This window comes from Bradyrhizobium shewense, assembly GCF_900094605.1.
GTDB lineage: Bacteria > Pseudomonadota > Alphaproteobacteria > Rhizobiales > Xanthobacteraceae > Bradyrhizobium > Bradyrhizobium shewense.
In genome coordinates, this window is sequence record NZ_FMAI01000008.1 from 56693 (window position 1) to 113510 (window position 56818).

Annotated in this window: 50 protein-coding genes and 1 pseudogene (2 of these 51 cut by a window edge); 24 read left to right on the plus strand and 27 right to left on the minus strand. The window is 65.1% G+C overall.

Features of this window, described 5'->3' with window-relative positions:
* From putA to GA0061098_RS16970, 3 genes are all read left to right on the plus strand, one after another.
* Positions 1–783: the 3' portion of a bifunctional proline dehydrogenase/L-glutamate gamma-semialdehyde dehydrogenase PutA gene (gene putA, locus GA0061098_RS16960; protein ID WP_091958004.1), read on the plus strand. 2217 nt of this gene lie to the left of the window's left edge; the window shows 783 of its 3000 coding nt (coding positions 2218–3000); the start codon falls outside the window, past its left edge; the stop codon is at positions 781–783.
* A 333-nt stretch (positions 784–1116) separates the two neighbouring features.
* A complete protein-coding gene (locus GA0061098_RS16965) occupies positions 1117–2322 on the plus strand; it encodes a CaiB/BaiF CoA transferase family protein (RefSeq protein ID WP_091958009.1) in 1206 nt (401 codons plus the stop codon).
* Between the two features lie 257 nt (positions 2323–2579).
* Positions 2580–3227: a glutathione S-transferase family protein gene (locus GA0061098_RS16970; RefSeq protein ID WP_091958013.1), complete on the plus strand. Its 648-nt coding sequence runs from the start codon at positions 2580–2582 to the stop codon at positions 3225–3227.
* Between the two features lie 4 nt (positions 3228–3231).
* On the opposite strand, the gene GA0061098_RS45015 is transcribed toward GA0061098_RS16970, so the two are convergent.
* The 6 genes from GA0061098_RS45015 to GA0061098_RS17000 form a co-directional block, all read right to left on the minus strand.
* Positions 3232–3396: a hypothetical protein gene (locus tag GA0061098_RS45015; RefSeq protein WP_165637416.1), complete on the minus strand. Its 165-nt coding sequence runs from the start codon at positions 3394–3396 to the stop codon at positions 3232–3234.
* A gap of 75 nt (positions 3397–3471) precedes the next feature.
* Positions 3472–4983 (minus strand): hypothetical protein, encoded by a 1512-nt coding sequence (locus GA0061098_RS16975; protein ID WP_091958018.1) that lies wholly within the window; start codon positions 4981–4983, stop codon positions 3472–3474.
* 92 nt (positions 4984–5075) lie between these two features.
* Positions 5076–6062, minus strand: coding sequence for a hypothetical protein (locus GA0061098_RS16980; RefSeq protein ID WP_165637445.1), 987 nt, complete (start codon positions 6060–6062; stop codon positions 5076–5078).
* A gap of 411 nt (positions 6063–6473) precedes the next feature.
* Positions 6474–6971 (minus strand): TPM domain-containing protein, encoded by a 498-nt coding sequence (locus tag GA0061098_RS16985; RefSeq protein ID WP_091958027.1) that lies wholly within the window; start codon positions 6969–6971, stop codon positions 6474–6476.
* Between the two features lie 5 nt (positions 6972–6976).
* A complete protein-coding gene (locus tag GA0061098_RS16990) occupies positions 6977–7876 on the minus strand; it encodes a TPM domain-containing protein (protein ID WP_165637417.1) in 900 nt (299 codons plus the stop codon).
* A gap of 132 nt (positions 7877–8008) precedes the next feature.
* Complete coding sequence (locus GA0061098_RS17000) at positions 8009–8617, minus strand: LemA family protein (RefSeq protein ID WP_018317247.1); 609 nt, start codon at positions 8615–8617, stop codon at positions 8009–8011.
* A 270-nt stretch (positions 8618–8887) separates the two neighbouring features.
* On the opposite strand from GA0061098_RS17000, the gene GA0061098_RS17005 reads away from it, so the two are divergent.
* From GA0061098_RS17005 to GA0061098_RS17015, 3 genes are read left to right on the plus strand one after another with little or no spacing between them, the layout of a single operon-like run.
* A complete protein-coding gene (locus tag GA0061098_RS17005; RefSeq protein ID WP_091958034.1) occupies positions 8888–9742 on the plus strand; it encodes an enoyl-CoA hydratase in 855 nt (284 codons plus the stop codon).
* Positions 9743–9747: 5 nt separating this feature from the next.
* Positions 9748–10887: an acyl-CoA dehydrogenase family protein gene (locus tag GA0061098_RS17010; RefSeq protein ID WP_091958038.1), complete on the plus strand. Its 1140-nt coding sequence runs from the start codon at positions 9748–9750 to the stop codon at positions 10885–10887.
* Positions 10888–10901: 14 nt separating this feature from the next.
* A complete protein-coding gene (locus GA0061098_RS17015; RefSeq protein ID WP_091958041.1) occupies positions 10902–12098 on the plus strand; it encodes an acyl-CoA dehydrogenase family protein in 1197 nt (398 codons plus the stop codon).
* 217 nt (positions 12099–12315) lie between these two features.
* On the opposite strand, the gene GA0061098_RS17020 is transcribed toward GA0061098_RS17015, so the two are convergent.
* From GA0061098_RS17020 to GA0061098_RS17030, 3 genes are all read right to left on the minus strand, one after another.
* Positions 12316–14640 carry a xanthine dehydrogenase family protein molybdopterin-binding subunit gene (locus GA0061098_RS17020; RefSeq protein ID WP_091958045.1) on the minus strand — a complete coding sequence of 775 codons (2325 nt, stop codon included), beginning with the start codon at positions 14638–14640 and terminating at the stop codon, positions 12316–12318.
* A 306-nt stretch (positions 14641–14946) separates the two neighbouring features.
* Positions 14947–15822, minus strand: a complete 876-nt coding sequence (locus GA0061098_RS17025) for a dihydrodipicolinate synthase family protein (protein WP_091958049.1) — start codon at positions 15820–15822, stop codon at positions 14947–14949.
* Positions 15823–15878: 56 nt separating this feature from the next.
* The gene (locus tag GA0061098_RS17030; RefSeq protein WP_091958054.1) at positions 15879–16844 is read right to left on the minus strand and encodes a VOC family protein; all 966 of its coding nucleotides are present in this window, start codon (positions 16842–16844) and stop codon (positions 15879–15881) included.
* 184 nt (positions 16845–17028) lie between these two features.
* On the opposite strand from GA0061098_RS17030, the gene GA0061098_RS17035 reads away from it, so the two are divergent.
* Positions 17029–17895, plus strand: coding sequence for a S1C family serine protease (locus tag GA0061098_RS17035; RefSeq protein ID WP_091958058.1), 867 nt, complete (start codon positions 17029–17031; stop codon positions 17893–17895).
* Positions 17892–18265 (plus strand): annotated as a pseudogene (locus GA0061098_RS17040) (response regulator transcription factor). Before GA0061098_RS17035 ends, GA0061098_RS17040 begins: the two are co-directional and overlap by 4 nt.
* On the opposite strand, the gene GA0061098_RS17045 reads toward GA0061098_RS17040, so the two are convergent.
* The 4 genes from GA0061098_RS17045 to GA0061098_RS17065 form a co-directional block, all read right to left on the minus strand.
* Complete coding sequence (locus GA0061098_RS17045) at positions 18260–19330, minus strand: sensor histidine kinase (protein ID WP_091958062.1); 1071 nt, start codon at positions 19328–19330, stop codon at positions 18260–18262. The pseudogene GA0061098_RS17040 and the gene GA0061098_RS17045 overlap by 6 nt on opposite strands.
* Entirely contained in the window at positions 19317–20009 is a 693-nt protein-coding gene (locus GA0061098_RS17050; RefSeq protein WP_018317258.1) for a response regulator transcription factor, read from the minus strand. The genes GA0061098_RS17045 and GA0061098_RS17050 overlap by 14 nt, the downstream gene beginning before the upstream one ends.
* A gap of 100 nt (positions 20010–20109) precedes the next feature.
* Positions 20110–20568 (minus strand): hypothetical protein, encoded by a 459-nt coding sequence (locus GA0061098_RS17055; protein WP_091958066.1) that lies wholly within the window; start codon positions 20566–20568, stop codon positions 20110–20112.
* 296 nt (positions 20569–20864) lie between these two features.
* Positions 20865–23201 carry a Tex family protein gene (locus tag GA0061098_RS17065; protein ID WP_091958075.1) on the minus strand — a complete coding sequence of 779 codons (2337 nt, stop codon included), beginning with the start codon at positions 23199–23201 and terminating at the stop codon, positions 20865–20867.
* 232 nt (positions 23202–23433) lie between these two features.
* On the opposite strand from GA0061098_RS17065, the gene atzD reads away from it, so the two are divergent.
* A complete protein-coding gene (atzD, locus tag GA0061098_RS17070) occupies positions 23434–24543 on the plus strand; it encodes a cyanuric acid amidohydrolase (RefSeq protein WP_091958078.1) in 1110 nt (369 codons plus the stop codon).
* 128 nt (positions 24544–24671) lie between these two features.
* Positions 24672–26141 (plus strand): amidase, encoded by a 1470-nt coding sequence (locus tag GA0061098_RS17075; protein WP_165637418.1) that lies wholly within the window; start codon positions 24672–24674, stop codon positions 26139–26141.
* A gap of 176 nt (positions 26142–26317) precedes the next feature.
* On the opposite strand, the gene GA0061098_RS45020 is transcribed toward GA0061098_RS17075, so the two are convergent.
* Positions 26318–26638 (minus strand): hypothetical protein, encoded by a 321-nt coding sequence (locus tag GA0061098_RS45020; protein WP_165637419.1) that lies wholly within the window; start codon positions 26636–26638, stop codon positions 26318–26320.
* 117 nt (positions 26639–26755) lie between these two features.
* Here GA0061098_RS45020 and GA0061098_RS17085 point away from each other — a divergent pair, with 117 nt between their 5' ends.
* Positions 26756–27664: a PaaI family thioesterase gene (locus tag GA0061098_RS17085; protein ID WP_091958086.1), complete on the plus strand. Its 909-nt coding sequence runs from the start codon at positions 26756–26758 to the stop codon at positions 27662–27664.
* A 67-nt stretch (positions 27665–27731) separates the two neighbouring features.
* The gene (locus tag GA0061098_RS17090; protein ID WP_165637420.1) at positions 27732–28097 is read left to right on the plus strand and encodes a hypothetical protein; all 366 of its coding nucleotides are present in this window, start codon (positions 27732–27734) and stop codon (positions 28095–28097) included.
* On the opposite strand, the gene poxB is transcribed toward GA0061098_RS17090, so the two are convergent.
* The 3 genes from poxB to GA0061098_RS17105 all read right to left on the minus strand — a co-directional run bounded on the left by poxB (position 28094) and on the right by GA0061098_RS17105 (position 31500).
* Positions 28094–29830 (minus strand): ubiquinone-dependent pyruvate dehydrogenase, encoded by a 1737-nt coding sequence (poxB, locus tag GA0061098_RS17095; RefSeq protein WP_091958090.1) that lies wholly within the window; start codon positions 29828–29830, stop codon positions 28094–28096. The two genes, GA0061098_RS17090 and poxB, sit on opposite strands and share 4 nt — an antisense overlap.
* A 109-nt stretch (positions 29831–29939) precedes the next feature.
* Positions 29940–30572, minus strand: coding sequence for a 2-dehydro-3-deoxy-6-phosphogalactonate aldolase (locus tag GA0061098_RS17100; RefSeq protein WP_091958095.1), 633 nt, complete (start codon positions 30570–30572; stop codon positions 29940–29942).
* A gap of 1 nt (position 30573) precedes the next feature.
* Positions 30574–31500, minus strand: a complete 927-nt coding sequence (locus GA0061098_RS17105) for a 2-dehydro-3-deoxygalactonokinase (RefSeq protein ID WP_091958099.1) — start codon at positions 31498–31500, stop codon at positions 30574–30576.
* Positions 31501–31714: 214 nt separating this feature from the next.
* On the opposite strand from GA0061098_RS17105, the gene GA0061098_RS17110 reads away from it, so the two are divergent.
* Positions 31715–32812, plus strand: coding sequence for an LLM class flavin-dependent oxidoreductase (locus tag GA0061098_RS17110; RefSeq protein WP_091958104.1), 1098 nt, complete (start codon positions 31715–31717; stop codon positions 32810–32812).
* A gap of 57 nt (positions 32813–32869) precedes the next feature.
* Entirely contained in the window at positions 32870–33439 is a 570-nt protein-coding gene (locus GA0061098_RS17115; RefSeq protein ID WP_165637421.1) for a flavin reductase family protein, read from the plus strand.
* Positions 33440–33574: 135 nt separating this feature from the next.
* On the opposite strand, the gene GA0061098_RS17120 is transcribed toward GA0061098_RS17115, so the two are convergent.
* The 4 genes from GA0061098_RS17120 to GA0061098_RS17135 form a co-directional block, all read right to left on the minus strand.
* Positions 33575–35437, minus strand: coding sequence for a sigma-54-dependent Fis family transcriptional regulator (locus tag GA0061098_RS17120; RefSeq protein ID WP_165637422.1), 1863 nt, complete (start codon positions 35435–35437; stop codon positions 33575–33577).
* A gap of 225 nt (positions 35438–35662) precedes the next feature.
* Positions 35663–38968, minus strand: a complete 3306-nt coding sequence (locus tag GA0061098_RS17125) for an acetyl-CoA carboxylase family protein (protein ID WP_165637423.1) — start codon at positions 38966–38968, stop codon at positions 35663–35665.
* A gap of 12 nt (positions 38969–38980) precedes the next feature.
* Positions 38981–40702, minus strand: a complete 1722-nt coding sequence (locus GA0061098_RS17130) for an AMP-binding protein (RefSeq protein ID WP_091958117.1) — start codon at positions 40700–40702, stop codon at positions 38981–38983.
* 162 nt (positions 40703–40864) lie between these two features.
* On the minus strand, positions 40865–42547 hold the full coding sequence (locus GA0061098_RS17135) for a methyl-accepting chemotaxis protein (protein ID WP_091958121.1): 1683 nt from the start codon (positions 42545–42547) through the stop codon (positions 40865–40867).
* Positions 42548–42833: 286 nt separating this feature from the next.
* On the opposite strand from GA0061098_RS17135, the gene GA0061098_RS17140 reads away from it, so the two are divergent.
* Both GA0061098_RS17140 and GA0061098_RS17145 read left to right on the plus strand, forming a co-directional pair.
* Positions 42834–43334, plus strand: coding sequence for a hypothetical protein (locus tag GA0061098_RS17140; RefSeq protein WP_091958125.1), 501 nt, complete (start codon positions 42834–42836; stop codon positions 43332–43334).
* Positions 43335–43345: 11 nt separating this feature from the next.
* Entirely contained in the window at positions 43346–43813 is a 468-nt protein-coding gene (locus GA0061098_RS17145) for a hypothetical protein (protein WP_091958129.1), read from the plus strand.
* Positions 43814–43816: 3 nt separating this feature from the next.
* Here GA0061098_RS17145 and GA0061098_RS17150 read toward each other — a convergent pair whose 3' ends face one another.
* The gene (locus GA0061098_RS17150; protein ID WP_091958133.1) at positions 43817–44416 is read right to left on the minus strand and encodes a TetR/AcrR family transcriptional regulator; all 600 of its coding nucleotides are present in this window, start codon (positions 44414–44416) and stop codon (positions 43817–43819) included.
* Between the two features lie 160 nt (positions 44417–44576).
* Between GA0061098_RS17150 and GA0061098_RS17155 the strand changes: the two genes are divergently transcribed.
* The gene (locus GA0061098_RS17155) at positions 44577–44954 is read left to right on the plus strand and encodes a tautomerase family protein (RefSeq protein ID WP_091958138.1); all 378 of its coding nucleotides are present in this window, start codon (positions 44577–44579) and stop codon (positions 44952–44954) included.
* Positions 44955–45030: 76 nt separating this feature from the next.
* On the opposite strand, the gene GA0061098_RS17160 is transcribed toward GA0061098_RS17155, so the two are convergent.
* Both GA0061098_RS17160 and GA0061098_RS17165 read right to left on the minus strand, forming a co-directional pair.
* Positions 45031–45960 carry a CobW family GTP-binding protein gene (locus GA0061098_RS17160; protein ID WP_091958143.1) on the minus strand — a complete coding sequence of 310 codons (930 nt, stop codon included), beginning with the start codon at positions 45958–45960 and terminating at the stop codon, positions 45031–45033.
* 3 nt (positions 45961–45963) lie between these two features.
* Positions 45964–47454: an amidohydrolase family protein gene (locus GA0061098_RS17165; RefSeq protein WP_091958146.1), complete on the minus strand. Its 1491-nt coding sequence runs from the start codon at positions 47452–47454 to the stop codon at positions 45964–45966.
* 786 nt (positions 47455–48240) lie between these two features.
* Between GA0061098_RS17165 and GA0061098_RS17170 the strand changes: the two genes are divergently transcribed.
* The 5 genes from GA0061098_RS17170 (at position 48241) to GA0061098_RS17190 (ending at position 51572) form a co-directional block, all read left to right on the plus strand.
* Complete coding sequence (locus tag GA0061098_RS17170; RefSeq protein WP_347337529.1) at positions 48241–48627, plus strand: helix-turn-helix domain-containing protein; 387 nt, start codon at positions 48241–48243, stop codon at positions 48625–48627.
* Positions 48628–48663: 36 nt separating this feature from the next.
* Positions 48664–49095 (plus strand): hypothetical protein, encoded by a 432-nt coding sequence (locus tag GA0061098_RS17175; protein ID WP_091958150.1) that lies wholly within the window; start codon positions 48664–48666, stop codon positions 49093–49095.
* Positions 49096–49291: 196 nt separating this feature from the next.
* Positions 49292–50245, plus strand: coding sequence for an alpha/beta hydrolase (locus tag GA0061098_RS17180; RefSeq protein WP_165637424.1), 954 nt, complete (start codon positions 49292–49294; stop codon positions 50243–50245).
* A gap of 254 nt (positions 50246–50499) precedes the next feature.
* Complete coding sequence (locus tag GA0061098_RS17185; protein WP_091958158.1) at positions 50500–50970, plus strand: aminoacyl-tRNA deacylase; 471 nt, start codon at positions 50500–50502, stop codon at positions 50968–50970.
* A 182-nt stretch (positions 50971–51152) separates the two neighbouring features.
* Positions 51153–51572 (plus strand): CBS domain-containing protein, encoded by a 420-nt coding sequence (locus tag GA0061098_RS17190; RefSeq protein ID WP_038948176.1) that lies wholly within the window; start codon positions 51153–51155, stop codon positions 51570–51572.
* A 141-nt stretch (positions 51573–51713) separates the two neighbouring features.
* Here the strand turns inward: GA0061098_RS17190 and GA0061098_RS17195 are convergent, their stop codons facing one another.
* A complete protein-coding gene (locus tag GA0061098_RS17195; protein WP_091958163.1) occupies positions 51714–52715 on the minus strand; it encodes an NADP-dependent oxidoreductase in 1002 nt (333 codons plus the stop codon).
* A 62-nt stretch (positions 52716–52777) separates the two neighbouring features.
* The gene (locus GA0061098_RS17200; RefSeq protein ID WP_091958167.1) at positions 52778–53635 is read right to left on the minus strand and encodes an oxidoreductase; all 858 of its coding nucleotides are present in this window, start codon (positions 53633–53635) and stop codon (positions 52778–52780) included.
* A gap of 115 nt (positions 53636–53750) precedes the next feature.
* On the opposite strand from GA0061098_RS17200, the gene GA0061098_RS17205 reads away from it, so the two are divergent.
* Both GA0061098_RS17205 and GA0061098_RS17210 read left to right on the plus strand, forming a co-directional pair.
* Positions 53751–54299 carry a TetR/AcrR family transcriptional regulator gene (locus tag GA0061098_RS17205; protein WP_091958169.1) on the plus strand — a complete coding sequence of 183 codons (549 nt, stop codon included), beginning with the start codon at positions 53751–53753 and terminating at the stop codon, positions 54297–54299.
* 646 nt (positions 54300–54945) lie between these two features.
* Positions 54946–56304, plus strand: coding sequence for an ApeA N-terminal domain 1-containing protein (locus tag GA0061098_RS17210; RefSeq protein ID WP_091958172.1), 1359 nt, complete (start codon positions 54946–54948; stop codon positions 56302–56304).
* Positions 56305–56464: 160 nt separating this feature from the next.
* On the opposite strand, the gene GA0061098_RS43815 is transcribed toward GA0061098_RS17210, so the two are convergent.
* Positions 56465–56818: the 3' portion of an NAD(+)--rifampin ADP-ribosyltransferase gene (locus tag GA0061098_RS43815; RefSeq protein WP_129590875.1), read on the minus strand. It continues 69 nt past the right edge of the window; 354 of the gene's 423 nt are visible here — the last part of the coding sequence; its start codon lies beyond the right edge, outside the window — the gene reads right to left on this strand; the stop codon is at positions 56465–56467.

Consider the following 56818-nt stretch of genomic DNA (forward strand, 5'->3'; position numbering starts at 1 on the left):
AACATCAACCGGACGCTCGCCGCCAAGGATGGGCCGATCGTGCCGCTGATCGCGGAGACCGGCGGCATCAATGCCATGATCGCGGATGCCACCGCGCTGCCCGAGCAGGTCGCAGACGACGTCGTGACCTCCGCGTTCCGCTCCGCCGGCCAACGATGCTCCGCGCTGCGGCTGCTGTTCGTGCAGGAAGACGTCGCCGACCGCATGATCGAGATGATCGCGGGCGCGGCACGCGAGTTGAAGATCGGCGATCCCCGTGACCTCGCGACCCATGTCGGCCCGGTGATCGACCTGGAGGCCAAGCAGCGGCTGGACGCCCATATCGCGCGGATGAAGAGTGAGGCAAAACTGCACTTTGCCGGCACGGCGCCGCAAGGCTGCTTCGTCGCGCCGCATATCTTCGAGCTCAGGGACGCCGGCCAGCTCACCGAGGAAGTGTTCGGCCCGATCCTGCACGTCGTGCGCTATCGCGCCGAAAACCTCGAACGCGTGCTGCGGGCGATCGAGCGCACCGGCTACGGCCTCACCCTCGGCGTCCATTCCCGCATCGACGACACCATCGAAGCCATCATCGATCGCGTGCAGGTCGGCAACATCTACGTCAACCGCAACATGATCGGCGCCGTGGTCGGCGTGCAGCCGTTCGGCGGCAACGGCCTGTCCGGAACCGGCCCCAAGGCCGGCGGCCCGCACTACCTCGCGCGCTTCGCGAGCGAGCAGACCGTGACGATCAATACGGCCGCAGCCGGCGGCAACGCGGCGTTGCTTGCGGGGGAGGAGTGAGCGGCAAGTCCGGATTCGGATCTCACAGCATCGCAATATCAGTTCCGTCATCCTGAGGCGCGAGACATGGGACGCAACGCGTTCCATGGGGAGCCTCGAAGGATGAACGGCCCCGATGTAGCCGGGCCGTCGCCCTTCGAGGGCCGCTGAAGAAGCGGCCACATCAAGGTGACGGGGATGGAATTCGCGCCCACCGGACGTACGCCGACCGCCGCAATGGGCCCTGCGCCGAGCGCCGTTGCGTCCCGGCAAAACATCAGTCTAATTGCTCCATCACTGCCCGCGCCAATTCCAGCGCGCGGGAAACGACAAGAGCGAGGGAGCAACGCCGCGATGGAAAAAGGCATCTTTTCGGGCCTGAAGGTTCTGGACTGCGCGAGCTTCATCGCAGCGCCCGCGGCCGCGACCGTGCTGTCGGATTTCGGCGCCGACGTCATCAAGATCGAGCCGCCCGGCGCCGGGGATCCCTACCGCAACCTGCCGAACCTGCCGGGCTACCCGACCGGCGAGCACAATTTCGCCTGGCTGCTGGAGGCCCGCAACAAGAAGAGCATCGCGCTCGACCTTGCCAAGCCGGAGGCGCAGGCCGTGCTCTACAAGCTGGTGGAAGAGGCCGATGTCTTCATCACCAACATGCCGCCGCCGGTGCGCGCCAAGCTCGGCATCACCCATGATCACCTCGCCCATCTCAACGACCGGCTGATCTACGCCTCCTTCACCGGCTATGGCGAGAAGGGCGAGGAGGCCAACAAGCCCGGCTTCGACAGCAACGCCTATTGGGCGCGCTCCGGCCTGATGGACCTGGTCCGTGCCGACACTGACACCACGCCGGCCCGCTCGGTCGCCGGCATGGGCGACCACCCCTGCGCGATGGCGTTCTACGGCGCCATCGTCACCGCGCTCTATCAGCGCGAGAAGACCGGCAAGGGCTCGCACGTCGCCTCCAATCTGATGGCGAACGGCGTGTGGGCCGCGAGCGTGCTGGCGCAGGCAAAACTCTGCGGCGCCAAGTTCGGCGAGCGGCGTCCGCGCGAGCGTGCGCTGAACGCAGTCGCCAACCACTATCAATGCAAGGACGGCCGCTGGCTGATCCTGTCGCTGCTGAGCGAGGAGAAGCAGTTTCCAACGCTGGCGAAGTGCCTGGGGCGCGAAGACCTCATCACCGATCCGCGCTTCGCCACCAAACCCGACCGTCACGCCCGCTCGGTGGAGCTGATCAAGATCTTCGACGAAACCTTCGCGACCAGGGATCTTGCCGAATGGCGCAAGATTCTCGACGGCAACGGCCTCGTGTTCGGCGTCGTCGCCATTCTAGATGACATCCCCAACGACAAGCAGATGCTCGACAACGAGGTGCTGGTGCCGTTCGAGAACGACACTATGCTGACCATCTCCAGCCCGATCTGGATCGACGGCACCAAGAAGGTGCAGCCGCGCAAGCCGCCCGCTGTGGGCGAGCACAGTGACGAGATTTTGCGCGAGGCGGGATACGACGAGACCGCGATCAAGCAACTGCGGTCGTCGGGGGCGGTGGGCTGAGGCTGCACCACACGCTCCGCCGTCGTCCCGGGGCGCGCATAGCGCGAACCCGGGACCCATAACCCACAGGGAGCAGTTTGGCGAAGACTCGTCGTTCGGGACTTCTACCGCACTACGACCGATAGATTCCGCGGTATGGGTCCGGCGTTCGCCGGGACGACACTGAGCAAGACGCATTGCTGGATTGCTTCGCTGCGCTCGCAATGACGACGCGAGACGATGTAACTTCACCGTCAATATCCCCCTCGCGAGGTCCCATGCCCAGCTACCGCCTGCACTACTTCCCCGAATCCGGCAACAGCTACAAGCTGGCGCTGATGCTGACGCTTTGCGGCGAGAGGTTCGAGCCGGTGTGGACCGATTTCGGCGGCGGCGTCACGCGCACGGCGGAATGGCGCAAGGCCGTCAACGAGATGGGCGAAATCCCGGTGCTTGAAGTCGACGGCGTGAAGATGACGCAGACCGCGCCGCTCCTCTTGAAGCTCGCCGAGCAATATGGGCGCTTCGGCGCCGCAACGGAGGACGAAAAGTTCGAGCTGCTGCGCTGGCTGTTCTGGGACAACCACAAGCTCACCGGCTACATGGCAACCTATCGCTTCATGCGCGCCTTCACCGAGAAGAACGACCCGCAGGTGCTGAAACACTTTCGCCGCCGGCTCGAGGATTTCCTCGGCATCCTCGACGGGCATCTCCAGCACAACGAATTCGCGATCGGTGCAAAGCCGACGGTCGCGGACATCTCGATGATGGCCTATCTGCATTATCCGAGCGACGAACACGGCTTCGATTTCGCGGCGAGCCATCCCGCCATCCACGCCTGGCTCGGCCGCATGGCCGCACTGCCCGGCTGGAAGCCGGCGTATGAGCTGCTGCCGGGCAAGCGGATGACGAACTACGCGAAGTGAGAAACTACCGCAGCGACAGCCAGCCGAGCGTGAACAGGATGCCGCCGACGATGACGGCCATCGCGATCGCCCAGATGCTGACCCGGGCGCTGCCGGTGACCTGCTTGACTTCCTCATTGCGCGCAATCTCGCGATTGCGCTCCTTGTTGGCTTCGCCAGTATTCGTCATGAATCATCCAAATCGCTTTGTCGTTTTGCGCATGATCTTGTCGGAAAACCGCTACACACTTTTCCGGATCATGCGCTAACGCGTCTTGATGAAGCACATGCCGATGCGGCGCGAGGCCGCGGCAGCCTGACAGGTGAGACCGTTAGCACAGCTCCATGACGTAAAACTCTCATCTCGCGTTCCCGATCCCGCATCTTGCAGGGAGCAATGCGCGCCCCAGCCGTCCTGATATTCGCTCCCGGCGAGCTCCCGGCTGCCGCGGGTCTGCGGTCGGCCGGCAAATCCGCGTGAGAAATCAGGACGTTTTCCGGTGGAGAACGCGGTCAGGATGTCGCGGCGGCGGGGCTGGTCGCCGAGAAAGTGCGGCGAGGCCGGCACGATGCTCGCATTGGACGACCTGTCCGCCAGCCAATCGACGCCCGGAAAGTGAAAGCCGCCGATGCCGCGGGTCTGGTGGCAGCCTGAGCAAGTGACGTCGTTGAGACGGCGCTGAAAGCCCGCGACCGAGCGGATGTTTTGCACGTCGCCGCGCGCGACCGCCTGCTTCAACGCACCGACCACGTCGTTATCGGCGAAGACCGCTTTGCCCTCCCCTTCAGCCTGCATCATGCCGAATTCCGGCTGCAGCGCCGAAGCATCGAGGCCGGCCGGCGTCGGCACCACCGCACTTCTGGCCAGGAATTTCTCGGGGATCAGCACGGTGCCGCGATCGAACTCGCGAAGATGCTCGGGTGCGAGCAGCCAATCCTTGAAGCCGCGCCGAAGCGCGTCGTCCGCCATGATCCGGTCGCGGTCGATCTGGTTCTCAAGCGTCGATTCCTCGAAGGTCTTCGTGGCGGAATTGTACTTGAACACCTTGAGCAGATAGTCGGAGCGGAAATCGTGCAGCGCCGACTTCGCCGCGACCGAGAGCTGGATGTTGGTCTCGATACGATCGAGCATGGCGTCGTCTCGACTGCCGACCAGCTCTTGCCAATTGCCATTGTCGAGCCAGCGCCGCGCGAGCTCGGCGCAACTGATCGGCTTGCCCTCTGCGTCCGTCTGGCGCGCATCCCGCGCCTTCATCACCAGATTGAGCGTCATCGGCAACCGCGTCGCGGTTTTGCCGTCGAAACGCGCCAGTCGATAGATCAGGCGGATCTCGCCGCAGGAATCCTCCGACGCATAGGCGCGGTCCATGCGGTTGACGATGCCGGCCAGCACGAAGCGCGTGTCGCGGGATTTCAGCACGGCCCGATCGAACAGCTGCACGTCAAAGCCCTCGCCGACGCCGATGGTCTCGGTCGGATAGGCCGCCTTCTGCCTGATGATGTAGCGGTCGAACTCCGCGTCGATCGCCGGCGGGATGTCCTTGAGCTGGGACAGCTCTGAAAACAGCAGGTCGGCCGTCAGCGGCCCATCCGCCTTGCGCTCCGGCGACAATAGGCGGGAGATGGTGAGAGCGTCGCCCTCATCGAGCTTGCGCAGCAGATCGGGATCGGTGATGGCCGTGCCACGCGTCAGCGGCGCGGTCTCCGCTGCCGATAGCGCGGCGGTACCGCCGAACAACACGGCGGCAGCAAGGAGAATTCGCAACGCACGGCTCATGCCTGAGGTAACACCGCGGCGGTCCGCCTATTCAAGCAAAAAGGCGCTTCACATGGTGGTGAAGCGCCCTTCGAAAGTCGTATCTGAGCCGCTCAGCGCGAGACGATCAGCCCCTTGCTGGTGACGACGACCCAGCGGCCGTCCTGGCGGCGGATCGCATCGACGCGGCCGAGGCCGGGGATGGGATCGCCGGGATAGACCTCGTAAAGCCCGTCGCGGCCCTCGATCAGCGCACCGCCATTGGCGGCGTTGCGCAGCCGCCAGCCTTCGACCGCCGGCAGGCGGCCGACCTCGGTCTTGGGTGCGGCGGCCACTGGCGCCGGCGCGGCAGCGGCGGTCGCAAGCTGGGTCGGCGCGATCGAGCCGGTGGTCTCCTTGGGCACCGCTGCTGCGGCCTGCGCGGGGGCGGCGGGAGGCGTGGCGCGGAGCTTGTCGACGGTCTCGGACAGCTTTGCGATTTTGGCCATCGGCTCGGCCTGCGCCTTCTCGAGCTTGTCGAGGCGGTCATTGGCCCGGTTGAACTGGGTGACGCCGGTTTTCGAGCTGTGCTCGACATTGGCCTTGAGCGCGACGAGGTCGGCATCGATCCGGGCGACCGAAGCATCGAGCGCGCCGGTGTCGGCGACCTGCACCGGCGCCTGGGCCGGGGCGGCGAAATGCATCATGCCCGCGGTTGCGAGCGCGCCGCTGACGGCGCCGACGCCGGCGGCGATCGCCACCACCGCGGCCATCGCCGACAGGCGGCGCTTGCCGCCAGTCTCGCGCGGCTCCTCCGCCTTCACATGCGGGGCAAAATCCTCACGGTCCCAAGAGCCGTCCCAAGACCGCTCCGACGGCGCCATCACGATCAGCTTGCCGGGCTTCGGCTCGGGCTTGGTTTCGGCTTTGGCTTCGAGCTTCGGCACGTCGATCCGGGATGCCTCAATCTTTGGCGGCTCGACCTTGATCGGATCAGGTTTGGGCGGCGCCTCATGGTCCGGGGCAATCGAGGGAGCCTCGATCCCAGCGGCCTCGACGGCCTGCGGCGCGGTCGCAGCAGCCTCGACGACGCCGGTGTCCTGGGCAGCCTGCTCGGGCATTGGTTCGCTCACGGCTCAAATACTCCAGTCTGGGTTGACCTTTTGGTAACTTTCATTGCTTGCGAAATCCTTACCTGCGGACCCGCTTACCGAAATTTTAGGAAGTTATCCGGGGCCGAATTTGGCCGGGAAAGTGGAACCGGTGTGGCGGGCGTGAAACAAATTGTAATCGGGCGAAGATGAACGGCCGCGCAACGGGAGACTCACGGCGCGACCTCCAACCCGTCATCCCCGCGCAACGGCGAAGCCGTTGTCGCTGGAGGCGCGAGCGGCGCGGTGCGTAGTACCGCGCCAGGAGCCTCGAAGGATGAACGGCCGAGCTGCTGCAGCCGGGCCGTCGCCATTCGAGGCTCGCTGCGCTCGCACCTCAGGGTGACGGGGAGAGAGTTGAGCGCGGCCGCCTCCGCACCGTCACATCACGACCGGCGCATCCGGCAGCTCGTTTGGATGCAATGCACCCGGCGGAAAATGCCGCGCCAGTTCGCGCGACACCGCCGCAATGCCGTCGCTCACGCCGCGCTCGAACTGGCCCGACCTGAACTGCGTCTCCATTGCGCGGCAGATGCTCTCCCAGCCTTCGGCACCGACCTTGGCGTGGATGCCGCGGTCGGCGACGATCTCGACGTCGCGGTCGGCGAGCAGGAGATAGATCAGGACGCCGTTGTTATGCGCGGTGTCCCAGATGCGCAGATGCGCGAACACGTCGAGCGCGCGCTCGCGGGCCGGCTGGTTGCGGAACAGCGGCGCGCCGTCGAGCGCGCCTTCGACCACGAAACGGACCTGGCCGGAATGGGTGGTCTCGCCCTGCCTGATCGCCTGCTCGATGCGGGCGAGCACGGCTGGCGGAAAGATCTGCTTTGCCCGCCAATGATGCTGCACGAGATGTCTGGCAATGCGCTTGATGCTCATGACCGCTACCAGCTCCCCGAGGCGCCGCCGCCGCCAAAACTGCCGCCACCGCCGCTGAAGCTGCCGCTGTCACTGCTGCTCGACGATCCGCTGCTCCAGCCACCCGACGAGGAGCCGCTCGACCACGAGCCGCCGCGCGAACGGCCAGTGCCCGGCGTGATCGCCGAAAACAGATCGGCGACGAATCCGATGATGAAGCCGAGCGCTCCGACAGCCATGGCGAGCGCGAAGGAGCCAAGAATGAGCCAGGTCAGCCCTGCGATGATGCCGCCGGTCACCAGGGATCCAAGCAGCCGCCCCAGCATGGCCCGGAAGAACCCGCCGACCCCGATCGAGGCGAACAGCGTCACGATGAAGATCGGCGCGAGATCGTCCAGATTGCCGAAGTTGACGGTGGGAGAAGGAACCGGCAACGGCTCGCCGTCGATGACGCGGATCATGCGATCGACGCCATCCGAGATGCCGCCGCCGAAATCGCCCGTCCGGAATTTCGGTGTGATGATCTCGTCGATGATCCGCCGCGAGGTGACGTCGGTGAGCGCGCCTTCGAGGCCGTAGCCGACCTCGATGCGCAAATGCCGGTCATTCTTGGCGACGACGAGGATCGCGCCGTCGTCGACCCTCTTGCGGCCGATCTTCCAGGCCTCCGCAACGCGGATCGAGAATTGCTCGATCGTCTCCGGCTGCGTGGTCGGCACGATCAGGACGGCGATCTGGCTGCCCTTGCGCGTTTCGAAGTCACGCAGCTTTTGCGACAGCGCGGCGGTCTCGCTGCTGGACAGCGTCCCGGTCTGATCGACCACGCGGCCGGTGAGCTCGGGGATGGCGACGTCGGCTGAGGCGGAGGATGCGAAGGCGAAAAGGAGTGCCGCAACGAAAACCGCTCGCCACACACTCAGTGTCATCGCCCGGCTTGACCGGGCGATCCAGTATTCCAGAGACGCCAGCGAGATACGGAGAGGCCGCGGCGTACTGGATTCCCCGCCTTCGCGGGGAATGACAGTGGTGGGTGAAACGAGCATCGGAGCCGAACGCGCTTACTTCGACGGCGCCGGCGCCGGGTTGAAATCGACCTTCGGCGCGGTCGAGATTTCCTTCTCGTTTGCGACCGAGAAGTTCGGCTTCTCCTTGTAGCCGAACATCATCGCGGTGAGGTTGCTCGGGAACGAGCGGATGGTGACGTTGTAATCCTGCACCGCCTTGATGTAGCGGTTGCGCGCCACCGTGATGCGGTTCTCGGTGCCCTCGAGCTGCGACATCAGATCCTTGAACAGCGCGTCCGACTTGAGCTGCGGGTAGTTCTCGGTGACGACCAGCAGCCGCGACAGCGCGCTGGAGAGCTCGCCCTGCGCGGCTTGGAACTTCTGGAAGGCGGCCGGATCGTTCAGCACCTCGGGCGTCGCCTGGATGCTGCCGACCTTGGCGCGCGCATTGGTGACGCCGAGCAGAACGTCCTTCTCCTGCTGGGCAAAGCCCTTCACCGAGTTGACGAGATTGGGCACGAGGTCGGCGCGGCGCTGATACTGGTTCACGACCTCGGACCAGTTGGACTTGATCTGCTCGTCCTCGCTCTGGATCGCGTTGTAGCCGCAATTGGTGAGGCTCAGCGAGGCCAGCGCCGCCAGCACGGTCAGGATCTTGCGCATTAAATTTCTCCCGGTGGAATCCCGTAACTCAATATCAGATAGCGATAACGCGGTGCCAGCTTTTCGGGTTCATTCCGGGGCGCGAAGCAAGCTATGGGGCGCCCTTGCGCACCTGAAAATCTCGAGATTCCGGGTCTGGTCCTTCGGACCATCCCGGAATGACTGCGCTGGATGAGCGCACCCCAGCCGACTGACGCAAGCCTCTTGCCTATCCCTGACCGACATAGTCAACTCGACGAAACAATAAGACAGAGCACCGGGGGGAACGCGATGACCTCGTTCGAGACCATCCTCGTGGAGAGGCCGGATCCGGCGATCACCCGGATCGTGATGAACCGGCGGGAGGCGCGCAACGCGCAGAACCTGCAAATGACCTACGACCTTAACGCCGCCTTCGACGCGGCGGTGCAGGACGATGCGGTCAAGGTGATCATCCTCGCCGGCAACGGTCCGCACTTCTCCTCCGGCCATGATCTGCGTCCCGGCAGCAAGAATACCGCCGGTGTCGATTTTCCACCGATCGGAAATTGGGGCGGTTTTGCTGAACCGAATGCCCATGGCCGCTTCGCGCGCGAGCAGGAAATCTATCTCCAGATCACCCGGCGCTGGCGCAATCTGGCAAAACCGACCATTGCCGAGGTCCACGGCAAGTGCATCGCCGGCGGGCTGATGCTGGCCTGGGCCTGCGACCTCATCATGGCCAGCGACGACGCGCAGTTCTGCGATCCCGTGGTGACCATGGGCGTCTGCGGTGTCGAATGGTTCGTGCACCCCTGGGAGCTCGGCGCGCGCAAGGCCAAGGAGTTCCTGTTCACCGCCGACAACTGGAGCGCCGAGGTGGCGCACCAGCTCGGCATGGTCAATCAGGTCGTGCCGCGCGCGGAGCTTTCTGCGCGCACGCTGGAGCTGGCGCGCAGGATTGCGGCAAAGCCGGCCTTCGCGCTGAAGATGACCAAGGAAGCGGTGAACCGCTCGGTCGACGTGATGGGCCAGCCCGCCGCGACCGACCAGGCCTTTGCGCTGCATCAGCTTTGCCATGCCCACAATCTTCAGGAGTTCGGCATGATCGTCGATCCCTCAGGCCTGCATCCCTCCGTGCGCAAGCCGCCGGCGGCCGCGGAGTAATTGCGATGGACCTCAATCTCAGCGACGAGCAAAGACTGCTGCGCGAGAGCGCGGAGCGCTTCGCGGCCGGAAGCTACGATGCCGATCACCGCCGCAAGATGGCGAACGATCCGCTCGGCTTCAGCCCGGCGGTGTGGAAGCAGTTCGCCGAGCTCGGCTGGCTGGCGCTGCCGATTGCGGAAGAGTTCGGCGGCCTTGGCGGCGGCGCGGTCGAGATCGGCATCCTGATGGAGGCGTTCGGTCGTGGGCTGGTATCGGAGCCCTATGTCGCGACCGTGGTGCTGGGAGCCGCACTGATCGCCAGATGCGGCACCAATGAGCAGAAGCAGGAGAGCCTGCCGAAGATCGCGGATGGATCATTGAAGCTTGCGTTGGCGCATTCCGAGCGCGCGGCAAGGTTCGATCTCGCCAGGGTCGCAACCGCCGCCGACCGGACCGCGCAGGGCTGGCGCCTTGCCGGCAGCAAGATCGCCGTGCTCGACGGTCATGCCGCCGACGAGTTCATCGTCTCCGCGCACATTCATGATCATCAGAGGCCTTCGGGACGGATCGGCCTGTTCCTCGTGCCGGCGACGACGCCTGGCCTCGTCGTCAGCGACTATCCGCGCCTCGGCGGCGGTCGCGCCTGCAACATCGAGCTGTCCGACGTGCATCTGCCGGAGGACGCCCTGCTCGGTGACGGTCACGACGCGCTGCCGGCCATCGAATGGGCTATTGACTGCGCCATGGCGGCGCTCGGTGCGGAGGCCGTCGGCATCATGCAGACGCTGCTGGACACCACGCTCGAATACACCAAGATCCGAAAGCAGTTCGGACGGCCGCTGTCGGCCAACCAGGTGATCCGCCATCGCCTCGCCGACATGGCGATGCAGGTCGACGAGTCTCGCTCGATGGCACTGCGCGCTGCGCTCAAGGCAGATGCCGCGCCGGTCGAGCGGGCACGGGCCGCGTCCGGCGCGAAAGCCAAGATCGGCAAATGCGCGCGCTTCGTCGGCGAGCAGTCGATCCAGCTCCACGGCGGCATGGGCGTCACCGAGGAGCTCGAGGTCGGCGCCTATTTCAAGCGCCTCGTCGCCTTCGACACGCTGTTTGGCGGCAGCGCGCACCACTACGCCCGCCACGCCGAACTTGGCCGCAAGGCCTGATACGGGAGAGCTTCATGGACCTGTCGTTCAATGCCGAGGAGCGCGCCTTCCAGAGCGAGGTGCGCGGCTTCATTGCCAAGAACCTCACCGAGGAGATGAAGCGCGCGACCGCGCTGACGCCGTCGGTATTCTCCGACCCTGATATCGGCATGGCCTGGCAGCGCGCGCTACACAGGCAGGGCTGGGGCGCGCCGGGCTGGCCGGTCGAACATGGCGGCCCGGCCTGGACGCCGGCGCAGCGCTGGATCTTCGAGACAGAGTCCGCGCGGGCCGGCGTGCCCAATGTGAATGTCATGGGCGTGAAGATGGTCGGGCCGGTCATCATCGGCTTCGGCTCGCCCGAGCAGAAGAACTTCTACCTGCCGCGGATTCTTTCCGGCGAAGATTACTGGTGCCAGGGCTATTCCGAGCCGGGCTCCGGCTCCGACCTCTCCTCGCTGAAGACGCGCGCGGTGCGCGACGGCGACGACTACATCATCAACGGCACAAAAATCTGGACCACGCATGCGCATCACGCCAACCGAATGTTCGCGCTGGTGCGCACCAGCGACGGGCCGCGGCAGCAGGACGGCATCAGTTTTATCTTGATCGACATGAAGACGCCGGGGATCACGACACGCCCGATCCTGACGATCGGCGGCGACCACGAGGTCAACCAGGTGTTCTTCGACGACGTCCACGTGCCCGTGGCCAACCGCGTCGGCGAGGAAGGCAAGGGCTGGACCTACGGCAAATATCTGCTCGAGTTCGAGCGCGGCTCGGGCATCGCCTCGGCCAAGCTGCGCGAGGGGCTGAAGGCGATTTCGGATCTCGCCGAGTCGGACCTGACCGGCCGCGCCATCGACAGTCCCGATATCGCGGCGCGCATCTCGGAGGTGGAAGTCGATATCGACGCGCTTGAAATGACCGAGCTGCGCGTGCTCTCCGCGCTGCAGACCGGACAGAATCCCGGCGCAGTGTCGTCGATCCTGAAGCTGCGCAACAGCGAAATCCGCCAGGCCGTGACGCGGCTCGGGGTCGACGTGATCGGCCACGACGCCCTCGCCGTCGAGCCGATGCGGCCGCTCTACAAGCTCAACCACGAGCCCGCGACGCCGGAGGAGATGCTGACAATGGTGCCGGAATATCTCAACGGCCGCGCCTATACGATCTTCGGCGGCACCTCGGAGATCCAGCGCGATATTATTGCGAAGACGATGCTGGGGATTTGAGGGGCCAGGAATTTAGCTCGAGTTGGCGCGGCATTCTCCGCTGTCGTCCCCGCGAAGGCGGGGACCCATAACCACAGGGAGATGTGGTTGCGGGGACTCGGAGTTACCAGCTCGCGCCAAACTCCTCCCTGTGGCTATGGGTCCCGGGTTCGCGCTTTGCGCGCCCCGGGACGACAGTTGAGTTTGTCGCGACAGCCACCACAACAACGCGTTGCGCCTAACCCGCCACCTTCGCATCCCTGATCGCCTGCCAGATCTTCTGCGGCGTCAGCGGCGTATTCAGCTGGGTGATGCCGAGCTCGGCGAGTGCGTCCATCACACCATTAGTGACGCAGGGCGGGCCGCCGATGGCACCGGATTCGCCGCAGCCCTTGGCGCCGAGCGGATTGGTGCGGCAGGGCGCGGAACCATCGAGCGTCACCACGATCGGCGGCACGTCGTCGGCGCGCGGGATGCAATAGTCCTGGTAGCTCGCGGTAAGGAGCTGGCCATCGGCATCATACGAGACGCCTTCATAGAGCGCCTGGCCGATGCCCTGCGCGACACCGCCATGGATCTGGCCGGTGACCAGCATCGGGTTCACGGCAACGCCGACGTCGTCGACCGTGGTGTAACGCACGACCTTGGAGACGCCGGTTTCAGGATCGATCTCGACCTCGCAGATATGCGTGCCGTTCGGCCAGCTCGGACCGTCGACTTCGCCTTCGGAATCGACGCTGAGCTTGGCGCCGCCCTCCTTCTCGGCGATGTCGAACAGGCTGATGCGGCGGTCTGTGCCGACCACGGTGAGCATGCCGCCCTGATATTCGATGTCCTCGACGGAGGTTTCGAGCACGTTCGCCGCCTTCTCGCGCGCCTTCTGGATGAGGTCATTCGAGGAGACCGCCACGGCCGTGCCACCGACGAACAGCGAGCGCGAGCCGACGCTGCCGAAGCCCATCGCGAGATCGGTGTCGCCTTGCACGACATCGATCTTGTCCATGGCAATGCCGAGCGTGTCGGAGATCATCTGGGTGTAGGTGGTCTGCAGCCCCTGCCCCATCGCCATGGTGCCGGAATGCAGCACGACGCGGCCTTGAGAGGTCGCGTGCAGGCTGACCTTCTCGGTGTGGGCGCGGCCGCCGGTCCATTCGATGTAGGAGGTGAGACCGCGTCCGTAGAGCAGGCCCTTCTTCTTCGCCGCCTTCTTGCGCGCGGCAAAGCCGTCCCAGTCCGCCAACTTCACGGCGCGGTCGAGCATGTGCGCGAAGGCACCGGAGTCATAAACCTGGCCCGCCGCATTGGTGTAGGGCAGCTGACCCGGCTTGATGTAGTTGGCTTTGCGGATCGCGCGCGGATCGATGCCGATTTTTCGCGCGGCGGCGTCGAACAGGCGCTCGACGATGAAGACCGCTTCGGGCCGGCCTGCGCCGCGATAGGCACCGACGGGCGCGGTGTGGGTCATCACCGACTTCACCTCGAAATGCACCAGCGGCAAATCGTAGACGCCGGTCTGCACGAACGGGCCGAGCACCAGCGGGATGATGTTCGCCGCGCCCGAGGAATAGGCGCCGGTGCAGCCGATCGACTTGACGCGATAGGCCAGCACCTTGCCCTTCTCGTCCAGCGCGAAGGAGGCAGTCGAGGTGAGATCGCGGCCGTGGGTGCCACCGACGAATTCGTCGGTGCGATCGCCGCGCCAGCGGATCTTCTTGCTCAGCTTTGTCGCGGCATAAGCGACGATGCCGTCCTCGGGATAGAGGTTGGTCTTCTGGCCAAAGCCGCCGCCGATATCGCCGACCAGCACGCGGACGCTGTCCTTGGGACGCTTCAGCACGGCCTCGGCGAGCACGTCGCGGGTGGAGGCCGGGGTCTGCGACTGCACATGCAGCAGCAGACGGCCGGTCTTCTTGTCGATCTCGGCAATGGTCGAGCGCGGCTCCATCGCCGACGGCACGAGGCGCTGGCTGACGAGATCGAGCTCGACGCTGTGCGCGGCTTTGGCAAACGCCTCGTCCACTTTGGCGGCATCGCCGTAAGCCATCGCGCCGACGATGTTGTCGGGCGCCTCCGGCCACACCACGGGCGCGCCGGGCTTGACGGCCTCGACCGGATCGACCACCGCAGGCTGCACGTCGTACTCGACCACGATCGCTTCCGCCGCGCTCTGCGCCTCGACGCGGGACGACGCCACGACGGCAGCCACGGCTTCACCCGCGTAGCGCACGACCTCATGGGCGAGCAGCCGGCGCGGCGGCACCGTCATCGGCTTGCCGTCCGGGCGCTTGAAGATGCTCAACGTCGGGATGCTGCCGACATCGTCCTTGACGAGGTCGGCGCCGGTGTAGATCGCGGTCACGCCCGGCATCGCGGCGGCTGCACTGGTGTCGATCGAGACGATCTTGGCGTGGGCATGCGGCGAGCGCAGCACGTAGAGCCACAGGGCGCCGTCGCCCGGCTTGTCGTCGATGAATTGCCCCTTCCCGGTCAGCAGCCGCTGGTCTTCCAAACGCTTGACGGGCTGCCCCGCTCCGAAACGCAAATTGCCGGGAAGAATGTTCATTCCGTGGGGTCCTCAGGGTCGCTTGAAATGCGGCAGCCTTTTAGCGGATCGAGGCATGCGAGGCCAGCCGCGGTTTTGGGCGGGATATCCACGATTTCGGCATGCCAATTGAGTTTTGTCATTCCGGGGCGTCCGAAGGACGAACCCGGAATCTCGAGATTCTCGGGTGCGCAAGGGCGCACCCTAGTTCGATGCTACGCATCGCCCCGGAATGACGGCTACTGAGAGCGGCTTGCGCCGTGCCCACGATCTCTTTGACGTCGAGAAAAGTCGTGGGCACGCTTCGCTTTGCCCACCCTACGGAAGCTACGCAAGCTCCCTGAGCGCCGCCTCCACCACCTTGCGCGCCTCGGCGGTCAGTGCGGCCTGCGGCGGGACGGGGTCGCCGACGTCGTAGCCCTGGATCGAAAGCCCCGCCTTGATGCAGGCGGCGAGGTTGAAGCGGGCGAAAGCTTCGTTGATGCGCCACAGCCGGCGCTGGAGCGCCATGGCCTCGTCCCAGCGGCCGGCCTTGCAGAGGTCGTAGAGCGCGACACTCTGGCGCGGGATGATGCAGGCCGGTCCCGCCATCCAGCCAAGCCCGCCGATCAGCATCACCGCGGCCGGGATGTGGGCGGAGGCCGAGAACACCCGCAAGGCATCGCCGCAGCGGTTCATGATCGAGAGCAGCCGGCCGGTGTTGGTCGAGGCGTCCTTGATGTAGCCGATGCGCGGGTGCTCGGCGAGGCGCGCGATGATGTCGAGGGTGAGGTCGGAGCGCTGGAATTGCGGATTGGTGTAGATCACGACGGGAATGTCGACGGCATCCGCGATGGCGCGGAAGTAGGATTCGACCTGGGCATCACTGAGCGGGAAATACGCCTCCAGGATCGCCAGGATGCCGTCGGCCCCACACTTCTGGTACGCCCTCGCCTGCGCCACCGCATCCGCCGTCGAGGTCGAGGCGACGCCCGCGATCACGGGCACCCGGCCCTTCGCCGCCTCGATCGTGGTCTGCACGACCGCCGTGCGTTGCGCGGCACTGAGATAGGCGAACTCACCGGTCGAACCCAGCGGTGTCAGCCCGTGCACGCCCGCGCCGATCAGATCGTCGCAGAGCTTTGCGAGGACGTTCGTCCGCACTGTGCCGTCGGCATCGACGGGCGAGACGAGATAGGGAAAGACGCCGTGGAATTCGGACATGTCGGGGGCTCCGGAAGCTGGCACCCGACGGGTATTAGCAATGCCCGCCCCCGCGATCAAACCTTGAGCAAGCGTACTCGCGTGCCCCAGGGATCGATCGCCTCCACGCCGTCGGCAAGCGCCGTGACCTTCGCACCGCCTTTGCGCAGGCGCTCTTCCTGCGCGGCGAGCAGCTCCGGCTTGGCCATGACCAGCGAGAACCAGGCGAGACCCGTCATCTGATCGTCGCGCTGACCGGCGCCCTGGCTCTGCCAGACGTTCATGCCGAGGTGATGATGATAGCGGCCCGACGACAGGAACGCCGCGCCATTGCGGCTGCGGGTCGGATCGAGGCCAATCGCGCCATGATAGAAGCCTCCGGCCTGCGCGAGATCGCCGACGCGCAGATGCATGTGGCCGATGCGCATTCCGTCCGGTGCCCTGGCGTAATCAGGCACGCGCGTATTGGTCAGCGACAGGAGATCGGGAATGTTGAGCTCGTCGGACGCCATCTTCACGCTGCCCTCGCTCCATTGCCATTGCGAGGGATCGCGGTCAGCATAGACCTCGATGCCGTTGCCTTCGGGATCGTCGAGGTAGACGGATTCGCTGACGAGGTGATCGGCGAAGCCCGACAGCTTCACGCGGTGCGAGGCCGCGTGCACAAGCCAGCGCGCCAGATCCTTGCGGGTCGGCATCAGGAAGGCGGTGTGATAGAGGCCGGCGGCATTGCGCGGCTCGATTTCCGCATCGGGGCGGGCCTCCAGCACCAGCAGCGTGACGCCGGCCGTACCAAGCTTCGCCGCAGTCGCCGAGCGCTCCATCACCGTGAGGCCGATCACATCGCGGTAATAGTCGGCGACCTTGTCGAGATTCTTCACCCGCAGCGTCACCATGCCGACCCGCATCGGCGTGCGGCTGGCATAGGTCGGCCCGCCGCCCTGCGGCGTGCCCTCGGCCCGTGCGGCAGCTGCGGCGGCCATGGCAAGCGAGGTCGCGCCGGCGAGTTGCAGCAGGGTGCGGCGGGTGAGGTCGATGGTCATCAGTCAGGGCTCGCTGAAACTGGTTGAGGCCGTGCGGCGCAATGTCGGTCCAATTGCTACACGTTCCCGTGAGCGGCTCCCAATCACATGTTCGTCGGCCGTAACAGGCGGTGTCCTGACCACCCGGCCAGTTTCGCGATTCCCCGCGACATCCCAGATTGAGGGCAGCTTACAGGAGCCAGCCATGACTGACCCAACTCCCCTGTCCTCACTGTCGTCCGCCCTTGCGGATGTGGTGGCGCGCACTGCGCCCTCAATCGTCTCGGTGCATTCGCATCGCTCCCGTGCGACCGGCTTTGCGTGGAAGCCAGGCCTGATCGTCACCGCCGACGAGGCGCTGGCCGATGAGGGCGAGGTCGAGATCGGCTTGCCCGACGGCAGCCGCGCGGCCGCCACGATCGTGGGCCGCGACCACACCACCGATATCGCGCTGCTGCGCACTGAGGCCGCTGCTACGCCGGTCAAGTTCGCCGCAACAGTCCCGCCCCTCGGCGCGTTGTCGATCGTGGTGGCCACCAACCGCGAGACGCCGAGTGCCGCGCTGGGGATGGTATCGGCGTCCGGCAGCGGCTGGCGCTCCCTGCGCGGCGGCGAGATCGATGCGCGGATCGAGCTCGATGTCCGCCTGCGCGGCAGCCAGGAGGGCGGCCTTGCGCTCGATGCATCGGGCGAAGCCTTCGGCATGGCCGTGCTCGGCCCGCGCCGCGTGCTGGTGATCCCGACCGCGACGATCGAGCGCGTCGCGGCCCAGCTTGAGACGCGCGGCCGCATCGCGCGCGGATATCTCGGCCTCGGGCTCCAGCCGGTGCGGCTCGACGACGGAATCGGCGCGATGGTGATGAACGTCGACAGGGCCGGTCCTTCGGCCGCGGCCGGCATCCGCCAGGGCGACGTGATCGTCGCGGTCAACGACCAGAAGCTGTCAGGCGTGCGCGCGCTGTCGCGAACGCTGGGTCCTTCGAGCGTCGGCGCGGTGGTCGACGTCGCGGCGCGCCGCGGCGGCGAGCCGATCAGCTTCAAGGTCACGGTCGGCGAGAGGCCGGAGGCTTGAGCGAGGACCGGACGCCGGAGATCGTGCTTGCCCTGGAGATTGACGATCCCGCCCTCGCCGATCGCCTGGCGGCCTTGCTCGGCAGCGTCGCCGGGCTTCGCCTTGCCGGGCCCGGCGAGGCGGCCGCGGCGACGGTCGTCGCTCGTGATCCGCGCATCATGCCCGCCGACATCGCGCTGACGCAGCGCGAGCTCGACGTGCTGGCGCTGATGGCCGAGGGTGCCTCCAACAAGATGATCGCCCGCCGGCTCGGCATCTCCGTGCACACACCGTCAAATTCCATGTCGGCTCGCTGCTCGACAAGCTGGATGCCACCGGCCGCACCGATGCGGTGGCGCATGCGGCGCGCCGCGGCGTGATCGAGCTATGAGGCCGCCGGAAAGCTGAGCTCGACCGTCAGGCCCGGCGCATTGTCATGCAGCGCTATTCCCGCGCCGTGAAGGCGCGCGACCGCGGCGACGAGACTGAGGCCAAGCCCGTTGCCCGGCGTGTAGCGGCTCTGCTCGAGCCGGTAGAAGCGCTTGAAGACGTGATCGCGCTCCTCGGTTGGAATGCCCGGACCATCGTCGGCGATGGCGATCACCGCGCCGCCATCGACGCTGCGGCAAGTCACGGTCACCTGCCCGCCTTTGCAGCCGTGCTTGATCGCGTTGTCGACGAGATTGGCGATGGCATCGAACAGCAGGTCGCGATCGCCGGTGATTGGCACCTCGCGGTCTCCGGCGAGGCTGAGGCGCGTTGAGACCTGCTCGGCGGCGGCGTCGTAGAGTTCGACGACCTCGCCGGCGATCTCGGCGAGGTCGAGCGCGCGGAAGGCGCCGGTGCGGGCGCGGGTCTCGATCTCGGAGATCCGGGTGATGGAGGCGAACATGCCGAGCACGGCGTCGAGATCGGCGATGGTGTCGCCGATCAGCGCGGCATCCGCCTCGCTGTTGCGTTCGTGGTGATAGGCCTTTTCCAGCCGGCCGTGCATCCGCGTCAGCGGCGTGCGCAGATCGTGGGCGACGTTGTCGCTGACCTGCTTGACCTCGCCCATCAACGTCTCGATGCGGTCGAGCATCTGGTTGAGGTTCTCGGCGACGCGGTCCCATTCGTCATGGCTGCCGCGCAAGGGAATGCGCTGGTCGAGGCCTGAGAGCATGATGGCGCGGCTGGTGGCGTTGATCTCCTCGATCCGCCCGACCGTGCGCCGCGTCACCAGCACCGCGGCGAGCCCGGCGAGCACCAGCAGCAGCACGGCAACCGCCGCCATCGCAAGCTCGATCATCGCGGTGAAGCCGCTGTGATCGCCGGCGTCGCCGACCCGGCTCCGCACATAGGCGATCGTGCCGAAATAGACATAGGCCATGATCGCCGCGACGATCAGCCCGAACGCCGCGATCGCGATCAGCGCCAGGCGGAAGGTCGAGGAGCGGAGCGTCTTAACCAGGAGCACGGAGGCAATATCCGATGCCGCGGATGGTGTGGATCAGCGGATAGGCCTGGGCATCGTCGACCTTGCGGCGGACGCGACCGACATAGACGTCGATGATGTTGGTGGAGGGATCGAAATGCAGGTCCCAGACGTGCTGGAGCAGCATCGCGCGGGAGACGACCCGGCCCTCGTTGCGGACGAGATATTCGAGCAGCTGGAATTCGCGCGGCAGCAACGGAATCTTCCGGCCGCGGCGGCTGGCGTTGCGTGCGATCAGATCGATGGCGAGATCGCCGACCCGCAGCAGCGTCTCCTTGGCGATGGTCTCGCTGCGGCGGCCGAGCGCCTCGAGCCGCGCCAGCAATTCGGTGAAGGAGAAGGGCTTGACCAGATAGTCGTCGCCGCCGGCGCGCAGGCCGCGGACGCGATCATCGACCTCGCCGAGCGCGGAGATGATCAGGAACGGCGCGGCGACGCCGTCGTCGCGCAATTGGCGCATCACGCTGATGCCGTCGATATCGGGCAGCATGCGGTCGATCGTGATCACGGCATAATCGCGCGCGGCGCCGTGGCTGAGGGCTTCACGCCCGCTGGCTGCGAGATCGACGTCGTAGCCGGAGGTCGTCAATTCCTCGACGAGCTGGCCTGCGGTTTCCGGATCGTCCTCGACGACCAGGATGCGACGGTGACCTCCGGTCATGCAAAACTCCGCGCGACAATCGCCACCAGACTATCCCGTTCCGGGGCTGGACGGAACCGCCCGGTGGCGATCGCGACAATGGTGCGGTACGGCGATGCGACTACCAATAGTCTCCGCACACATTGACCCATTGCCATCCATAGGGCGTCCAGCTCCTGCGCCAGCAGCCGTCATTGTAGCCGGCGTAAATGAAGGGCGCGCCGAAGACGGCGAAACGACGGAAATGATGATGGTGGAAGCCGCGGTGGCCGTGCCAGCCGGCACCGGCGAAACGCGGCCCGATCCCCGCATGCGCGAAGCGTGCGCCGCCAAAGGCGGGACCGCCGACATGGGCGAAGCGCGCACCGCCCATCCCGCCGGCGCGCATGCCACCGAAGCCGCCTGCGTGCATGCCGCCACCGAAATGCCCGCCACCCCCGAAATGACCACCACCGCCGAAATGACCACCACCGCCGAAGCCGCCGTGTCCGCCGCCGCCACGGGCGAGCACTGGTGAAGCTGCCGCCATCGCTGCGGCGACCGTCACCGCGGTGAGGCTTTTGAGAAGCCTGTTGTTCATCGAAGCATCCTCCTTGCAGTGCGGCGGTCTTAACGCCGCACGAGGATGATCAGATGAGAGCAAGGGGTCGGCGCCTTCAACTTACAAACGCGCCAGATTCTGACGCGGGTGTTAGGGAGAGGGCGTCCAACTCTCTCCCCGTCATTGCGAGGAGCTCTTGCGGCGAAGCAATCCAGGATCTTTCCGAGGAGGGATTCTGGATTGCTTCGCTGCGCTCGCAATGACGATGTGGAGCGAGTTCGCCGTACATCCAGCAGTTGACCTCTCCCCGCAAAGGGCGGGGAGAGGTCAATATCTCACGCCCGCTTGCCGTTGTTCTTCTCCGCGGCGCGGCGCAGGGCTTCGGCGAGGGCGCCGCCGCCGGACGATTCCTGCTTTCGCGGTGCGGACGACGTCATGCGTGACGGGTTGCGCGAGCTGTTGTCGCGCTGCATGCCGGGGGCGTCCTTCTTGGCGCCGACCTCGTCGTCGAGACGCAAGGTCAGCGAGATGCGCTTGCGGGCGACCTCGAAGTCCAGCACCTTCACCTTAACGATGTCGCCGGGCTTCACCACCTCACGCGGGTCCTTGATATAGGTCTTGGACATCGCGGAGATGTGCACGAGGCCGTCCTGGTGCACGCCGATGTCGACGAAGGCGCCGAACGCGGCGACGTTGGTCACGGTGCCCTCGAGGATCATGCCCTTCTGGAGATGCTTGATCTCCTCGACGCCTTCCTTGAACACGGCGGCCTTGAACGCCGGACGCGGATCGCGGCCGGGCTTTTCCAATTCCTTCAAGATGTCGGTGACGGTCGGCAGACCGAAGGTCTCGTCGACGAAATCCTTCGGCTTCAAGGTGCGCACGATCTCGCTGCTGCCGATCAGCGCCTTGATGTCGCTCTTGGTGGCGCTGAGGATCCGGCGCACCACCGGATAGGCTTCCGGATGCACGCCGGAGGCGTCGAGCGGGTCCTCGCCGCCGAGGATGCGCAGGAAGCCGGCGCACTGCTCGAACGCCTTCGGCCCGAGCCGCGGCACCTCCTTGAGCGCCTTGCGCGACTTGAACGGACCGTTGGCGTCACGATGCGCCACGATGCTCTGCGCCAGACCTGAGCCGACACCCGACACGCGGGCGAGCAGCGGTGCGGAGGCGGTGTTGACGTCGACACCGACGGCGTTCACGCAGTCCTCGACCACGGCATCCAGCGATTTTGCGAGCTTGGCCTGGCCGAGATCGTGCTGATACTGGCCGACGCCGATCGCCTTGGGCTCGATCTTGACGAGCTCGGCGAGCGGATCCTGCAGCCGTCGCGCGATCGAGACCGCGCCGCGCAGCGTGACGTCGAGACCCGGCAATTCCTCCGAGGCGAAAGCCGAGGCCGAATAGACCGACGCGCCGGCTTCCGACACCACGATCTTGGTCATCTTCAGCTCGGCCAGACCCTTGACGAGATCGCCTGCGAGCTTGTCGGTCTCGCGCGAGGCGGTGCCGTTGCCGATCGCGATCAGCTCGACACGATGCTTCAGTGCGAGCTTGCCGAGGGTCGCGAGCGACTCGTTCCACTGCCGCTGCGGCTCGTGCGGATAGATCACGGCGGTATCGACCACCTTGCCGGTCGCATCGGTGACGGCGACCTTGACGCCGGTGCGATAGCCGGGATCGAGCCCCATGGTGACGCGGGTGCCGGCCGGCGCGGCCAGCAGGAGATCGCGCAAATTGGAGGCGAACACGCGCACGGCCTCGGTCTCGGCTGCGTTCCACAGCCGCATGCGCAGGTCGATATTGAGATGCACCTGGATCTTGGTGCGCCAGGCCCAGCGCACGGTGTCGATCAGCCAGCGGTCGCCGGCGCGCTTGAGGTCGGCGATGCCGAACCGCTTCATGATCTTCAGTTCATAGGCGCTGGGCACGCCCGGCGGCGGCGCCTCGGCCTCGGCCTGGATCTGCAGGTCGAGGATCTCCTCCTTCTCGCCGCGGAACATCGCGAGGATGCGGTGCGAGGGCAGCTTGGTCAGCGGCTCGGAGAACTCGAAATAGTCGGCGAACTTCTCGCCCTCGGTCTTCTTGCCGTCGCGCACCTTGGAGGCCATGCGCGCATTGGTCCACATTTCCTCGCGAAGCGCGCCGATCAGATCGGCGTCCTCGTCGAAGCGTTCGACCAGGACGGCGCGGGCACCGTCCAGCGCGGCGGCGGCATCCGCAACGCCCTTCTCGGCGTTGATGAAGCCTTCGGCCACGGCCTTCGGATCGTTGGTCGGCTCCGCCATCAGCTGGTTGGCGAGCGGCTCGAGGCCGGCCTCCTTGGCGATCTCCGCCTTGGTGCGGCGCTTCGGCTTGAACGGCAGATAGATGTCTTCGAGACGGGCTTTGCTGTCGGCGGCGAGAATGGAGGCCTCGAGCGCGGCATCGAGCTTGCCCTGCTCGCGGACTGATTCGAGGATGGCCTTGCGGCGGTCCTCGAGCTCGCGCAGGTAACCCAGGCGCTCCTCCAGGGTGCGCAATTGCGCGTCGTCGAGCGCACCGGTCGCTTCCTTGCGGTAGCGGGCGATGAAGGGAACCGTGGCGCCGCCATCGAGCAGCGTCACCGTCGCCTCGACCTGCTCCGCCCGAACCCCAAGCTCCTGCGCAATTTTCTGGTTGATATTTGCCACGCGAGATTCCCTTTATCCAAGCCCGCTGTGCGGCGGCGAACCACCGGCCACGGGACGCCGCTTATGGACCAACCGGGGCTGATTCATCAAGGTACGGCCTAGCATCGTCGACAGAGGATTTTTTGTCGAGATGATGCGATCTCGCCACATTCGTAAGCGCGCGACGGCTTGACATCGGCCCCGCGTTCCGCACCTCCTTCTCTGCCGGGCTACCGAATTCCAAGGACTAATCATGCGTACGACATCGGTCGGCGTCTTCAGGATCGCCACCATTGGCCCCGGCGACGTCTCCGGCCTCATGAACCTGATCGGCTCCGGCACGATCGATCCCAGGTCGATCCTCGCCATTCTCGGCAAGACCGAAGGCAATGGCGGCGTCAATGATTTCACGCGGGAGTACGCTGTAAGCGCGCTGTGCACGGCGCTGGCGCCCCAGCTCGGCCTGTCGCCGGAGGCAGTCGAGCAACGCATCGCCTTCGTGATGTCCGGCGGCACCGAGGGCGTGCTCAGCCCGCATCTTACGGTGTTCACGCGCAGCAAGGTCGAGCGCCCGGCAGGCCCGTCCGACAAGCGCCTGTGCATCGGCATGGCGCACACGCGGGACTTCCTGCCCGAAGAGCTCGGCCGCTCCGCGCAGATCACCGAGACGGCCAAGGCCGTTCAAGTCGCGATGACTGATGCCGGCATCACTGATCCCGCCGACGTCCATTTCGTGCAGATCAAGTGCCCGCTGCTGACTAGCGAGCGTGTCGCGGCGGCAAACGCGCGCGGCAACAAGACGGTGACGACGAGCGCTTACAGCTCAATGGCCTATTCGCGCGGCGCCTCCGCGCTGGGCGTTGCGGCCGCACTCGGCGAGATCGGCTCCGATGTCCGCGACGAGGATGTGCTGCGACGCTACGATCTCTTCTCCAAGGTGGCCTCGACCTCATCGGGGATCGAGCTGATGCATAATGTTGTCATCGTGCTCGGCAAATCGACGTCGTCGGCCAGCGAGTTCGTGATCGGGCATGCCGTGATGGAGGATGCCATCGACGCCGCGGCGGTGGTATCGGCGTTGAACAGCGTCGGGCTTGGCTTGGCCCCGCAGAGCATCGCGGACCGCGAGCTCGTGAACATCTTCGCCAAGGCGGAGGCCTCGCCTGATGGCAGCGTGCGCGGCTTCCGCCACACCATGCTCGAAGACACCGACATCAGCTCGACACGCCATGCCCGCGCCGCCGTTGGTGGCCTGATCGCGGGCCTTGCCGGTACCGGCGCGGTCTACGTGTCTGGTGGCGCCGAGCATCAGGGACCGGCCGGCGGCGGACCGGTTGCAGTGATCGCGCGACTGTCGGATTGATAGGACCGGCATCCCGAATCCTTGCGACCTCTCCGCCCCATGCAACCCTGCCCTTCGCGCCCGCTCAGTTGATTCATGTGGGCCCTTGCGAAAAAGGTGGCGCTGCACCTTAAGGAGATCAGGACTTCATGACCTTGCCGATGAGCTGGACTGAATGGGCGCAGCACGATGGCGTCGCGCTGGCGGGGCGGGTCCGCAAGGGCGAGCTGTCGGCGAAGGAGCTGGCGCGCCAGGCCGCCGCGGGTGTCGCCAAGGTCAATCCGGCGCTGTCGGGCGTGGTCGAGCTGTTCGAGGACGTGATCGCCGATCCCGCCAGGGACGGCGCCAATCTCGCAGGTCCCTTCGCCGGCGTGCCCTTCCTGATGAAGGACCTCGGGCCGACCATGAAGGGCCGGCTGCAGGAAATGGGCTCGCTGTTGATGCGCGGCAATCGCGCCGCGGCCGATACGTTCCTCACCGGCAAATTCCGCCAGGCCGGCCTTAACCTGATCGGACGCACCACGACGCCGGAATTCGGCGTGTGCTCTTCGGCCGACAATCCCGCCGTCTACGTCACCCGCAATCCCTGGAATACCGACTACACCACCTGCGGCTCCTCGGCAGGCAGCGCCGCGATGGTCGCCGCCGGCGTGGTGCCGATCGCGCATGCGACCGACGGCGGCGGCTCGATCCGCATTCCCGCCGGCGTCAACGGCAATATCGGGCTGAAAGTCTCGCGCGGCGTGTTCTCGCTCGCCCCCCACATGTCCGATCTCACCGGCCTCGTCTCGATCCAGGGCTGCCAGTCGCGCAGCGTGCGCGACACCGCCGCCTTCGTCGATCATGCCCGCGGGCCTGCGCCCGGCGAGTTCATGCCGTTCTGGACCACGGCGCAGCCTTATTCCGAGATGATCAAGCGCGATCCCTCGAAGCTGCGCATCGCGTTGTCCCATACGTGGGGCAACTACACCGCGACGCCCGAGATCGCAGCCGAGCTGGAGAAGGCCGGACGCTTCCTCGAAGGGCTCGGCCATCACGTCGACTATGCACTGCCGGAGATCGACCTTCCCGCTGCATTCGAGGCGCAGACCACGTGCTACATTTCGAATTTCGCGGTGGTGATCTCCAACATGCTGGCCGCCCGCGGGCTGGAAAAGCCGCCGGAAGATCTGATCGAGCCGATGAACATCCGGATCTGGGAAGCCGGCCGGCACACCAGCTTCGCCGAGCGTGCCAAGATGCAGGGCGTGTTCAACACCACCTCGCGCGGCTTCGGCGCCTTCTTCGAGCAGTGGGACGTGATCCTGACGCCGATCACCGCGCTGCCGACGCCGAAGGTCGGCACCAGGGAGTATCTCACCATCTCCGACAATCCTGATGTGCGCGACTGGTTCGACAATCTCTGGCGCTTCTTCGCCTTCACGCCGCTGGCCAATCTCTGCGGCATGCCCGCGATCTCGATGCCGATGGCCAGCCAAGACCACGGCCTGCCGCTGGGCATCCAGGCCATCGCCAAGCAGGCCAATGACGGGCTGCTGCTGCAACTCGCCGCCCAGATCGAGCGCGCGCTCGACGGCAAGTGGAACGGCGGCAAGAAGCCGAAGGTGCATGTGGGCTGAGGCTTGGCTGTTCGTTTCGGCCTTGCGCTTGCGGCCATCCTTAGAGACGCCCGCCGTTGGCGGGCTCCTCAGGATGAGGTCTGATTTCGCAGCGATAGCTTAGACCCTCATGGTGAGGAGCGCCGCCTTGCGGCGCGTCTCGAACCATGAAGGCCGACGCAGTCGCACCACCAGCCTCAATTCTTCACCGTCGGGATCTCCTCCGTCACCGGCTGCTGCTGGCCCTGCCGGTACATCGCCAGCGCCTTGTCGAGGGCTTCGCGCAGCGCCAGCGCCGCGGCCACGCTGCAGCGCAGGTGCGCGGTCTGGATCACGTCGACCCTGACGGCGGCACCAACCGGCATCAGGAGGTTCGCGGCGAGCTCGATCTGGATCGCGCCGTTGTGATGGCCGAAGCAGGACGCGCCGTCGAAATAGATGATCGGCGCTCGCTCGGAGCTGGAGCTCGAAATGGTGACGGGCCCCTGATTGTTGGCGGGCGTTTCGGGGTCGGCCATGGGCGCTCCTTGCGGCTAGTCGGCGAACGAAGCGCCCACCATCGGTGCTTCGGCCTGCTCTGTCGAGGCCAATTCGGGGTTTTGCGCGGCGCCCGACACTGGTCTAAAACGTCCCCTATGAGCACGATACCGACCACGCTCCCGTTCGAGGAACTCGCCGACGCCATCAAGGGCCGCCGCTCCGATTACGGCCATATCAGCGGGCTCCAGCTCGACCGCTTTGCGCCCGCCGAGGCCTGGTCGAGCCTGCCCTATCGTCCCGTCTTCGTCGGCGACACCGAGACCGGCGTGCTGCATGGCGGCGTCGTCACCGCGATGCTGGACGAGAGCTGCGGCATGGCGGTGCAACTTGCGCTCGACGGCACCCGCGCGATCGCCACCCTCGACCTGCGCATCGACTATCAGAAGCCGGCGACGCCCGGCCTCGACATCAAGGCGCATTCGGTCTGCTACCGCACCACGCGCTCGATCGCCTTCGTGCGCTCCACCGCCTATCAGGAGTCCGAGAACGATCCGGTAGCGACTGCGACCGCCTGCTTCATGATCGGCGCCAACCGTACCAACATGCTCGCCGACCGCAGGATGGATGCGCGCAGCATCCCGGTGCTGGAGGCGCCGGAAGATCCGGATGGCCCCTTCGCGCGCAGCCCGTTCGCGCGCGCTCTCGGCATCCGCGTCAATGACGACGGCACACTGACGATGCCGTTCTCGCCAAAAATCATCGGCAACCCGATCCTGCCTGCGATCCATGGCGGCATGACCGGCGCCTTCCTCGAGACCACCGCGATCATCGGCGTCGCGCGCGAGCTCGGCGCCGCCGCGCCGCCCAAGCCGATCGGGCTCACCGTCAACTATCTGCGCTCCGGCCGTGCGCTCGACACGTTTGCCAACGTCTCGATCGTGAAGCAGGGCCGGCGCATCGTCGCCTTCGAGGCGCGCGCCTGGCAGGATGACGCGGCCAAGCCGATCGCCACCGCCTTCGGCCATTTCATGCTGCGCCCGACGCCCGGAAGTGACGAGGAATAAGCGCATTTTGACTTGACGGCCGCAGCTCCGGCCACAACGATAGCACGTCCCCGCGAGAGGTATTGGATTGCGGCATCCGCTCGACATCGTCGCCATGTTCGCCGCACTCTGGCTGCTGGCCTCGATGATGCTTGACGCGTTGACGCCGAAGGAGCTGACCGCGATCATGATCGGCGTTGCGATCGGGCCCGCGATCGTCATCACCGCCGTGTTCTACTACCTGCGCTGCCCGCGAACGGACTTTGCGGTGATATTCGCAGCGCTCTGGCTGATCTCGGACATCGCCATCGCCTTCGTCTCGTCGAAGGAGCTGCCGCACTTCCTGATCGTGCTCGGCTTCGTGCCCGCCCTGCTGATCGGCTCAGTGATGCACTGGCAACGCTTCCAGAACCGCCACGAGCGGCTGCCTGCGCCTTCGGTGAAGCGGGGCTAACGCGGCAATAGGTTCGTCTTCGCGAGGTCGAGCACCTCGTCGCCGCGGCCGTTCATCACCGCACGCAGGACCCAGAGGCTGAAGCCCTTGATCTGCTCGGGCGTGATGGTCGGCGGCATCGACAGCTCCTGCTTGGCGGTGACGACGTCGAGCAGCGCGGGCCCGTCATGGGCGAGCATCTCCTTGACCGCACCGGGGAGCTCGCCGGGGTCCTCGACGCGTTTGGCGAAGATGCCCATTGCGCGCGCCATCGCCGCGAAATCGGGATTCTCCAGGTCGACATTGGTGTCGACGAAGCCCGCCGCCTTCATCTCCAGCGCGACGAAGCCGAGCACACCGTTGTTGAAGATCACGACCTTCACCGGCAGCTTCTCTTGCGTCAGCGTGATCAGATCGCCCATCATCATGGTGAAGCCGCCGTCGCCGGAGAGCGAGATGACCTGGCGGCCCGGCTGGGCGGCCTGCGCGCCGATCGCCTGCGGCATTGCGTTGGCCATCGAGCCGTGCACGAAGGAGCCGACCAGCCGGCGGCGGCCGTTCATGTCGAGATAGCGCGCGGCCCACACCGTGGGCGTGCCGACATCGGCGGTGAAGACCGCGTCGTCGGAGGCATGGTCGCTGATGACCTTTGCGAGATATTGCGGGTGGATCGGCTTGCTGCCCGGCGTGCCCTTGGCCAGCGAGTCCAAACCCTCGCGCGCCTTCTTGTAATGCGCGACGGCGTCGTCCAGATGCTTGCGCTGCGCCTTCGCTTTCAGCAGCGGCAGCAGCGCCTCGATGGTGAGCTTGACGTCGCCGACGAGGCCGAGATCGATCTTGCAGCGTCGTCCCAGATTTTCCGGGCGGATGTCGATCTGCGCGATCTTCGCATCAACAGGGAAGAACTGCTTGTAGGGAAAATCGGTGCCGAGCATCACCAGCGCGTCGCAGGCATGCATGGCGGCATAGCCCGAGGAGAAGCCGATGAAGCCGGTCATGCCGACATCATAGGGGTTGTCGTACTCGACATGCTCCTTGCCGCCGAGCGCATGGACGATCGGGCTCTTCAGCGCTTCGGCCAGTTGCATCAAGGGCGCATGCGCGCCGGCGCAGCCGCGGCCGCAGAACAGGGTGACGCGCTCAGTGCCGTTGAGGAGATCAGCGAGCGCCTTCAGCTCATCCGCTTGCGGCACCACATTCGGCGCCGACAGCGCGAGTCCACGCGTCGTCGACAGCGCGCGCTTGGGCGGGCTGCGGAACGCGACGTCGCCGGGCATGGCGACGACGGCGACACCGCGCAGGCCCACCGCCGCACGGATGGCATTCTCCAGCACGTAAGGAAGCTGGCTCGGGTCGGAAACCAGCTCGCAATAATGGCTGCATTCGCGGAACAAGTTCTGCGGATGGGTCTCCTGGAAATAGCCGCCGCCGATCTCGGCGGTCGGGATCTGGGCGGCGATCGCCAGCACGGGAACGCGGCTGCGATGCGCGTCGAACAGGCCGTTGATCAGATGCAGATTGCCGGGGCCGCAGGAGCCCGCACACACCGCAAGGCTTCCGGTCATCTCGGCTTCGCCGGCGGCGGCGAACGCGGCGACCTCCTCGTGGCGGACATGGATCCATTCGATGGTGCCGCGGCGGCGCAGCGCCTCGGTCAGGGCATTCAGGCTGTCGCCGACGATGCCGTAGATGCGCTTGACGCCGGCCTGCTCGAGCGTTGCCACGAACAGATCGGCCACGTTGTTGATCGCCATGTCGGTCTCCTGATTTCAGCCAGTCACATCACACGATGCGCAAATGTGAGCATCGCGGCTCCATGTGGCACAATAGGCTATGTCAGGATCACGGCTAGTTATTGTCCGTTCAATCTTTCTGAATTGCCCGATCGTAAGCCGCGATCGTCGCCTTCGCGCGCTCCGCGACATCGGCTGCGCTCATGCCGGGCTTGTAGAGGCTGGAGCCGAGCCCGAAGGCGGTGACGCCGCCCGCGATATATTCGGCAAAGTTCTGATCGGAGACGCCGCCGACGGCGGCGATCATGACGCCCGATGGCAGCACGGCGCGGATCGCGGCGATGCCGGAGGCACCTAACACGCTGGCCGGAAAGAACTTCAGACCCGATGCGCCCGAGCGCGCGGCGAGCAGCGCCTCGGTCGGCGAAAACACGCCGGGCAGCGTGACCATGGCATATTGATGCGCACGCACGAGCACCTGCGTGTCCACATTCGGCGAGACCATCAGCTTGCCGCCGACGTCGTTGAGACGATCGACATCCGCGGTCGCCAGCACCGTGCCGGCACCGATCAGCACTCCCGGAGGTGCCTGCTTCACGGCCATTGCGATGGAGCGGAACGGATCGGGCGAGTTCAGGGGAATCTCGATCGCCGTCATGCCGGCTTCGATCAGCACGGCGACGATGGCCTCGGTCTCCTCGGGCTTGACGCCGCGCAGGATCGCAACCAACGGCCGCTTCATCGGCGGAAAGGGAACGCTCATCTCAAAAATCCTTTGATTTCGTCCAGATCGCGGCAGCCGCCATCGACAGGCCGCGGCGGACGGCTTCATCCGCATCGACCGGAGTTGCGTTGACCGACAGCGCCTCAAACGCCAGCCGGTACAGCATCGCAAGCCGCCCCGACGCGATCAGCTTGACGCCCGCTTGCGGCACGGTGCCGGAGAGCCCCGCCGCAAGCTCGACGCCGATCAACGCGCCCGATAGCGTCTCGCGCGCCGCGGCCGGCGTGCCGCCGAACAGCAGCTGGCGCGACCGCGCGCCGAACAAGAGATTGGCGGCGAAGGCCGGCGCCTCATACGCGGCTTTCACCGCCGCCTTGAAGCTCGCGACATCCTCGGCCTCATCGGCGCCGGCGACCGCCAACGACAGGATGGTCTCGCGCGAGATGGCGCCGAAGAGCTCGCCAGTCATGAACGTGGAAAATCTTTCGACGATGCCGCCCTTCACGCACACCCATTTCGAATGCGTGCCGGGCATGCAGACCAACGCCTCGCCCGCGGCCTCGAGGCCGAGCGCGCCGAGCAGCTGCGTTTCCTCGCCGCGCATGACGTCCGGCGCAGCTGCATCGCGCTGCGCGATGCCCGGCAGGATGCGGATGTCGCGCGCTTCGCCGGGGACGCGCACGGCCTGTTTCAGGACGGCCGAGAGAGGCGCCGGCGTGTCGACATAGCCCGCTTCGACCCAACCGTTCCTGGCACCGGCCATGCCGCAGACGAGAACCGGCAGATGATCCGGCGCCTCAATCGCCGCAAGATGTGATTGCAGCACGGGGGGAAAGCCAGTCTTCGCCGCCGCCAGCATGCCCTCGCCGCTGCGGCGCTCAGTCAGCACCTCGCCGGCATGATCAACCAGCCACAGGCGAAAACTGCTGGTGCCCCAGTCCACCGCGACATAAGCGGGTTCGGTCATTCGAAACTGTCCTCGTCTCACGGCCGGGACGCCGTCTCGCGGCAATGAGACGACGCCTTGCGGGTCTGTGCCGAGATACCGGCTATTGTGCGGGCAAACCAGCCCTTTCTCCGCAATTCGAGGCTCCGCCGTGCTGGCACACCGCTTGCTGAAGCTTGGTTGTTCAACTCCGTCAACGCGCGACAAGACGCGTCAACATCAGATGAGGAAACCCATGGAGATCGGCTATTTCACGATGCCTTCGCATCCGCCGGAGTGCGGCCTGAAGGAAGGGAACGACTGGGACCTGCAGGTCATGCGCTGGCTGGACGAGCTCGGCTATCAGGAGGCCTGGGTCGGCGAGCACCACACCGCGCCCTGGGAACCCAATCCCACGCCAGACCTCCTGATCGCGCAGGCCTTGATGCAGACCAAGAAGCTTCGCATCGGGCCGGGCGGCTTTCTGCTGCCCTATCACCACCCGGCCGAGCTCGCCAACCGCGTCGCGATGCTCGACCATCTCTCCGAGGGAAGGCTCAATTTCGGCGTCGCGGCCTCCGGCCTGCCGAGCGACTGGGCGATGTTCAACGTCGACGGCATGAGCGGGCAGAACCGCGACATGACGCGCGAGGCGCTGGAGATCATCCTGAAGCTGTGGACCGAGCCGGCGCCCTTCACCCACAAGGGCAAGTTCTGGACGGTGACCAAGCCGGACACGATGTTCGACTTCCTCAAGCCCCACATCAAGCCGCTGCAGGCGCCGCATCCGCCGATCGGTGTTGCCGGGCTGTCGAAGAACTCGGACACGCTAAAACTCGCCGGCGAGCGCGGCTTCATTCCGATGAGCCTCAACCTCAACCCGGCCTATGTCTCGAGCCATTGGGACTCCGTCGAGATCGGCGCCGCCAAGACCGGGCGCAAGCCGAACCGTGCGGACTGGCGTCTGGTGCGCGAGGTGTTCGTCGCCGACACCGACGAGGAAGCCTGGAAGCTCTCGACGGGCGACATGATGGGCCGGATGATGAGCGAGTATTTCCTGCCGCTGCTCGGCCATTTCGGCTTCAAGGATTATCTCAAGCACGCGCCCGATGTCCCCGACAGCGACGTCACGGTCGAATATTGCGCCAAGCGGAACTGGATCGTCGGCTCGCCCGCAACCGTCGCCGAGAAGATCGAGAAGATCTACGACGAGGTCGGCGGCTTCGGCGTGCTGCTGGTGTTCGGCTTCGACTACAAGCACAAGGCCGAGGCCTGGCACCACTCGCTCTCGCTGCTGAAGAACGAGGTGATGCCGCGCCTTGCGCATCTCGGCTCCGCGAAGAAGGCGGCTTGACGCTCAGCGGGTGCGGCGCGATCGTGTCGCACCCGCTTCTGTTTCGGAGATTTCCGCGTGACGGTCGACGCCAATCCTCTCGACGCAAAGGATTTCAAGCAGGCGATGCGCCAATGCGCCGGCGCCGTCGCGCTGGTCACGGTCGGCGCCGAGCACGGCAAGCGTACGGGATTGACGGTGACGTCGGCCTGCTCGCTGTCGGACAATCCGCCATCGCTGATCGTTTGCGTCAACCGCAACGCCAGCGCGCATGCGCGCATCCGCGAGGAAGGCGCCTTCGCGATCAACTTCCTGCACGAGGACCACGCCCTGCTCGCGCTCACCTTCAGCGGCCAGAAGGGCGTCAACGGCGACGACCGTTTTGCGTTCGGGCAATGGACGCGCGGCGCGACCGGCGCCCCGGTGCTGACGGATGCGGTCGCCGCATTCGACTGCGTGCTGGCGCAGGAGTTCGAGACGACGACGCATTCGATCTTCGTCGGCGAAGTGCGCGGCGTGTCGCATTTGGCGTCCGCCGCGCCGCTGGTGTACCTGCGCAGCAGTTTTCACACGCCGCAGGAGATGCGCGAAACGGTGACGGTCGGCGACCTCGATTCACGGCATCTGAGCTGGACGGATTTTTCGTAGCTGGCGCCGACATCGTAGGGTGGGCAAAGGCGCACTTGCGCCGTGCCCACCATCGATCAACATCACAACAAGAGCGGTGGGCACGCTTCGCTTTGCCCACCCTACGATATCTGCGGTCGCGGAGACAGCTGAACGCTACTGCGCCGTCTCGATCTTCAGCAGCTTGATCTTCCGATACAGCGTCGCGCGGCTCAGCTTCAGGGCCCGTGCCGCTTCCGTGACGCGACCGCCATGCTTGCGAAGGGCCTCGACGATCGTGGCGCGCTCGGCCGCTTCGAGGTCCGGCTCCGCTTTTCCGAACGGCGGCAGGTCGAGGTCCGCATCGGTGATGACCCCGTTCTCCGCGGTGCAGCCGGCGAGCCGCAGCACGTGGCGAAGCTGGCGCATGTTGCCGGGATAGGAATAGGCCGCAAGCTGCGACCACGCTTGGTCCGAAAGCCTGCAGGTCGGCGCCTCCTCGCGCGCGATCTGGCGGATGACGTCGTCCCGGTCGGCACGTTCGCGCAAGGCCGGCAGCCGCACCTCGAGGCCGCGCAGGCGGAAATAGAGATCGGCGCGGAAGCCGCCTTCTTCGGCCATGCGGCCGAGATCGCGGTGGGTGGCGCTGATGAGGCGGATGTCGACGGCGACAGGCTTGAGCGCGCCGAGCGGCCAGACCTCGCGGTTTTCCAACACGCGTAGCAAGCGCGTCTGCAGCGCGATCGGCATGTCGCCGATCTCGTCGAGGAACAGCGTGCCGCCGTCGGCCTGCACGATCAGGCCCTTCGAGCCGTCGCGCCGCGCGCCGGTGAAGGCGCCGGCCTCGTAGCCGAACAGTTCGGCGTCGATCAGGCTCTCCGGCATCGCCGCGCAGTTCAGCGCCACATAATTGCTGCGCGCGCGGTTGCTGGCGGCGTGAATGGCGCGCGCGAACACGTCCTTGCCGACGCCGGTCTCGCCATGGAGCAGCACCGGCAAATTGTGATCGCCTATGCTTCGGAGCCGCTTCACGCTTCTGATCAGCCCGGGATCGCGGCCGGCGAGCCGATGCAGCGCGTCGAAGCGATCGACGGGCTCATCGCGGCGCGGCGCATGCGGACGCACCGATGATCTCGCCCGCAGCGGCGGCGCAACATGCCCCTGCCCTAACCCACTGCCATCGGCGCGGCGCAGCTCAACGACACCGTCCGCGCCGCGGGCGGCATGATGATCGAACTTGACGTAGCGCGACAGATCGATGCCGGACGCGATCAAGCCGTCGGTGAGACCCAGCAATGCGCGCGCCGAACGGCAGGCGCCGACGATGCGGCGATCGTCGTCATAGGCGAGCAGACCGCTGCCGCCGTCGCCCGGCACGGTCGCGATCCAGGCGTTGCGGAAATGACCGCGGAAGATTGCGCCCTCCATGCGCCGCGTCGCCTCCATCGTCACCGCGAGCGCGAGCTGATGCGCCATGCGCCCGAGATCCTCGCGGCAAGAGGTGATGTTCACGGCGCCGGCGAGGCGACCGGCCTGATCGAACAGCGGCGCCACGGCGCAGGAGAACATGTGCCACTGCGCGCGAAAATGCTCGTCACGATGGACCAGGATCGGCTTCCGCTCCGCAAGTGCGGTGCCGAGCCCGTTGGTGCCTTCAAAAGCCTCGGAAAAATTCGAGCCGGTGTAGACCTTCCAGCGCATGAATATTTCAGTATCGGCCGGGCCGGGCAGCCGACTCCACAGCATCGTGGCGCTAGGGTCGGCGAGATTGACGCAATAGCCGGCCTCGCGCAGCACCCGCGCGAGGTCTTCGAGCTCCGGCGTCGCCAGCCGGATCAGCTGCTCCATGGGTTCGGCGACATGCCGGACCTCGGCCTCGGTCAGCGTCTGCGGCGGGCCCTGGCGGGCGGGGTCGAGCTTGTGGCCGATCAGGCAGCGCCGCCAGGAATCGGCAATGCGCGAAGAGGCATCGACGTCGGCCAATTGATTGGCGACGGACAAGACACGGGCGACATGGTTCGAGGCCGACAGGCTGGCCATCGCGGACGTCTCCACCCTGTATTATTGTGCAAAGTCTGGCACCACAGGCGGGGATGTCAATCGGGAACCGGGAACGGCTTGGAGGCACGCTGCCTCTTCTCGTCATCCCGGGGCGATGCGAAGCATCGAACTAGGGTGCCCCCTTGCGCACCTGAGGATCACAAGATTCCGGGTTCGCGTTGCGCGCGCCCCGGAATGACGGGCTCATCTATTGCTGCACCGCCCTCACCACGTATCGATGCAGGGCCGCTTCTTCCCGGCCCTGGCCGGCGGCTTCGGCACCGACCGCAAGCCGGCCATGATCCAGCGGCGCGTCTCGGCGGAATCGATGACGTTGTCGATCTCGAACACCGAGGCGATCGAGACCGCCTTGCCGTTGGCATAGAGCTCGGCGACCTTGTTGCGGTAATAGGTCTCGCGTTCCTCGGGATCAGTGATCGCCTCCATCTCCTTGCGGAAGCCGAGGCGGACGTAACCCTCCAGCCCCATGCCGCCGAACTCGCCGGTCGGCCAGGCCGCGGTGAAGAACGAGGCGTGGAAGCCGCCGCCGATCATCGACTGTGCCCCTAAGCCATAACCCTTGCGCAGCACGATGCCGAACAGCGGCACGGTGAGGCTCGCGCCTGTTACGAACATGCGCGAGACGTGGCGCACGATCGCGGTCTTCTCGGCTTCCGGGCCGACCATGAAGCCGGGCGTGTCGCAGAGCGAGACGACGGGCAGGTCGAACGCGTCGCAGAGCTGGAGGAAGCGCGCGGCCTTGTCGCCGGCATCGGCATCGATCGCACCGCCGAGGTGACGCGGATTGTTGGCGATCAGGCCGAACGGTTTTCCCTCGATGCGGATCAGCGCGGTGATCATGCCGACGCCGTAGTCGCGGCGCAGCTCCAGCACGGAATCCTTGTCAGCGACGAGGTCGATCACGCTACGGATGTCGTAGACGCGCAGCCGGTTTTCGGGGATGGCGCGGCGGAGCAGGCGCTGGTCGGCGGCCTCCCACTCCGTCACCGAGCCCTGGAAATAGGACAGATACTTTTGCGCGACGGATGTCGCCTCCTCCTCGTCCTCGACGAGGATGTCGATGACGCCGTTCGGCGACTGGAACGAAACAGGGCCGACCTCGGCCGGATGATAGACGCCGAGGCCACCGCCTTCGATCATCGCGGGGCCGCCCATGCCGATCGAGGCGTTCTTGGTGGCGATGATCACGTCGCAGCAGCCGAGCATCGCGGCGTTGCCGGCGAAGCAATAGCCGGAGACGACACCAATCACGGGCACGAGGCCGGAGAGCCTTGCGAATTGCACGAAGGACGGACCGTCGAGCCCGGTCATACCGAGCCGGTCGGTGTCGCCGGGCCGGCCGCCGCCACCTTCGGCATAGAACACCAGGGGCACGCGCCAGTCTTCCGCTAGGGTCAGCATGCGGTCGATCTTCTTGTGGTTCATGTGGCCCTGCGTGCCCGCGAGCACGGTGTAGTCATAGGCCACCACGATGCAGCGCGCGCCCTCGGGTCCGAATTTCTCGCCATTCACCGTGGCGACGCCCATCACGAGACCATCGGCCGGCGTGTTCTTGATGAGATCGTCGAGCTTGCGGCGGCGGCGCTGCGCCGCGATGGCGAGGCTGCCATATTCCATGAACGAGCCTTCGTCGACGAGCTGGGCGACGTTCTCGCGCGCGGTGCGCTGATTGGTGTTGCGGCGGCGCTCGACCGAGGCGGGGCGATTCGCATCCAGCGTGTTCGCCTGGCGCGCTATCAGCTCGGCAAGATCGGGACGGATGTGGTCGAGATCGATGTCGGCTTCAGCCGTTGTGCTATCGGCCGCAACATCAAGCGGCTCCAGATAGAGGATCGCCTCGCCATGCATTAGCGTGGCACCGTCGCCGGCGGCGAGCGTCATGACACGGCCGCCCTGCTCAGCCATCACCAGATGCTCCATCTTCATGGATTCGATCACGGCGAGCTGCTGGCCGGGGCGCACGATCTCGCCTTCCTTCACCTGAATGGTGACGATGGTTCCCTGCAAGGGTGCTGCGACCATCACCGTGCCTTCAGGCACCACTTGCGCGACATGGGTCTCCGCGCCGTGAACGCCACTTCCTTCCGCCGGCGCAAAGTAAAGCGGCTTAGCCGCACCGTCGGCGGCATCGACGAGCTTGGCGATATTGCGATCGATGAAATCGGTCGCGATGCGGTTGGTCCTGAAATCGGGATGCGCCAGCACCGCCTGCAGGAAGGCGATATTGGTGACGACGCCGTCGATCCGGAATTCGCGCAGGGCACGCGAGGCTTTGGCAACCACGTCGTGCCAGGCTTCGCCCGGCGTATGCACGATAACCTTGGCCAGCAACGAGTCGAAGGCCGCGCTGGTCTTGTAGCCGGCGTAACCAAAACTATCGATGCGCACGCCCGGCCCCGACGGCGGCTCGAACAATGCGAGCACGCCGCCGGTCGGATGCGTCGCGCCCGTCTCGTCCAGCGTTTCCATGTTGACGCGAAGCTGCATGGCATGGCCGCGCGGCTTCGGGATCGACCCCTGCGCAAGGCCGAGCGAGGCCAGCGAAGCGCCCGCCGCGACCGCAAGCTGGGCACGGACGAGGTCGAGCCCGAGCACCTCCTCCGTCACGGTGTGCTCGACCTGGAGCCGCGGATTGGCCTCGATGAAGGCAAAACTGTCCTCGGCCGTGCCGTCGACCAGGAACTCGAACGTGCCGAGATTGTCGTAAGAGGCCGCCGTCGCAAGCTGCTTCGCCGCCTCGATGATGCGGCCGCGCAAGGGATCGTTCAGCGACGGGCTCGGCGCGACCTCGATCAGCTTCTGGTGCCGGCGCTGGATGGTGCATTCGCGCTCCCAGAGATGAGAGATCGCGCCGTGACGATCGCCGATGATCTGCACCTCGATATGCCGCGCCTGCCGGATCAGCCGCTCGGCATAGACGCCGTCGAGGCCGAAGGCAGCCTTGGCCTCGGACTGGCAGCGCGCATAGGCCTCCGCGAGATCGGATGCGTTCTCGACCACGCGCATGCCGCGCCCGCCACCGCCGGCCATTGCCTTGATCACGATCGCAGCATTGCTGCCGAGGGAAGCAAAGAACGCCGTGATCTCCTCCAGCGAGGACGGCCCGCTGGTGCCGGCAATGATCGGCACGCCGCAACGCTTTGCCAGTTGCCGTGCCGCAACCTTGTCGCCGAACAGCTCGAGCGCCGCCGGTTTCGGCCCGACGAACGTCAGGCCTGCGTCCGCGCACGCCTTGGCGAATGCCGCATTCTCGCTGAGGAAGCCGTAGCCGGGATGCACGGCATCGGAGCCGACGCTTTTGGCCGCCTTCACCACCGCCTCGATGTCGAGATAGGCCCGGGCGCCGCGACCGGGGATTTCGACCGCCTCGTCGGCAACGCGCACGTGCAGCGACAGCGCATCGTCGGTGGGATGGATCGCAACGGTCGCGATGCCGGCGTCGGCCGCCGCGCGCGCGATGCGGATGGCGATCTCGCCGCGATTGGCGATCAGGAGCTTCTTGAACGACATCGTCTCTCTCACTCAGACAGCAGCAGGACTATTCGGATCGAGATCCTGCTTCTTCACCTTGCCCGTCGCCGTCAGCGGCAGGGCGTCGATAATACGCACTTCCGGGATCTTGTAGACGGCCATGCGCTCGGCGCACCAGGCGCGCAGATCTTCCGCAGAGATGGTGCCGACCGCCTCCGGCTTGAGCTGGATATAGGCCACCGGCACCTGCCCCTTATCGGGATCGTCGCGCCCGACCACGCCCGATCCCAGCACCTTCGGATGCTGCCCGAGCAGCGCCTCGATCTCCGGCGGAAACACGCTCATGCCCTTGACCTTCAGCATCTCCTTGCGGCGGCCGAGGAAGTGCAGGAAGCCGTCCTTGTCGATGTTGCCGATGTCGCCGGTGCGCAGCCAGCCGTCGACGAGGGACTCGGCGGTCGCCTCCGGCTTGTTCCAGTAGCTCTTGAGCAGAGACGGCGTGCGCACGCGGATCTCGCCTTCGGCACCGAACGGCAACAGCGCGCCGGTCTCGAAATCGGTGATCTTGAACTCGGCGCCGGGGACCGGCAGGCCGACGAAGATCGGCTGGTTGTTGAGATCAAAATCGTCGTCCTGGAAACCGGCCGTGAAGGTGTTGGAGGTGTGGGTCTCCGTCATGCCCCAGGCGGCCTCCATCAGGATCGTGCCGGTGAGATCCTTCCAGCGCTTGCGATAATCGGCGTTGAGCTTCTTGACGAAGGAGACGACGCGGACCTCCCTCAAGGACGACAGATCGAACTCGCGAAAGCGCGGATGGTCCATCAGCTCGACCGCACTATCGACCGGCATCGCGGTCATGGTGACCTTGTACTTGTCGATCGCGGCCATCGTGCCGACGGCGTCCCAGCGCGCGAGCAGGACCAGCGTGGCGCCGCAGAACAGCGGGAAGATCAGGCCAGAGTTCTCGCCCGCAATCCAGAACTCCGGGAAGAACGACAGGAACACGCTGCTCTCGCCGGGCGGCATCGAGATGCCGTAATTGGCCGCCGCCGTGTAGACCATGTCGCGATGGGTATGGACGCAGCCCTTGGGCATGCCGGTGGTGCCGCCGGTGTAGTTGAGCGCGGCGACATCATCGAGCCCAGGCGACGGCAACGGCGTCGGCGCAAGCATCACCGCAAGCGCGGGCAACAGATCGGTCGCGCCTGCGACCGCAACGCGCGGCGTGCGGATCGAGTCCGGCGCAGGAAATGCCGGCGCAGCCGGAACGACGTCGGCGAAGCTGGTGACGATGATCTCGCGCAGGCGCACCTCGCCCCTGACTTGCTCGACGACGGGGACGAGCTGGTCGAGCGCCACGATCACCTCGGCCTGGGTGTCGTTGAGTTCGTAGGACAGCTCGAAGGCGCGCGACAGCGGGCTGACGGGGACATGGATCGCACCGAGCTTCAAAATGCCGAAGAACACGATGTGGAATTGCGGGCAGTTCGGCAGGAACACGGCGACGCGGTCGCCCTTGCCGACGCCCTTGGCCTGCAGCAGCGCCGCAAAACGGTCGCTCTGCCGGTCAAGCTCCGCATAGGTGGTGACGTGGCCGTAGAAGATGATCGCGGGCCGCTCGGGACTGCGCTTCGCCCAGGCGCGCAGATATTCCGTCAAGGGAACTTCGCCGTGCAGATAATTCGGCGAACGCGGCATGCCTTTGGGCCAGGCCTTGTCCCACAGGCCACGCAAGGTGGCGAGATAATCCTTCTCGTTGAGACCCGCGCTCATGACGTCTTTCCCGTGTTGCTTTTCTTTTCGAGGGCACGCACGTGCCGTCAATCGACATCGCTACACGTCGAGCACGGCAGAGGTCATGTCAAGAAAAACAGCATCGGCGTCGCGGCCGATGCCGCGACGCGGAAAAAGAAAGTCGTCTTGCAGCGCGTGTCGTTACGCCGCGCGCACGCCCGCGACGAAAGCGCTGACTTCGTTTTCGAGCGATTGCAGCTTCTGCGTCAGCCGGCCGCTCGATTGCAGCACGAGGCCAGCGGCCTGGCCGGTCTCCGCGGTCGCGTCGCTGACGCCGGAGATGTTCTGCGAGACCTGGTCGGTGCCGGAGGCCGCCTCCTGCACGCTGTGGGCGATCGCCTGCGTCGCGGCGCCCTGCTCCTCGACCGCGGCGGCGATCGATGAGGAGATCTCGTTGACCTCCATGATGGTGGCACGGATGCTCTCGATGTTGCCGACGACCTGATTGGTCTCGGCCTGGATCGCGGTGATCTGGGCGCCGATCTCGTCGGTCGCCTTCGCGGTCTGGCTTGCCAGCGACTTCACTTCGCTCGCGACCACCGCAAAGCCCTTGCCGGCTTCGCCCGCCCGCGCCGCCTCGATCGTGGCGTTGAGCGCGAGCAGATTGGTCTGCGAGGCGATCTGGTTGATGAGGTCGATGACCTCGCCGATCTTGTGCGCGGCCGCTGCCAACCCCTGCACCGTGTCGTTGGTGCGCTGCCCGTCGGCGGCGGCCTTGTCGGCCACCGTCGCGGCCTGTGCGACGCGCTGGCTGATCTCCGAGATCGAGGACGACAGCTGGCCGGCGGCGGAGGCCACCGTCTGCACATTGCTCGAGGCCTGCTGGCAGGCGGAAGCGACGAAGCTCGCGCGGTCGGTCGCCTTGTCCGCGGTTTCCGACATGCCCTGCGCGGCCTGCTGCATCGCGCGCGCCTCGTTGAAGACGTCGCGGACGACGGCCTGAACGCTCGCCTCGAACTTGCCGGCGAGGTCAGTCATGGCCTTGCGCTTCTCGCCGTCGGCCCGCTGCTTCAGCTCCTGCTGCTCGGCATGCATCCGCCCGACGGCCGACGCATTGTCCTTGAACACGGCCAGCGCCTTGGCGAGCCCGCCGACCTCGTTGTTGCGGTCGGTATAGGGCACCTCGAACGCGCTGTCGCCGGCGGCAAGCCGCTCGGTCAGCGCGGTGATTTTTGCCAGTGGCCGGGTCACGCTACGCCCGATCACGAAGGACGCACCGAGGACCAGGACCAGCACGGCCAGACAGACATAGCCGAACGTCGTCGCGGCCTGGCGGAAGACGGCGTCGACATCGTCGAGATAGATGCCGGTGCCGATGATCCAGCCCCAGGGCGCAAAGCCCTTCACATAGGAGATTTTCCCGACCGGCTGGTCGAAGCCGGGCTTCGGCCAGAGGTAGCCGTAGAAGCCCGCGCCCTGCTTCTTGACGACGTCGACGAAGCCCATGAACAGCGCGTTGCCGGCGGGATCCTTCATCCCGGAGAGATCCTTGCCGTCGAGCTCCGGCTTGATCGGATGCATGACCATCTTCGGGGCCATGTCGTTGATCCAGAAATACTCGACCTTGTCGTAGCGCAGGCTCTTGATCTCGGCGATCGCGGCGGCCTGGGCCTGCTCGCGCGGGAGTTTTCCGTCGCTCTCGAGCTTCTGATAATGGGCGAGGATGCCGTAGCCGACATCGACCATCTGCTGCGTCTTGGCCTGGCGATCGGCGACCATCTGCGTGCGCAGGGTCGACAGGGCAATCGGCGCCAGGGCGATCATGCCGAGGAGGCTGATGCCGACGATCAGGACCAGCTTGAAACTGATGCGGGAGAAAATCATCGGAGCTCACGAAATTTGGCGGGACAGACATGCCAGTTTATCCCGATCCTCTTAGCAAAGCTTTAAGCATTCGGGTTCCCCGACGGCGCCGCCGAGGCCCAGCGGCCGCGCACGGCTTTCGCACCCTCGCGGCGCCGCGCCCGTCTTCGAATATATACCTCTTCAAAACTAGAAGACCTCGATATCGCCCCTGCGAGCGTTGACTTGGAGTGGGCTCCGGCAGAACGATCGATGCAGACAATCAGCGCCAGCTGTGGCGTGAGCGCAGCCAAGGGCCAGAGGTTTCATGCATCAATCGACATCATCGGGGTCTCTCGACCTTCCCGCGCTCAGTGCGGCGGAACGGCTCTTCATCTGGGGATTCCGGGCCAAGGCACGCAGCGGAGGCGCCGTTCCGACCGCAGCGGATATCCAGGAGGTATACGACCATTTCCGCGTGGGCGATGCCGTGCTCTCGCTGGAATCCATCATCGAGATCTTCGCCTGCACGGCCCATACCGCGATCGAAGTGCACTGCCCGACCTGTCCGCGCATGTCGGACAGCGAGCGCGGGATTCTGCAGGCCATCGCCGCGGCACAACAGGATCGCATCGACATCGTGCGCGAACGGTTCGAGACCTGGCTGCCGCCGGTCGGCGCCGATTGGGCGCTGGCGCCCGTGCGGGGCCTCGCCACGATCTTCCGCATGGCAGGGCTCATCCTGCCCGATCGACAGGTGCGGTCGTTCGACCATGACCGGACCATGGCGATGAAGAGCTGGCTGGTCGGAAGCCCGACATTGCACTGACGAGATCAGTCATGACCCCAGCTATTTGCGGTTCTATGCCGGATGCCGGCCAATCGCAGCTCTGTCCGCTCCAGGCCGCGCTTGGAGCGCGCCCCTGCGTCGACAGCTACGACGATTTCTGCCGCGTCGCGCTGTCGCTGTTCCGCTTCATCGGAGCGGCCTACACCACCGGCGCCTCTGATTGCTGGGAAGCCGCCTATCGCTTTGCCGACGAGGCGCCTGGCATTGCCGACAGTCCGCTGCTGGTGGCGCGGGCTGCTGCGCTGGTCAGGATCTTGCGCAGCGGCCGGCCATGCGAGCTGTGCTTCATGCCGCCGTCCTGTCGTCGCCTGTCGAAGGACGAGACCGAATTGATGCGGCTGCTGGCGGTCGCGCGGCGCAAGCAGCCGGGCGAGCTCGAATCCATCGTCTGCGCCTTCGTCGGCTCGGGCAAGGAAGCTGCGGCAACGCGGGCGGTCAACGCGCTTGCCTTGTGCTGACACCTAGCCGCCCTTCCTGCCGAGCAGGAGATCGATGGTGTGCGCAGCGATCTTGCGCAATTGCGGCTCGTCGCCGAAGGCACGTTCGAGCACGGCGAGGCCGCGCGTCACGGTGACGATGTGCAGCGCCGCGGCCGCGGCATTGCCGTTGAACTCGCCGCGCGCGGCGCCTGCCGACAACGCGTCCTGAACCAGTGCTGTGATGCGCGAGATAAGGCCCGCAAGAGCCTGGCGCGCTTCTTCGTCCAATCCCTCGCCTTCCGCGGCGCCGAGCTCCATCAGGCCGCGCGTGGTCGGACATCCGCGCGGGGGTGTGCCCGAGCGGAAATTGGTGATGGTCAGATCGAAGAAAGCGGTGAGGCGCTTGCGCAGGCTGCCCGTCCCGAGCGCCTTCTGCAGCGCGAGGAAATAATCCCCGGCATAGCGTTCATAGGCCTGCAGGAACAGCGCTTCCTTGCTGCCGAAGGCGTTGTAGAGGCTGCCGCGCTGAACGCCGGCATCGCGCGCGATGTCCGATAGCGAGGTGCCGCGCACGCCCTTGCGCCAGAACTGGTCGAACGCAATGCGCAGGACATCGTCATGGTCGAATTCGCGCGGCCGCAAGCTCGGCTCCTTTTAGAAGTATTTGACACGACGTCAAGAATATGCTTTCTCGACATCGTGTCAAAAACCAATTGGAATTGATAGCCCGTTTCAACACTGGGCCGAACAGCGGCGTACGCATTCGCCCTGCTGGTCGGGCCCGCATGCAAAGGGACGCGCGATGCCTCTGCTCCACATCTCGATGCGCGCCGGCAAGCCGCAAGCCTACCGGCAGGCGATTCTCGACGGCCTCTACCGCGCCATGCGCGAGGCGCTGAACGTGCCCGTGGACGACGCGTTCATGGCCATCACGGAGCATGAGCCGGCGAATTTCCGCTGCGGCAATGCCTACGGCGTCGAGCGCAGCGACGACGCGTTGCTGATCCAGATCACGGTATTCGCCTCGCGCACTCCCGAGCAGAAGAAGGCGCTGTATCGCCGGATCGCGGACATTCTCGGCGAAAGCCCGGGCGTGCGGCCCGAGGACGTGTTCGTGAACGTGCTCGATGCCCCCAAGGAGAACTGGTCCGTCGGAAACGGGCTGGCGCAATTCGCGTGAGCTGGGCGGACCTGCCGGTGCGCTGCCGGTCGAGGATTGAGGCGCCTGATACGGCCTACGATGGGCGCGGATCGCGCTAGCCACCTGCAACGCACGCTTCCATGATGCCGTCGAGCTCGGCTTTCGACAGCACCCCGAGCTCGGCGATGAACACGATCCGTGTCCGCGGCACGCCCGCCGCCGGCGCATCGCCCGGGGCGAGCGTGGCGCGGCCGGCGGCGAATTGAAACACCATCTGGCGGCCGGGCTGCTCGACGGTCTCGAACAGGCCTTTTGCGCGCGCGAGTTTTGGCGCGAGACGGCCGATGGCCTGCTGCAGGCGGGGCAGCGAGATCGGCCGGTCCGAGGTCCAGCTCAGCGTCTCGAAGCGCTCTTCTGCCGGTCGTTTCGGGCCCGGATCACGCGGCGCGGGCGCACGCTCGACGTTCGCGGGGAACAGGAGCGCGGACGGAATCTCGCCATGCCGCGCATCGACCACCACGGCGGGAAGGCGCAAGGCGCGGATGGCCTGACGCATCCGCGCACCCGCGCCCTCGTCCGCAAGATCCAGCTTGGTCAAAGCCACGATATCGGCGACGCGCAATTGCGAACGCTGGAGCGAGTCCTCCAGCGCGGTTGACGGTGTCGCGGCGTCGATCACGCACAGCACCGTCTCCAGCGGCGCCTCGCGCAGGATCACGGGGTCCATCAGATTGCGGACGATGTCGGCGGGATCGGCGACGCCGCTGGTCTCGATGACGATATGTTCGGGCTTCGGCTCTCGCCGCAGCAGTGTCGAGAGCGTGCGCAGGAGATCGCCTTCGAGCGAGCAGCAGATGCAGCCGTTGGCGAGGCTGACCACACCGTCGCTGGCGCCCGCGATCAGCTCCGCATCGATGTTGATGGCGCCGAAATCGTTGACGATCGCGGCGATCCGCCGTCCCTCCGCATGCGCGAGGAGATGGTTCACGACCGTGGTCTTGCCCGCCCCCAGAAAGCCCGTCACCAGGAGAATGGGGACCGGCATGGGTCAGCCCCCGACGACGGGGCGGCGCACCGGCTTACCCGGCCGCGCCGCGAGGTCCAGCACGCCGTCGCTGATCAGCACCTGGCCGCTGACCACGAGATGGCGGACGCCTTCGGAGGGACGGTTCATCGCCGTGAAGGTCGCGCGGTCCGAGAGTTTTTCATAGTCGAACACGACGATGTCGGCGTCGGCATCCTTTGTCAGCCGGCCCTTGGCGCGCATCGCCGGCGTGCTCTGCGACAGGATTTCCGCCGGGATCAGCGCGCATTTGCGCACGCCTTCCAGCAGCGACACGGTCTTGCGCTCTCGCACCCATTCGCGGATGAAGCGGGTGAAGCAGCCGGCCGAGCGCGGATGCGAGGTAGCGTCGTCAGGCAGCGGCCAGGCATCGCCGGTGTAGGTCTTGCCGTCCGACGTCGTCCACGGCATCGCATCGGACGCAATCGCACCGCCGGGATACAGCACCGACATGTCGAGCAGGTCGCGGTGATGCGAATTGTTCTCGATGTCGAGGATGTGCCAGAGCACCAGCGAGGACGGCTCTTCGGCCTGCGCCTTCAGGAGCTCCTCGCGGTCGTGGAAGCGATAGCCGTCGGTCACGCGCTGCACCGAATCGTAGCCGGTGCCGTTGCGTTCGACGAATTCGGGGTCGCTGAAGAAGGCGGCGGCCAGCACGGTCGAGCCGGTGCCGTAAGGATAGGCCTCGACGGTGATGGGCAGGCCCTGCGCCTGCGCTTTCGCGATCAGCACGCGGCAACGCTCGACGTCGGTCTTGCTCGACGAGTTGAAATGGCAGATGTGCATGTGCGCGCCGGTCGCGCCGGCATAGCCGATCAGGCGGATATAGGCTTCCACCGCGCTCTCGGGGTCGATGCGCGACATGAAGGCGACGTGGGTGAAGGTCGGCACGTCCTTGGCGGCGGCGAGCTGGCAGACCGCGGTCAGCTCCTGCACACCGGCGCCCGGCGCGTAGGCATTGAGGATGCCGATGCCGATGCCGCCTTCATCGAGACCGCGCCCCAGACGCTCGAGAATGCCGGCGACCTCCGCATCGCTCGCCACGTTGTCCATCCAGCGGCGGTCGCGCATGGCGTTGCCGAACGCCTCCAGCGAGCTCTCCGCATTGGAGCCGGTCATCGCGCCGATGCGCGCAAACGCCCAGTTGGTGGCGGCGCCGTAGTTCAGCACGCGGCCCTTTCTCGCCTGGCGCTCATACCAGGACCCGACCGGCAGCACGCCGGCCTCGAGATCGAGCGTGGTCGTCACCCCATCGAACGCCTGCATGCGGTCCGCCGGGATCGATTGGCCATGGGCGTGCAGGTCGATGAAGCCGGGGGCGACCACGAGCCCGGTCGCGTCGATCACCCGCTCGGCGCCGCCGAGGCCCGTGCCGACCGCGGCGACCTTGCCGTCCACCACCGCCACGTCGCCGACGGCGTCCATCCCACTCGCGGGATCTACCACCCGGCCGCCAGAGATCACCAAGCCGTTCATTTCGTCACTCCCTCCACGTCGAAATCGCATCAAGGCAGATTCCGGCAGCGACGACCACCTCCACTGAAGCCGACGCAGCATGCTCGCACGGAAGGTCATTTGGCAGGCAACCCGCGGACGCGCGCTCGCGTCCTCGCGGCATGTTTTGCCCGAGCTGTGCTTCTCTTCACACCCTCTCGAAAGAAAGGGTGCAGGGAAGGCCGGGCGCCGGCTGGCACCCGTAAAGACCCCCGTGCTGAACAGATTGCACACGCAATGCACAGGGGAGACACAGGGCAGCCGAAACCAGGCCTTCCCTGCGCGATGGTCTGACGGCCGATATGCCGCGCTCTCCCCGGAGACGAGTTCCTTTTTGCCTCCGTTACCTCCGCGAAATTCAGGCCACCACGCCGGTTGGCACGATGATGCCTTCGCGAAAGGCTTGACCGTAGCAACGACGGCCAGGACCACACGGTTTCGCCGTACGCGAGCTTTCCTGCGTCGCCCCAGGGCTTCTTAGCCCAAGAGGCTTCGCAAGACATTGAGCGTCGTTCGTCTTCGCGGTCCGCGCCATGCTCACGAGGTTCTCTCGCCCTGCACGCGCAAGCACCGCCTTTAACGCCGCCCGCGTCCACCGCAACTCCCAGCCCGCGCTCGAAACGACGTACGACCGCCCCTTTGGTGGGCTGGATGGCCGACACATACGACAAATCCGAATTTCGGTAAAGTGAATATTTTTGGCGGGAGGGGTTGACAGCACGTTGGCCTGTTTCGCTTGGGCACTGATCGACCTGTGGCGCGCCTCGAATGCATGGTCCCGTCTTGAGAAGCAAGCGGCCGCCGAGTAACCTCCGTGGTCTCCGGTCGGCCGCCTGTGGCCGACGAAAAGGAGTTCGCAGATGGCAGGGGAAACTTCCGCCGATTCATCCCGGCGAAATCCTGCGCGAAGAATTTCTCGTTCCGCTCAAGCTGACGCCCCATGCGGTCGCGGCGGCTCTGAACGCGCCGCGCACTCGGATCGCGCATTGCGCCCGAAGAAAAGCCCGTCACGGCCGACGCCGCGCTGCGGCTCGGAAAATTCTTCAAGACAAGCGCCGCGTTCTGGATGAACATTCAGACCGCTTCGACATCGAAACGGCGGAAGACGTGCTCGCACCTCAGATCGAGAAGATCGCGTCTTACGAGACGGTTTGAGTGTGCTGCAGTTACGATGAGATCCAGCAAAACCCAATGCCCGTGAAGTTCGGAGACATCATCCAAGCCTTCGAGTTCGCCAACACCAACGGCGACATGGGGGAATTCCGCACCTTCGTCTGCAGGCAAACCGGGAAGATCTACTATCAAACGGATTTTCTTGACGCAGCGGAGTTCAACGACGAACTGCCTGATGACATCGACGACGAGGAGAAATATCTCGCGGTTCCCGACAAGCGCGAGCTCGGCCTGGGCAAGCCGCTGGTGCTCGATTTTGCCCGCGAGTTCCTGCCAGACGATTTCAACGACATCCGCTATTTCTTCAGCAAACGGGGCGCCTATCCGAAGTTCAAGTCCCTGCTCGCCAGACGAGGCGCCATTGAGCGCTGGCATGCCTTCGAGAATGAGGCCACTAAGCGAGCGCTCCGCGAGTGGTGCACGCTTCATGCGATCGAAATCATCGGCTGATCTGCCGCTCGTTTCGGACGCCATGACGTGACCGCGAACCGGCTCCGCCGTCTTCTCGCCTGCATTGTCATTCAGTGAGCTAGGCGGGGCGGCGTGAGGTGGGCAAAGTTCCCAAAGGTTCCCAGTGATCGTCCGACGTCCTCAGCACCGCGACTCCCGTCATTCCGTTTCGCGCCGCGCTTTCCTCGGCGGACTTATGTCGGCAGGAAGTGCCCTCACACTCGGCGGATGCGCCGGCCTGGGTGCGACCGGCGCGCGCTTCGATGCGTCGTCCCTCTCCGTTGACCCGACAGTGCTTGTCACCACCACGCGCAAGCCCGTCAACGGCGCTCGTGCCAAACCCTGGTTTGGGCCGGAGCGCGCGACAACCATGACGGTCGCGCGGGCCAAGCTGGCGGCGCCGGACGAGAGCCGTCTTTCCCTCGCCTCCGTTGGACTTGGCGATTGGCGCCTTGATCGGGTGGAACCGGTGCCGGCCGACGCCGGCGATCTCGCTGCGCAGGCCGGGACAGGAGACGTGCTGATCTATGTGCACGGCTTCAAGCAGACATTCGAGACGGCCGTGCTCGATGCCGCCCACCTGTCCGATGGGATCAGGTTCCGCGGCCGGACGATGGCGTTCTCCTGGCCTTCCAAGGCCGGACTGTTCGACTATGCCTATGACCGCGACAGCGCGATGTGGTCTCGCGACGATTTCGAACGCGTGCTCTCCGCGCTGGTGTCGGCGCCAAGCGCCGGCCGCGTGCACATCGTTGCCCACAGCATGGGAACCATGCTGACGCTCGAAAGCCTGCGTCAGCTCCATGCGCGATATGGCGACACCGTGACGAGCAAGATCGGCGCGGTCGTGTTTGCCGCGCCTGATATCGACATGGACGTGTTCTCGTCGGCGATCCAGCGCATCGGTCCGCTGGCCGGCAAGATCACCGTGATCGCCGCGACGAACGACCGCGCACTCGCGCTGTCCGGACAAATCGCAGGTGGAATGACCAGGGTCGGCGCCGCCGAAAAGGCCGTCATCGCGCGGCTCGGCGTGCGCGTGGTCGATGCCTCCCAGGAAGGCTGGGGCATCATCAACCACGACCTTTTCCTGTCGAATTCGGAGGTGCAGAAGGTGATCCGGCGGTCCATCGACGGCACGACGGCGTGAGGGAGAGGCTGTGCCGAGCCATGCGCAAAGCTTGCCCCTGCGCACGCTCGCTGCGGCCCGAGGGACGGCCGGCTTTGAGTGCCAGTCTCGACCGATGGGGCTCCGCGCAGAATAAAACCGCGAACGCTGAATTGCGGCTTGCGGATGGAAGATCTATGTTGGGTCTCTAATCAGGCAGCCGCCCATCGTATGGCGAGAGTCTGCAGGGTCGCCCTCACGGTGGATGGCTTGCATTCCGCATCGGAGGTGATGCCATGGCCATTGCTCCCACGCTCCAGAAATACCTCGCCGCTGAGAACATCCAGTACGAGGTGGTCCCGCACGAACTCAGCATGACGTCCGCTCGAACGGCTGAGGCATGCCATATCTCGGGCGACCGCCTCGCCAAGGGCATCGTGTTGCGGCGCGACGGCGGATACATGCTGGCCATCTTGCCCGCATCGCATCACCTCCGCCTGTCGGACCTGAGGACAAGCCTCGGCGACAATGTCCACATGGCGAATGAAACCGAGGTCAATCGGCTGTTCAGCGACTGTGCACACGGTGCGGTTCCCGCCGTCGGCAAATGCTACGGATTGGAAATGATCGTCGAGGACAGCATCGAGGCACAGCCAGACATCTATATGGAAGCCGGCGATCATGAGACGCTGCTCCATATGGGTCACGCGCAGTTTGCGCGCCTGACGGCCAACGCACCGCACGGGCGCTTCAGCGCGCATGACTGAGGATTTTGTACACCGCCCATTGCCGTTGCGATCTTGGGCGGGAACTCTGGCCGCGAGGTCGCCGTCATACCGTTCCGCAGGGTGGCGGCGAGAGTGTCTGCGCTTGTCTGGTCGGAGTTCGGGAGATTGGGGTGCCGTTGCATTGCATCAACACACTTGAAACCCACGAACGGAGGCTCGCTATGAAAGTCAAAGACGTGATGCACAAGGGTGTCGACTGGGTCAGCCCCAACACCCCAATCACGGAGCTTGCCAAACTGATGAGGGCGCATGACATCGGCTGCATTCCGATTGGCGAGGATGACAAGCTGGTCGGAATGGTGACCGACCGCGATATCGTCTGCAAAGGGCTCGCGAGCCACAGCTTCGATGCCGGCCGCGCGACGGCGCGCGACGTGATGACCGAGGGCATCCATTGCTGCCGCGAGGACGATGACCTCGCCAAGGCGATGCATCACATGGAGAAGCTGCAGGTCCGCAGGCTGCCGGTGATCAACAAGAGCAAGCGGATGGTCGGCATCATCAGCCTGGGCGACGTCGGCCATTCCACGTCCGGCGATATGCTCACCGAGACCGTCAGGAGCATTTCGGCGCATCACTGAACTTGCGGCCAGGACTTACGGCCAGGACTTGCGGCCAGGGCTCTTCTCGCGATCGCCGCTCAAACAGGCGTTGAGGGGAGCCCGAGCCACGCGCGTTGTTGGACGCGATGTTGGACGTTTTTGTTAGCCAGAATTGGCGCTTTACCTCATCTGGACAACGACCTTCCCCTTGGCTCGCCCCTTTTCGAGATACGCCAGCGCCTCCTTCGCCTGTTCGAACGGAAACACCTTGTCGATCACCGGCCGGATGCGCTCGGCCTCGAGAAGCTCGCCGATCTCGGCGAGTTGGCTACCGTCCGGATGCACGAACAGGAATGAATATTCCGCGCCAATCTTGCCGGCATGGCGAATGATCTTGCGGCTCAGCAATCCGAACAGGAACACCATGAAGAAGTTCATCCCTCGGGTGCGCGCGAACGCGGCGTCCGGTGGCCCGATGAGCGAGGCTATCGTGCTACCCGGCTTCAGGATCCGAAGCGATTTTTCGAGCGCATCGCCCCGGACCGTGCCCAGCACGGCGTCGTAGTCCCGCAGCACGTCCTCGAATTGCTGTGTCTTGTAGTCGACCACCTCGTCAGCTCCGAGGCTGCGCACCAGATCGACATTTCCTGTGCTGGTCGTCGTGCCCACCCGGGCTCCGAGACATGTCGCGAGCTGGATCGCAAAGGTGCCGATCCCGCCGGCACCCGCGGGGATGAACACCTTCTGATGGGGCTTGAGACGCATGCGCTCCTTGAGCGCCTGCCAGGATGTCAGGCCGACCATCGGGATCGATGCCGCTTGCACGAAGTCCAGATTTGGCGGCTTGAGCGCGGCGGCATCCTCCGGCACGCGCGCGAATTCGGCGAGAGCGCCGGTTCCGAGATCGAAGATGCTGGCGAAGACGGCATCGCCCGGCTTGAAGCGGGTCACGCTGCTTCCGACCTCGACGACGACGCCTGCAAGATCACTGCCCAGCGTTGCCGGCAGCTGAAACTTGAGGATGGGCTTGAACGTTCCTTTCGGAATCATGTTGTCGATCGGGTTCAAGCCCGCGGCGTGAACCTGGACCAGAATTTCGTTCGGCTTGGGCGTCGGCCGGGGAATTTCAGCCAATGCGACCTGATCCGGCTTGCCGTAACGTTTGAAGACAAGAGCTTTCATCTTCCCTCTCGGTCGGAAGGTTCCTCGCAGTCGCGGCGGCAAGAGGCCGCCGGTTGTTGCCGTCAGAAGGCCCGCGCGGTGCGGGCGGGCTGCGATCCCGCCCGCACATCAAGACGCAGGTCTTTTCGTATGCCGGCATCCACCAAGCCGGCTGGCGCAAATCGCCGCAAGAATCGCAGGCGCTTCGCGAGGCTGCCAGCCGCGTACCGGACTTGCGGCCGCATCGCGCTCGCCGCCTTCAGCACGGCCTCGGCCACTACGGCCGGATGTTCGGCCGTTGCCATCACCTCGTTCACCCTCTTGGTCACGCCCGCACGCGCCTCGCGATATTCATCGAGCTTGGCATCGGGCTCCAGGAAGTTCGCGTCGAACGGCGTCTTGGTGTACGCGGGCTCAATCACCGAGACCCGAATGCCTCTCGTGCGCAGTTCATGGTCGAGCGACTCCGAGTAGCCGGCCACCGCGTGCTTGGTTGCGGCATAGAGCGCGCCATACGGCATCGGTAGAAAGCCAAGCACAGAGCCGATGTTGATGATGCGGCCACTCCCCTGGCGTCGCATGTGCGGCACGACGGTCCGCGTCATCCGGATCAGCCCGAAGAAGTTCGTGTCGAAGATCGCTCGTGCCTGATCCATCGAGCTCTCTTCCGCTCCCGCAGGGGCAACACCAAAGCCGGCATTGTTCACGAGCAGGTCGATGCGGCCCTCGCGTCGTATCACTTCGCTGACGGCTGCTTCTACCGATGCATCGCTGGTCACGTCGAGGGACAGCATCTCGAACGGATGCTTGCCAGCCTGTGTGCCCCGCCTGCTGGTGCCAAACACGTTATAGCCGGCGTTCGCAAGCCGCTCCGCCGTGGCCTGTCCGATGCCTGACGAGGCGCCGGTCACCAGCGCGATCTTCGGTTCAATCCTGTTCATAAGCCTCTCCGGCGCTACCACTGGCCTAGAATTGTTTTGATTACGATCGTAACTATTGATATACATGACGATCGTAATTATAATTGTCAAGCCCCGTGATTGAGGACTAGCGAACATGCGCGTTTCAAAAGAACAGGCGGCGAAGAATCGCGAGCGCATCCTCGATACCGCCTCCCGCCTGATGCGAGAGCGCGGCATCTCCGGCGTGGGTGTCGATGCTCTTGCCGAGGCGGCCGGGATGACACACGGCAGCCTGTACAGTCAGTTCGGTTCCAAGGAACGACTCGTCGAAGAAGCGGTGGCCTACGCGATCGCGGCCAAGGCGCAGGAATTGCCCGAGGCCTTTGCTCTCGACGATTACGTTGCGGACTACCTCTCGCCGGCCCATCGCGACGATCCGGCAAGCGGCTGCCCCTTTGCCGCCCTGGCTTGCGATATCTCACGCCAGAGCAGCGGCGTAAGAGAGCGCTTCACGGCCGGCGTGCTGGGCGCGATAGCTTTCCTGAGCGGCCGAATGGCCTCCTCGCTGAAGCCACGGCAGAGTAGGGACAAGGCGCTCGCCGCCACCGCCTCCCTGGTCGGCGCCTTGGTCCTCGCCCGGGCGGTGAACGATCCCAAGCTGTCGGACGATATACTTCGCGCGACGAGGAATTCGCTATCGTGACGGGGCACTCAATTCACCGGTATTCGAAGCTGCGAATGCAGCAGCTGCCACTGATTGCATTTCCATCGGAGGCGAGACGGTCTGTCTCACCTTCGCGCAAAACAAAGCACGGTAACGCATTGTGACAACCTCACTGTCACTGCAATTACCGTGTCTCACTTAAGGGGTGCAGTCCGGCACCGTCACCTCAATGCAAGCTACGCCGCATGAGATGATGGCTATTGGCATTGGTGAACGCAAAGAGCCTCCTCCAACTGATGCAGGACGGCAGCGAGGGCATGTCTCAGATAATGGGACGTGGACTTTGAGCGGTTGAGAGGAGAGACAGGCTTTGGGAACAGCCCAAGATCAAACGCTGTCCCACCGAAAAAACGAGTGGAACAAATCGGACAGATCTGTCTGGCATTTCAATGGCTATGGCGCTCCCTAGGGGAGACGAAGGGCGACGGCTGAAGGCACTGAAAAATCACGCCAAATCGACTTTGCTGCCCTGCCATTGCTACCACGGGATGCTACCACTTTCAACGGGCCCAGAGGTCACTCCCGTTGAACATTGAGGGGGCATGCCTTTTCGGATGTCAGCAGCGCGCGTGGGCGTTCGAGACCTGCCATACTGGAGGTAGATGTCCGATTGGGGGCTGGAATAATGCAAACGCTACTCGGTGCAACTTTCTCAGGGGTCTTCTGGCTCATTGACAATCCAGTTTCAAAATTTTCGGGTTCACTCGATATCGACGAGAGCGGATCAGCTACTCTAAGGCTCGAGGGCGATGGTCGCGAATTGATCGCGCTCGATGATCGCCAGAAATTCCACATGCACGGAAACGCGGAGAGCAAAGAGATTACTCTGTTCGACTGCTTCGCCACTCGTGTGCCCCTGATACCTACGGAAAGAAAGGCAACCATCGCGGTCAACATCGTCACGGTAGGAGCGTTGATGGACAGTCTAAATCAGAAGCTTGCCTCAGCGTTGTCCTTTACCACGCCGGAGATGATACGCTGGACCGGACTTAGGGGCATCACCCTCAAATCAGCGAAAAACGAAGTAAGGGCCACCTACCGAGGCAAGAGGACCAAGGAGGTCCAAATCGGAGGGGCGACTTTTCAGTTTGGTACCGGCATTAGTTGCGAAACTCGGTCGGCATCAGAATTGAATTTGGTTGAGCGGCATGGAGTTCGCATTGTGTTTGGCGAACCACAATCAATTTTGACCGCAGAGCAGTGGGTGACAAAAACTTGCCGCTTGATGTCACTGGCTCTCCGGTGCCCGATAGCCTGTCGTGTGTATACTCTTGAGCGAGAACCGAGTGGCAGCGCTTCAGTCGTAACGCCTTGGTCAGCGAGCAGAACCGCTGAGACGAAGACGCTTCATCCGCTCTTTACTCGACCAAAGAAGCAAACAGTCTACGCGAAAGTGCTCCGATCCTGGTTTGCCAAGTACGACAAACTAGAGCCGGTGATTTCCCTTCGGGCTGCACTGCTGTCGCAACCAGAGAAATATCGTGAGTTTGAATTCCTTGCCTATGTGCAGGCGTTAGAAGCACTTCACCGAAGAACCCGCCCGACAAGAAGGATAGTTACGGAGAAGCAGTTCTCGGTTTTGCAGCGCAAACTCGTTGAGGCAATTCCTGCTCGCTGGAAGGCTAAAGGGGAACTCGTACGGAAACTTAGCTATCTGAATGAAATCTCTTTGGCCGACCGCCTGAGGGACGTATTTGCCTGCGACAAGGAGCTACTCAGCAAGCTATTCAGAGATGAAGCGCAGGACATCGCTCTGATAAGGGATATACGCAACTATTTGACGCATTACGAAGGGAAGAGGAAGGAGAAGAAAATCCGGGCCTACACTGAGACACTGAAGTTCTGGTATTTGACGTCGAAAGTAAGTCTACTGCTCGAAATTGCGATACTACGAGCCATAGGGTTCGGCCAAGCCGAGGTCAGAATGCTCATCCAGAATGATCCGACGTATCGTGATCTTTGCAAAGCTGACCATTCTCGCTGAGGCGCGCAGCTTGGCAACGATCAGGTACAGTTGGGTGGGTACTGACAGTAGCCGCCCTCAGCCTTGAAAAACTAACGAATTTGCTCGCCTGATGCTGGCTTTTGTATCTGCGTTTTGTATTTTCTTCAAGTAAGCGCTACTGGCCACAACGTTCGGCAGATCATCTGCGCAGCAGTTCAAGCTGTGCCGCGAGAAGGAGGTTCGCCGGGATGTTGTGTACCGCGACAATCTTGGCCTTAGGACACCGATAAGATAGCCCGGGCTTCTCAACGTCCGGATCGTTTTCTACATTACCTTCAGGCTCAACCTGATAGATGATTGGGCTCTCGTGATGCGCGGCCCAAGGGGCAGCCTCGACAAAATCCCTGACCATGTAGATGTGGTCCTTTCCCCGAATGTGAGAAGGCACACTGCCGTTCTGCGCTGCCCCAGTCTCCGCTGGAGGCAAAATGTACTGTCCGACCTTAAGGCCAGCATTGCCCCCATGAAAATATGGCCGCGGGTCACTTTGTCC

Excerpts from the sequence above, each read along its gene's own strand:
- GA0061098_RS17135 (WP_091958121.1), bottom strand. The coding sequence starts at position 42,547 with ATGATTTTCTCCCGCATCAGTTTCAAGCTGGTCCTGATCGTCGGCATC.
- GA0061098_RS17055 (WP_091958066.1), bottom strand. The coding sequence starts at position 20,568 with ATGAACAACAGGCTTCTCAAAAGCCTCACCGCGGTGACGGTCGCCGCA.
- GA0061098_RS17025 (WP_091958049.1), bottom strand. The coding sequence starts at position 15,822 with ATGTCCGAATTCCACGGCGTCTTTCCCTATCTCGTCTCGCCCGTCGAT.
- GA0061098_RS17100 (WP_091958095.1), bottom strand. The coding sequence starts at position 30,572 with ATGAGCGTTCCCTTTCCGCCGATGAAGCGGCCGTTGGTTGCGATCCTG.
- GA0061098_RS17210 (WP_091958172.1), top strand. The coding sequence starts at position 54,946 with ATGCAAACGCTACTCGGTGCAACTTTCTCAGGGGTCTTCTGGCTCATT.
- GA0061098_RS17120 (WP_165637422.1), bottom strand. The coding sequence starts at position 35,437 with ATGGCCAGCCTGTCGGCCTCGAACCATGTCGCCCGTGTCTTGTCCGTC.
- GA0061098_RS17050 (WP_018317258.1), bottom strand. The coding sequence starts at position 20,009 with ATGACCGGAGGTCACCGTCGCATCCTGGTCGTCGAGGACGATCCGGAA.
- GA0061098_RS45015 (WP_165637416.1), bottom strand. The coding sequence starts at position 3,396 with ATGACGAATACTGGCGAAGCCAACAAGGAGCGCAATCGCGAGATTGCG.
- GA0061098_RS17030 (WP_091958054.1), bottom strand. The coding sequence starts at position 16,844 with ATGACCATCGACCTCACCCGCCGCACCCTGCTGCAACTCGCCGGCGCG.
- GA0061098_RS16990 (WP_165637417.1), bottom strand. The coding sequence starts at position 7,876 with ATGACACTGAGTGTGTGGCGAGCGGTTTTCGTTGCGGCACTCCTTTTC.
- GA0061098_RS17075 (WP_165637418.1), top strand. The coding sequence starts at position 24,672 with ATGACCTTGCCGATGAGCTGGACTGAATGGGCGCAGCACGATGGCGTC.
- GA0061098_RS17140 (WP_091958125.1), top strand. The coding sequence starts at position 42,834 with ATGCATCAATCGACATCATCGGGGTCTCTCGACCTTCCCGCGCTCAGT.
- GA0061098_RS17180 (WP_165637424.1), top strand. The coding sequence starts at position 49,292 with ATGTCGGCAGGAAGTGCCCTCACACTCGGCGGATGCGCCGGCCTGGGT.
- GA0061098_RS17005 (WP_091958034.1), top strand. The coding sequence starts at position 8,888 with ATGACCTCGTTCGAGACCATCCTCGTGGAGAGGCCGGATCCGGCGATC.
- GA0061098_RS17175 (WP_091958150.1), top strand. The coding sequence starts at position 48,664 with ATGCCCGTGAAGTTCGGAGACATCATCCAAGCCTTCGAGTTCGCCAAC.
- GA0061098_RS17110 (WP_091958104.1), top strand. The coding sequence starts at position 31,715 with ATGGAGATCGGCTATTTCACGATGCCTTCGCATCCGCCGGAGTGCGGC.
- GA0061098_RS17205 (WP_091958169.1), top strand. The coding sequence starts at position 53,751 with ATGCGCGTTTCAAAAGAACAGGCGGCGAAGAATCGCGAGCGCATCCTC.
- GA0061098_RS17165 (WP_091958146.1), bottom strand. The coding sequence starts at position 47,454 with ATGAACGGCTTGGTGATCTCTGGCGGCCGGGTGGTAGATCCCGCGAGT.
- GA0061098_RS17195 (WP_091958163.1), bottom strand. The coding sequence starts at position 52,715 with ATGAAAGCTCTTGTCTTCAAACGTTACGGCAAGCCGGATCAGGTCGCA.
- GA0061098_RS17125 (WP_165637423.1), bottom strand. The coding sequence starts at position 38,968 with ATGTCGTTCAAGAAGCTCCTGATCGCCAATCGCGGCGAGATCGCCATC.
- GA0061098_RS17130 (WP_091958117.1), bottom strand. The coding sequence starts at position 40,702 with ATGAGCGCGGGTCTCAACGAGAAGGATTATCTCGCCACCTTGCGTGGC.
- GA0061098_RS16980 (WP_165637445.1), bottom strand. The coding sequence starts at position 6,062 with ATGCCCGAGCAGGCTGCCCAGGACACCGGCGTCGTCGAGGCTGCTGCG.
- GA0061098_RS17000 (WP_018317247.1), bottom strand. The coding sequence starts at position 8,617 with ATGCGCAAGATCCTGACCGTGCTGGCGGCGCTGGCCTCGCTGAGCCTC.
- GA0061098_RS17010 (WP_091958038.1), top strand. The coding sequence starts at position 9,748 with ATGGACCTCAATCTCAGCGACGAGCAAAGACTGCTGCGCGAGAGCGCG.
- GA0061098_RS17085 (WP_091958086.1), top strand. The coding sequence starts at position 26,756 with ATGAGCACGATACCGACCACGCTCCCGTTCGAGGAACTCGCCGACGCC.
- GA0061098_RS17105 (WP_091958099.1), bottom strand. The coding sequence starts at position 31,500 with ATGACCGAACCCGCTTATGTCGCGGTGGACTGGGGCACCAGCAGTTTT.
- atzD (WP_091958078.1), top strand. The coding sequence starts at position 23,434 with ATGCGTACGACATCGGTCGGCGTCTTCAGGATCGCCACCATTGGCCCC.
- poxB (WP_091958090.1), bottom strand. The coding sequence starts at position 29,830 with ATGGCGATCAACAACGTGGCCGATCTGTTCGTGGCAACGCTCGAGCAG.
- GA0061098_RS45020 (WP_165637419.1), bottom strand. The coding sequence starts at position 26,638 with ATGGCCGACCCCGAAACGCCCGCCAACAATCAGGGGCCCGTCACCATT.
- GA0061098_RS17145 (WP_091958129.1), top strand. The coding sequence starts at position 43,346 with ATGACCCCAGCTATTTGCGGTTCTATGCCGGATGCCGGCCAATCGCAG.
- GA0061098_RS17015 (WP_091958041.1), top strand. The coding sequence starts at position 10,902 with ATGGACCTGTCGTTCAATGCCGAGGAGCGCGCCTTCCAGAGCGAGGTG.
- GA0061098_RS17170 (WP_347337529.1), top strand. The coding sequence starts at position 48,241 with ATGCATGGTCCCGTCTTGAGAAGCAAGCGGCCGCCGAGTAACCTCCGT.
- GA0061098_RS17190 (WP_038948176.1), top strand. The coding sequence starts at position 51,153 with ATGAAAGTCAAAGACGTGATGCACAAGGGTGTCGACTGGGTCAGCCCC.
- GA0061098_RS16985 (WP_091958027.1), bottom strand. The coding sequence starts at position 6,971 with ATGAGCATCAAGCGCATTGCCAGACATCTCGTGCAGCATCATTGGCGG.
- GA0061098_RS17035 (WP_091958058.1), top strand. The coding sequence starts at position 17,029 with ATGACTGACCCAACTCCCCTGTCCTCACTGTCGTCCGCCCTTGCGGAT.
- GA0061098_RS16970 (WP_091958013.1), top strand. The coding sequence starts at position 2,580 with ATGCCCAGCTACCGCCTGCACTACTTCCCCGAATCCGGCAACAGCTAC.
- GA0061098_RS17155 (WP_091958138.1), top strand. The coding sequence starts at position 44,577 with ATGCCTCTGCTCCACATCTCGATGCGCGCCGGCAAGCCGCAAGCCTAC.
- GA0061098_RS16975 (WP_091958018.1), bottom strand. The coding sequence starts at position 4,983 with ATGAGCCGTGCGTTGCGAATTCTCCTTGCTGCCGCCGTGTTGTTCGGC.
- GA0061098_RS17020 (WP_091958045.1), bottom strand. The coding sequence starts at position 14,640 with ATGAACATTCTTCCCGGCAATTTGCGTTTCGGAGCGGGGCAGCCCGTC.
- GA0061098_RS17160 (WP_091958143.1), bottom strand. The coding sequence starts at position 45,960 with ATGCCGGTCCCCATTCTCCTGGTGACGGGCTTTCTGGGGGCGGGCAAG.
- GA0061098_RS17200 (WP_091958167.1), bottom strand. The coding sequence starts at position 53,635 with ATGAACAGGATTGAACCGAAGATCGCGCTGGTGACCGGCGCCTCGTCA.
- GA0061098_RS16965 (WP_091958009.1), top strand. The coding sequence starts at position 1,117 with ATGGAAAAAGGCATCTTTTCGGGCCTGAAGGTTCTGGACTGCGCGAGC.
- GA0061098_RS17185 (WP_091958158.1), top strand. The coding sequence starts at position 50,500 with ATGGCCATTGCTCCCACGCTCCAGAAATACCTCGCCGCTGAGAACATC.